We start from the raw sequence: 45,072 nt of genomic DNA on the forward strand, positions 1-45,072 counted from the left end.
GACGGCGATCCGGCTATCCCTGCCCTGCTCCGCAGGAGTCCGATTCCTCCCCGGCCTGAAGGCCGGGGCATCCTCGGAGGAACCCGGTGAACCGGGGCGCGTGCGGCTCACCGCGGCCGGCCGTGCGCTGCTGCCGGCCGCCCGGCAGGCCCTGGCCGGGCTCGCCGACGGGCTGGCCGCGGCGCGGGCCGTGGGCAGCGGCCGGTCCGGGCGGTTGCGGATCGGCTTCGCCGCCTCGCTGGCCCTGACCGTCCTGCCCGGCTTGCTACGCGACTTCCGGCAGCGGTTCCCCGACGCGCATCTCGACATCCGCGAGATGACCACCGCGCCGCAGCTCGACGCCCTGCGCGACAGGACCATCGACATCGGCCTGCTGCGGGAGCCCCCGGCCGACGTGTCCGAGCTGGGCTTCAGGACCGTACTCAGCGAGCCGTTCGTGGCCGTGCTGCCGGCCGCCCACCCCCTGGCCGCCCGACGGACGGTGCCGCTCGCGGAGCTGGCGGGCGAGCCGTTCGTCCTGCTGCCGCGCGCCGTCGGCCCGCAGCTGTACGACCGGATCACCGGCCTGTGCGAGGAGGCGGGCTTCACGCCCCGGATCTCGCAGCACGCGGTGGAGTGGCAGACGGTGTGCGCCCTGGTGGAGACGGGGCTGGGAGTGTCCGTGGCGCCCGCGAGCATCCGTCGGGTCCGGCTCAAGGGCGTGGCCTTCCGCCGGATCGTTCCCGGCACGGCTCGCACGCGGGTCGCCGTCGCCTGGCGCGGAAACGACCGCAATCCCCTGATCGCCCGGCTGCTGGAGACGATCGGTCACAGCCCGCGCCCCACGCCGTGAGCACGCACGCGTGCCGTCAGCGCTCCGGCCGCACCGGATGCCTGCTCATGATCGAGACCCGGTTGAAGGCGTTGATGGTCACGGCCACCCAGGTCACCGCCGCTATCTGGTCGTCGGTGAGCACGTCCCGCGCCGCCGCGTAGGCGGCGTCCTGCGCGGCGGCGTCCGCGGCAGCGGTGGTCGCCTCGGCCAGCGCCAGGGCGGCCCGCTCGGCCGGCGTGAACAGCTCGGTGTCACGCCAGGCGGCGAGCACGCCCAGGCGGTCCGGGGTGTCGCCGGCCCGCAGTGCGGCGCGGGTGTGCACGTGCAGGCAGTAGGCGCAGCCGTTGATCTGGGACACCCGGAGGTTGACCAGCTCCACCAGGGTGCGGTCCAGGCCCGCCTCGGCCGCGGTCGTCCGGACCGCCTCGGATGTCTGCACCAGCGCGTGATACGCCTTGGGGCTCTGCTTGTCGATGAAGATCCGCCGCGTGGCGCCGGCCGTGACGGGACTGCTCAACTGGACTCCTCCGACTGCGGTGGCCAACCATCCATAGATGTTGAATTATAAACTACCACGTGTGGGCGGCCGGCTTCCGCGGTACGTCACCGCCCGCTCGCCCTCTCCTTCACGCCACCGGCGGCCGCTGCGCCGCCACGGCCGTCCGCCCGACAAGGAACGACGCCCATGCCCGCCTCTCTCGCCTCCCACGTGGAGTCATGGCATCCGCAACCGGTGACCGACGAGGACGCGCTGCCGCCGGCCCCGGCGGCAGCCCTGTCGGCTCTGCTGGACCTCCCCGGTCCCGCCGCCGGGCCAGGGGACCCCCTGCCGCCCCTGTGGCAGTGGCTGTACTTCCTGCACTGGGCGCCCCAGCAGGCCCTCGGCCCCGACGGACATCCGCGCGACGCCCGTTTTCTGCCGCCCATCCCCGCCGTCGGCGCATGTTCGCCGGCGGACGCTGCGAGATCGCCGCGCCGCTGCGCCTGGGCGAGCCCGCCGAGCGCGTCAGCAGCCTGGCCGCGGTCACACCCAAGCAGGGCCGCAGCGGCGAGTTGCTGTTCGTGACAGAACGTCATGAGTTCGGGCAGGGCGGCCGGCTCTGTCTGGTCGAGGAACAGGACATCGTCTACCGTTCGGGCGACGGCTCCGCGCCCCGGCACCCGGCCACGCTCGACGACTCGGCCCTACCGGAGCCCGAGGGTCCGTGGCACCTGCGCCTGCAGCCGACCGAGACCCTGCTGTTCCGGTTCAGCGCGCTCACCGCCAACGCCCACCGCATCCACTACGACGCGCCGTACTGCGGTGACGTGGAGGGCTATCCCGGCCTCGTCGTCCACGGCCCGCTGCCGGCCCTGCTCATGCTGGAACCGGTACGCAGGAACGCCCCCGATCGGCAGGTGCGATCGCTGTCCTACCGCCTGCACCGGCCGGCCTTCGCAGGCGAGCACCTCCGGGCCGACGGCACGCCCTCCGGCGGCCGGGCGTCGCTGCGCATCGCCGGCCCCCGCGAGCCGCGGCACGCCACCGCCGAGGCGGCCTTCGCATGACCCACCCGGACGCCGACCCTGCCGCGCGGGCGCCCCGTGCGGCGTCCGCCCCGCCACGCCGTGCCGGAAATTGCCTCGCCGCCCGATGTCCGCTGTGCCAGGCTTGCCCGCGCAACCCTCTGTGACCTGTGACCAAGGAGCCGACCGATGCGCCGACAGTTCATGTCCCACACGAAAGGAACGGCCATCGACCTGAAGGACATGACGCTCTGTGCGCACCACGTCACACACGCTCAACCTGGGAATCCTGGCGCACGTCGACGCCGGTAAGACGAGCCTGACCGAGCGGCTGCTGTACGCGGCCGGGGTCATCGACGAGATCGGCAGCGTCGACGCGGGCAGTACCCGGACCGACAGCCTGGAGCTGGAACGCCGTCGCGGCATCACCATCAAGACTGCGGTCGCCAACTTCGTTCTCGGCAGCGGTGGTTCCGCCGTCTCCGTGAATCTTGTCGACACCCCTGGGCACCCGGACTTCATCGCCGAGGTCGAACGCGTCCTCGGCGTCCTGGACGGCGCGGTGCTCGTCGTCTCCGCCGTCGAGGGTGTGCAGCCGCAGACCCGGGTGCTGATGCGGACGCTGAAGCGGCTCGGCATCCCCACACTGCTGTTCATCAACAAGGCCGACCGGCGTGGTGCCGACGACGGCCGCGTCCTGCGCGAGATCGAGCGCAGGCTCGACGTGCCCGTGATCCCCATGGCGCGGATCGTCGGCGGTATCGGCACAGCCGAGGCGCGGGCCGTGGCCTTCGCTCCGGAGGACACCACCTTCACGCAGCGCCTCCTGGACACGCTCACCCTCCTCGACGACACCCTGCTCGGCGCATACGTCACCGACGCGCGCTCCGTCACCCACGAGCGGCTGCGTACCGCACTCGCCGCGCGGACCCGCGCCGGTCAGGTCCATCCCGTCTACGTCGGCTCGGCCATCACCGGCACCGGGATCGCCGAACTCATCGACGGCGTACGGGAGTTCTTGCCCGCCGGGTGCGGCGAGACCGAAGGGCCGCTGTCCGGGCGGGTGTTCAAGGTGGAGCGCGGCGAGAGCGGCGAGAAGATCGCGTACGCCCGGCTGTTCTCCGGCGAGCTCGGGGTCCGCGAGCGCGTCCCGGTCGCGGGGCGCGAGGGCAAGGTCACGGAGCTGGCCGTCTTCGACCGGGGTGCGGTGGAGCGGCGGATGTCGGTGCGGGCCGGTCAGATCGCGACGCTGCGCGGTCTCGCCGACGTCCGGATCGGGGACGCGATCGGCCGGGAGCCGGACGACCGCCCGTACCGGCATGTCTTCGCGCCGCCTTCGCTGGAGACCGTCGTGGTGCCCGCCGACCCGGCCGACAAGGGTGCCCTGCACCTGGCCCTGACCCAACTCGCCGAGCAGGACCCGCTGATCGGGCTGCGGCAAGATCCCGAGGGCCAGGAGCTTTCCGTCTCTCTGTACGGCGAGGTGCAAAAGGAGGTCCTCGCCACCACTCTGGCCGAGGAGTACGGGCTCGCGGTGGTGTTCCGGGAGACCACCCCGATCTGCGTGGAGCGCGTCACCGGGACCGGAGCGGCGTACGAGATCATCGACCACGGCGGGAATCCGTTCCTGGCCACCGTGGGGCTGCGGGTGGAGCCGGGCCCGGTCGGCGGAGGGGTCGTCTTCCGCCGGGAGGTCGAGCTCGGCTCGCTCCCGCTGGGCTACATGCGCGCCGTCGAGGAGACGGTGCACGCCACGCTGCGGCAGGGTCTGTACGGCTGGCAGGTGCCCGACTGCCTGGTGACGATGACCCATTCGGGCTTCTGCAGCATCCGCAGCACGGCCGGCGAGTTCCGCGGCCTGACCCCGCTGGTCCTGATGAGCGCGCTGCGCCGGGCCGGGACCCTCGTGCATGAGCCGGTGCACCGCTTCCGCCTGGAGTTCCCGCAGGACGCCTACGCGGCCGTGTCACCGGCCCTGGCGCGCCGCCGCGCCCTCACCGGCCCGCCCGTCGCGCTCGGGGACGTCTACGTGGTCGAGGGCCACGTGCCCGCGGACCAGGTGCACGGCCTGGAGGCCGAGCTGCCCGAACTCACCGGCGGCGAGGGCGTCCTGGAGACGGCCTTCGACCACCACCGCCCGGCGACGACCCCGCGGACCCGCAGCCGCACCGACCACAACCCCCTGCACCGCGAGGAATACCTCCTGCACGCGCACCGCAGGGTGTGAGTCGCCGGAGACCTGATCCGGTGCGGCCCGCCTCCGTTCGAGGGAATGCGAGGGTGCACCGGACAATCCCCCGACCGGTAAGGGGAGGAATACCTACATGACTGTTACCATCCAGGTCGACACGGCACGTCCCGTGGCGACGCTCATCAACGTCTTCACCGTCCCACTGGAGCGTCAGGACGAGCTCATCGCCCTGCTCGCGCGCGCCACCGAGGAGACGATGAGGCACCAACCCGGCTTCGTCTGCGCCAACTTCCACGCCTCCCTGGACGGCGAACGTGTGATCAACTACGCGCAGTGGGAGACCGAGGAGCACTACCGGGCGATGCTCGACAACCCCGAGGCCCGCGTCCACATGGACCAGGCGGCCGGGATCGCAACGGATGTTCAGCCGCGTCTGTTCCGGGTCCGGTCGACGCACTCCAGGGCGTGAGAGCCAGTGCCGCTGGGACGGGAAGGGGCGGGGCGGCCGGATTCGAACCGACGTCCTCCGAGATGCTGTCGCGGCGCACTACCTCTGTGCTACGACCCCGCCTTGCCGATGATCATACGCCAGGACCGGGCCGGGAGGGCCGCCGGGACGGCTCAGGCCGACGGGCTGATGAGCTCGTCGGCGACCCACCGGGCGACCCCGACCGGGTACGGCGACGGCAGTCCGAGCACGATGTGCCGGAAGCCGGCGTCGATCGCCTCGCCGATCCTGTCCCGGGTGCCGCCGGGCCCGTCGTAGGACACGGGCAGGTGGATCGAGCGGGTGACCGAGGCGGGGTCACGGCCGATCTCGGCGCAGTAGCGGTCCAGCAGGGCGCTGCGGCCGGCGATGTCTTTGATGTCACCGCCGCCGGGGATGTTCCACAGGTCGGCGTGCTCGGCGACCACGCGCAGTGTCGCGGACGAGCGGCCGCCGATGAGGATCGGCGGGTGGGGGCGCTGGACGGGTCTGGGGTTTCCGAACGCTCCGGTGAGGTGGTGATGGGTGCCGTGGAAGTCGAAGGGCTCGGCTTCCGTCCACAGCCGCCGGATCACCGTGCAGGCTTCGGCGAGGCTCGCCACGGCGTGCGCGGAGTCGTGGAAGGGCAGGCCGTGTGCCGCGTACTCGCGCCGGGCCAGGGGATGGCCGGGGCGTGAGCCGACGCCGATGCCGAGGTCGAGCCGCCCGCCGGAGACGATGTCGACGGTCGTGGCGATCTTGGCCAGCAGCGCGGGCGGCCTGAACCGGTTGCTGGTCACCAGCACGCCGATGCGCAGGCGGCGGGTGTGGGCGGCGAGGGCCGAGAGCAGCGTCCACCCCTCGAAAACCGGACCGTCCGGGTCGCCGAAGATCGGCATGAGGTGATCGAACAGCCAGGCGTGCTCGATCTGCGGGATCGCGTCCGCCTCACGCCAGACCCGCAGAAGGTCGTGGTAGTCGACCTGCGAGGGCGCGGTCATGATGCCGAAGCGCGGCCGGGATGGGTGCGGCATGAGTGGTTGGTCCTTCCACAAGGAAGCTGCCGGTACAGGACATGGCCGTGGTGGATGCGGCGCTCACCGGCGTCGCAGTGCGGGGTCGAGCAGCGCGGGCGGGGTGTCGTGCTTCTCCTCGGGAGCCAGGTCGACACCAGGTGCCACGATCGCGTCGATGGCGTCGAGCACGTCGGCGGACAGCACGGTGTCGGCGGCAGCGAGTTGGGCCTGCAGGTGGTCCGGCGTGCGGGGGCCGATGAGCGCGCTGGTCACCGCGGGGTGCGCGGTCACAAAACCGAGCGCGAGCTGGATCAGCGTGAGGCCGGCCTCGTCGGCGACCCGGGCCAGTTGCTCGACGGCTTCGAGCCTGGCCCGGTTCGCGGGAACGCTGATGTCGAAGCGTTGCGGCAGGAACGCCGAGCGGTTGGTCGTGATGTCCCGGCCGGCGCGGATCGCGCCCGACAGCCAGCCCGAGGCCAGCGGGCTCCACACCAGCACACCGAGCCCGTACTCCTCGGTCACGGGCAGCACATGGCTCTCGATACCGCGCTGCAGGACGGAGTAACTGGGCTGTTCGGTGACGTAACGGCTCAGGCGGTGCTCGCGGGCGGCCCACTGGGCCTGGACGATGCGGTACGCCGGGTAGGTAGAGGAGCCGAAGTAGCGTATCTTTCCCGCGCGTTGCAGGTCGGTCAGCGCCGACAGGGTCTCCTCGTCGCTGGTGTTCGGGTCCCACCGATGGATCTGATAGAGGTCGACGTGGTCGACGCCGAGGCGGCGCAGGCTGTCGTCCAGCGCGGTGACCAGCCAGCGGCGTGAACCGCCCCGGTGGTTGCGCTCGTCGCCCATGGGCATGGCGGCCTTCGTCGCCAGCACGATGTCGTCACGGCGGCCCGCGATGGCCTTGCCGACCATCCCCTCCGACTCGCCGTCGCCGTACATGTCGGCGGTGTCGACGAGGTTGATCCCGCCTTCGAGAGCGGCGTCGACGAGGGCGGTGGCCTCGTCCTGGGTGGTGCGTCCGATCCTGCCGAAGTTCATCGCGCCGAGCGCGAGAGAACTGACCTGCACGCCGGTGCGGCCCAAGGTGCGGTACTGCATGACCTGTCTCCTCACTGCGGGGGGAGCGTCGTGGAAAACCGATGACCAGAAGGGGGTGTGTCGCGGAAGCCGATTGCGGGAGGTGAAGCGTCGCGGCGATGGCACGGCCCGCCCTGGCCGACCCGGCTTGGCGGTCGGCCCGGCGCTCTGACACGATGAGCAAAGCGGAACACCGTTCCGGTAAAGACGATACGGAACACTGTTCCGTTTAGCAAGCACGCTGTGGAAGGAGCGGCGCTGTGAACGACAGCGGCGAAGGGCCGGGGCGCGCGGCGCGGCCCAGGCGGAGCGACGCCCGGCGCAACAAGGAGACACTGCTCGACGCGGCCGCGGCGGCCTTCGTCACGTCGGGCGTGGAGGCACCGGTACGCGACATCGCGGCGCGGGCAGGCGTCGGGGTGGGAACGATCTACCGCCACTTCCCGACGCGTGCGGATCTCATCATCGCCGTCTACCGGCACCAGGTGGACAGCCTGGCCGAGGCCGGTCCCGCACTGCTGGAGTCGAGTGCCACCGCCCATGGCGCACTCGGGCGGTGGATCGACCTCTTCGTCGACTTCCTGGTCACCAAGCACGGACTCGCCGCCGTGCTGAAGTCCGACAACGCCGGCTTCGACACACTGCACAGCTACTTCCTCGACCGGCTCGTCCCCGTCTGCACCGAGCTGCTCGACGCCGCGGCCGCCGCCGGCGAGATCCGCTCCGACCTGAACGCCTACGAACTCATGCGGGGTGTCGGCAACCTCTGCATCGGCGCGGAGAGCGACCCCCGGTACGACGCGCGCCGACTGGTGGCGTTCCTGATCCAAGGCCTGCGCGCCGAACACACCGACCACCGGCCCGGCAGGTGAGGGAGGCGGGCCCACGGCATGGCCCAGTGGCGTATTGTCGCCGCTCCCTCCAGCCCGCGTGTGCGGCATCCGTATGCTCCCGGCATGAAACTCTTCCGGTCACGTGGCCGAAACGATGCGGGAAAGACTCCGACATCCCCGTTGGCCCAGGCCATGAGCCTGTACAAGGTCGGGCGTTACGCCGAGGCGGAGGCCGAGGCCCGCGCCGTTGCCGAGGCCCGGTCGGTGCTGCGACTCGATTCCTACGGACCGCTGGCACTGAGCGTCGCCGCGCTCGCGATGAGCGCCCAGGGCCGCCATGCCGACGCCCTCGCCACCTACGACGAACTGCTGCCGGTGTTCGGCCGGGCCTTCGGCGCCGAGCACCCGCAGACGCTCAAACTCCGCTCGGACCGCGCGCAGACACTGCTCGCACTCGACCGGTATGCCGACTCCGAGGCGGAGTGCGCGGCCGTCGCCCGGATCGCCGGCCGTGGCGTGGGACCGGAGACGCCCCTCATAGCGGGGGCCGCCCGCAACGGGCTGGTCTTCGCCCTCAACAAGCAGGGCCGCCACGAGGAGGCCGAGGCGATAGCCCGCGAGACCCTCGCCGCCCACCGCGCACCGAGCCGGCTGTCACTGGTCCTCCACCTGGGCCTGACCCGCAGTCTCAACGGTCAGGGCCGCCACGAGGAGGCTCTTGCCGAGGCGGAGCGCGCCGGCGCGCTGTGCCGGAAACTGCCCGAGGACCTCTCGCGCACGGAGAACGGGGCCGTCGAACTGGCCGTCGCCACCGCGCTTTTGGGGCTGGGCCGCGCCGCCGAGGCCCGCACCCGGGCCATGGCCGCCCACGACACCTGCCGGGACGCGTTCGGCCCGGACCATCACCGCACCGTCGAGGCCCGGGCGCTGCTCGACCGCATCGACGGCATGTGACAGATCAGCCCCTACGGATACCCCGAGACGCAAGATCGGGGACTTCCCCCGATGTGCGGTAAGCCGACGTGCCGTCAGGCTTCATCCATGACGAATCATCTGCCGCCCGCACCTCGCAGGGGCACCCGGCGACGAGCGCTCGCCGCCTGCGCCGTCACCGCGCTCTTAACGCTGACCGCGGCTCTGCCCGCCGCCGCGGCCACCCGAAACTCCCCGGCCCCCGCGGCCCCGTGCCCGTCGTCCCCTCTCCCTCCCCGCCCCGGGCGGCAGGTTCCGGGTCGGGGAGGTGGACATGCACCTGGTCGACCGCTCACGGCCCGACCCCCGGCATTCCGGGCAGGGCCGGCGCGAGCTGATGGTCAGCGTGTACTACCCCGCGACGCACACGGCCGGTCGTCCGGCGGCCCCGTACATGCTGCCGGCGGCGGCCGCCCACTTCGACGCGGTCACGGCGAACGACTACCTCGGGCTGCACGTTCCGCCCGGCCGGGCGGACTGGGCCCGCACCGTCACCCACGTGACCCGGGGCGCTCCCGTGGCCGCCGGGCGGGGCGGGCGGCTTCCGGTGGTGCTCTATTCACCGGGACTGGGCGAACCGCGCACCTGGGGCACGACGTTGGCGGCCGATCTGGCCGGCCGGGGCTATGCGGTCGTCACCATCGACAACACCTACGAGTCGCCCGAGGTCCAGTTCCCGGACGGCTCGCTCGCCACGATGCCGCCGCCCCCGAGCCCCGACGCGGCCGACGCATATGTGCGCAAGGCACTGTCGGTCCGCGTCACCGACACCGGCTTCGTCCTGGACCAGCTCCAGGCGCTGCACAGCGGCCGGAACCCCGACGCGGACGGACAGCCGCTGCCGAAGGGCCTGGCCGGGGCGCTGAATCCGGCCGAGGTGGGCATGTTCGGCCATTCCATGGGCGGTACGGCCGCCGCGCTGGCGATGGACGCCGACCACCGGATCACCGCGGGCATCGACATGGACGGCAACCTGACCAACATCGACGGTTCGCTCATGCCCGTCGCCCGACACGGACTCGACCGGCCGTTCCTGCTGCTGGGCAAGGACGGCGACACGGACACCGGCCCGGGCTGGCAGGCGTTCCGTGCCCACACCCCGGGGTGGAACCGTCAGCTCACGCTGCGCGGCTCCGAGCACGGCTCGTTCACCGACGCGGAGGCGCTCGTGCCCCGGCTGCGTCTACGGCCCTGCGAGCGGACCGACGACATCGGCACCATCGACCCTGCCACCGCGATACGCACCAACGAGGCGTACGTCTCCGCCTACTTCGATCACTGGCTGCGCGGCGGCAGCGGCCGGCTGCTCGCGGGGCCGTCCCCGAAGTACCCGGACATGGTGTTCGTGAAGTGACCGGGCCGCCTGCGAGAAGGCAGCGGGAGCGTCACAGGGGCTAACAGGAGGGAGGGGTGTAACGCGCCAGCTGATCCTTGATCCACGGGTCGAACACCGCCAGGCGGTGCCGGGCGGCGGGATCGAACATCGCCAGCTGACCGGCGACCCACGGGTCCATGCACGCAAGCCCGCGGTGGCGGTACTCGGCGTGGCCGGCGGGCCCCGGCGTGGCGCCGGCGGTGGTGTGTCCGGTGTCCTGTGGAGCAGCCGCCGCGGGGCTGCCTCCGACGAGGAGCGCGCCGGCGACCATCGCGGTGGCAGCGCCGGCGGCTCCCACGTTCCGTATCAGCTTCCTCATGGCCTTCTCCTTCCGGTGGAGCCGATGACTCCTCTGGCCGGTACGGGCGTCTACCCCGCAGGTCGCACCTCATTCGTCTCATGCCTCTCCCGGGTCCATGCCCGGGACGCGACGGGCCTCTCGCCGGTGCGCCGCCGGAAGCACCCGGTGGACACGCTCGCGCCGGCTGCAGGCTCGCGCTCTCGGCGTGAGGACTGTCCCGAGGGAAGGTTTCCGGCTGACTGCGGCCGGTCTTGCGAACGCCGACGAGATGTGTCCTGGGAGAGTTGTCGGGTCGCCGTGCGACCAGTGCGGCTGAGGGCGCTGTCCTGTCCGGGGGCGCGGGCTTATGGTGGGCCGTCACTTGCGTCCGCTCTGAGGGGAACTGATGGGGCCCGGGACCAGGATCGCGCGACACGCCGCCGTCTGTGCGGCAGCCCTTCTGCTCTGTGCCGGCCCCACCACGACGGTGTCCGCCGAGACGGCCACGGCGCCCGCCGACACCGCCACGGCCTCCGACGGCAGCGTCACGGCCGACCCCAACCCGCTGGCTGATCAGCTCGACGCCTACTGGACGCCGGCCCGCATGGAGGCCGCGCTGCCCGCCAACGCCCTCGAAGGCAGCGGCACCGGCACCGGCACCGATACGACGGCGACCGGTGCGTTCCCTGCCGTGGACGGCCCCCGGCCGGGCGAGTACATCCCGCCCAGCAGGAGCTTCGACGGCATCCCCCAGGCCGGCACCTTCTTCTGGGCGGACGGCACCGGTGCCGGCCGGACGTGCAGCGGCTCCGTCGTACGCAGCCCCGGTCGCGACCTGGTGCTGAGCGCCGGCCACTGCCTGAAGGGCTACGCGGGCACCTCGCCCAGGCGGCATCTGGCCTTCGTCCCGCAGTACCACGACAGCCTCAAGCCGTTCGGGATCTTCCCCGTGCGCACCAACGGCGTCTACGTTTCCCAGCAGTACTACGACCTGGGTGAACACGCGGGTGCCGCCTATGACTTCACCTTCGCGGTCACCGAGCCCAACCAGGAAGGAACACTCCTGGAGAACGCGGTCGGTGGAGTACGGCTGCTCACCGGGACCGGCTACTACCACGCCCCGGTACGGATGATCGGCTACCCGGCGGGGGCGGAGAAGCCGCTGGAGTGCTGGAGCCGGACCACCCGGTGGGACAGCGACGACCCGGCCGACCCGGGCACGTTCCCGCGCATCGCCTGCGACGCCTTCGTGGGCGGGACCAGCGGCGGCCCCATGCTCGTGCCCTGGCCCGGCGGATGGGCGGTCGTGGGAGTGATCGGCGGCTATCACACCGGCGGCAACACCCCTCAGGTCTCCTACAGCGCCTACTTCGGCACCGCCACCCGCTCCCTCTACCTAGCTGCGGTCACTGGGGCCCCACCGGCCGGTCCGCGGCCTGCGTCCGGCTCATAGGCGGGCGCAACCCCGTCAGAAACCGGTGCGCGCACGGCGAGCGCCATGGCCTCGTCATCATGGCAGCATAGTGACGAACATCACGCTAGTGATGTTCGTCACCCTATCGAGGGGGCGTGCACCATGGCTGTGTCAGAGACGGCGACCGGCCCCAAGACCCGGAAACCCGGGCTCCGGCGTGAGATCGGCTTCGTCGGCCTCATCTGGGCCTCGGAGGGGTCGATCATCGGGTCCGGGTGGCTGTTCGGTGCGCAGGGTGCCCTGGCGGCCGCCGGGCCGGCGGCGATCATCTCCTGGGCCATCGGCGGCCTCGCGATCCTGATCCTGGCGCTGGTGCACGCGGAGCTCGGCGGCATGTACCCGGTCTCGGGTGGCACCGCGCGCTTCCCGCACTACGCCTTCGGCGGCGCCGCCGGCGCGTCGTTCGGCTGGTTCTCCTGGCTGCAGGCGGCCACGGTGGCGCCCATCGAGGTGCTGGCGATGATCACATATGGCCAGCACTACTCCTGGGCGAGCGGCTGGGAGAAGGTCAAGGGCGGCGAGCATGTCCTGACCCCGGCCGGAATCGCCGTCGCGGTCGGACTGATGGCGGTCATCACGGCCATCAACTTCCTCAGCATCCGGCTGCTGGCGCGCACCAACAGCGCGGCGACGTGGTGGAAGGTCGGCGTCCCCCTGCTGACGATCTTCGTGTTCGCCATCGCCCAGTTCCACACGAGCAACTTCACCGCGGCCGACGGTTTCAGCCCCTACGGGGCCAAGGGCATCCTGTCCGCCGTCTCCACCAGCGGCATCATCTTCGCGTTGCTGGGCTTCGAGCAGGCCGACCAGCTCGCCGGCGAGAGCGCCAACCCCAAGCGGGACATCCCGCGGGCGGTGATCGGGTCGATCCTGCTCGGCATCCTCATCTACATCCTGCTCCAGGTCACCTTCCTCGCCGCGCTGCCCGCCTCCCAGATCGGCCACCACTGGGCCGACTCCGCGTTCACCGCGCTGAGCGGGCCGTTCGCCCAGGTCGCCACGCTCATCAGCCTGGGCTGGCTGGCCACGGTCCTCTATCTCGACGCCGTGGTCTCCCCGGCCGGCACCGGTCTCATCTACATCACCGGCTCCTCCCGGGTGTCGTACGGCCTGAGCCGCAACGGTTACGTGCCGTCCGCGTTCGAGAACACCAACCGGCGCGGTGTCCCCTGGGTCGGTCTGATCACCGCCTTCGTGGTCGGCTGCATCTGCTTCCTGCCCTTCCCCAGCTGGCGTTCCCTGGTCGGCCTGATCACCAGCGCGAGCGTGCTGATGTACGCCGGTGCTCCGCTCTCCTTCGGGGTGTTCCGCAACCGGCTGCCCGACGCCCACCGCCCCTACCGGCTGCCGGGCGGCGGCGTGCTGTCTCCGCTCGCCTTCATCGTCGCCAACCTGCTGATCCTGTGGTCGGGTTGGACCACCGACTGGAAGCTCGGCGTCGCCATCCTGCTCGGCTACGTCATCCTGATCGCGAATCGGGTGTTCAAGATGAACCCCATCACTCCCCAGCTCGACCTGCGCGCCGCGCAATGGCTGCCGGTCTACCTGGTGGGCATGGGGCTCATCGTCTACCTCAGCGACTTCGGGCCGCTCCAGCACCCCTGGTTCCCGCTGTGGTGGGACATGGGCGTCACGGCCGCGTTCAGCCTCGTCATCTACTACTGGGCCATGGCGGTCGCCCTGCCCAGCGAACAGATCCAGGGACTGATCGACCAGGTCGTCGTGCCGGAGGAGGAGAACATCCACTGACACCCGACACGGCTTGACGCCGTAGCGGTCCAGGGGTGATCCGCTGTCAGCTCAGCCGGAACCTCTGGGCCGCCGAGCCGTTGCAGTCCCAGATCTGCAGCCGCGTCCCGTTGCCCGTCGCACCACCGGGAGAATCGAGGCACCGACCCGACTGCGGATTCAGCAGCGAACCATCACCCTGCTGCACCCACTTCTGCCCACCCACACCATCGCAGTCCCACAGCTCCACCTTCGTACCGTTCGCCGTCCCGTTGCCGACGATGTCCAGACACCGGCCCAGCGTGCCGAGGGAGCCGTCGGTGCGGTGGTACCAGTGCTGGTCGACCGCCCAGGACTGGCAGTCCCACAGCTGTACGGCCGCCCCGTCAGTGCCGGTGTCGTCGGCCGCCACGTCGACGCACGCGCCGCCAGGGCCCGCGATCAGAGCGCCCCCGTCGACCGAGAACTTCTGGGCCGCCGAGCCGTTGCAGTCCCAGATCTGCAGCCGCGTCCCGTTGCCCGTCGCACCACCGGGAGAGTCCAGGCACCGACCCGACTGCGGATTCAGCAGCGAACCATCACCCTGCTGCACCCACTTCTGCCCACCCACACCATCGCAGTCCCACAGCTCCACCTTCGTACCGTTCGCCGTCCCGTTGCCGACGATGTCCAGACACCGGCCCAGCGTGCGCAGGGTTCCGTCGGCGTAGTGGGTCCAGTGCTGGTCCTCCGCGTACGACTGGCAGTCCCACAGCTGTACGGCCGCCCCGTCAGTGCCGGTGTCGTCGGCCGCCACGTCGACGCACGCGCCGCCGGGGCCGGTGATGGTGCCCTGAGGGCCGTTGGGGACGTTCGTCTCACCGGAGTAGCCGACGGAGACGATGTTCGCCTGGACGGCGTTCTCGGCGGCGTCGGTCGGGTAGCCGGAGACCATCACGCCCTCGAAGAACGTGCCCATGTTCCAGTTGCTGTTGTCGCCGCCCGTGCCGAGGATGATGCCGCCCTCCTGGTGCATGGGCTGATAGCCGCCGCGCGTGGGCAGGGCGCCATCCCACCAGGTGGTGAGCCCGCCCGACTGCGCGTCGCCGCCCTTGAGCGCGTACCGCGTCTGCCCGTTGTTCTTCAGCACGGCGGTGACGAAGGTGCTGCCGTTGCCCAGGTTGGCGGTGTTGGAGCCGTTGTCGCCCTGGAACATGCCGTTCTCCAGGTCGGCCTCGACCCAGGGTCCGGAGCCGGTGCAGGGTGCGAAGTAGCAGGTGGTCGCGAGGCTCACGGCGTCCATGTGGCCGTTGCCGGTGTCGGCCGGTGTGCTCTCGGCGTTGCCGTAGTCGAAGCAGCAGGCGGAGCCGACGTGGGTGCCGCTGGCCACCATGTAGGCACCCTCCGGTTGTCCGTTCACGGCGACACCGGAGGCGGCGCCTGTGTACCGGTAGCCGACTCCGGGCGAGATCCACACGCCGTACACCTTGTGGCCGCCGGCGGTGACGGCGATCTCTGAGGCGTCCGCGCCCCGGTCCGCGCCCATGCCGGAGGTGCCCGCCGGGCCCGGGGTGAGGTCGTTGTGCCGGGAGGTCTGGTCGTAGATCTTCGTGATGGCGCACGTGGTGTCCGCGCAGAACCTGTCCTGCCCTCCGGCGTCGGCGTAACCGCCCGGGGACAGCGGCCCGATGTCGGTGCCGGCCCCGTCAAAGGCGCGGGTGACCCGGTACAGCGGGCCGTCGTAGGAGGCGAAGAGCGCGCGCACCGTGCTGTGCGCGGCGACGCAGGGAGTGCCGGCGGCGCCGTAGACGTCACAGGGCAGCGAACCCGCGGCCTGTGACAGTCCGGGCAGGCCGAGCAACGCGCCGAGGACGAGGCCGACGACGGCCAGGAGCGACGCGAGTGATCTGGGGCTTCCGCGCATGCTGGGCTCCTCGATGGGGGGTGATGGGGGGCTGGGAGCAGTCGAGTTGGAGCGCCGGAGCGGCCGTTGCGGAACGTACGCACGGTGGTGGTTGCCGTCAAGATTTGTTGCTTTGGCCTTATGAAAAGTTTTGGACTTGGGCCAAGGTGGCGGACATTCGACCAATGTGACGCTCTGTCAGGCGAACGGCTGGTTCTGTACCGCGCGTCCTTGACAGCCGGGACTGAAGGGGCAACCTTCGGGACAACGTTGTCGAAGGGACATGGTCACGATGGTGCCGTTCCGCCTTCTGTCCGTGCTGGCCACCGGCGCCCTGGTTCTGGGTGCCGTCTCCGCCCCCGTCCACGCCGCTCCCGTCACCCTCGCGCCGGTCGCCGATCCGGCCTCGCTCGTGAACCCGTTCATCGGGACCTCGCACGCCGCCGACGACTTCCCGGGGGCCGACACCCCGTTCGGGATGGTCCAGTGGAGCCCCGACACCAGCCCGCACCGGCCGGACGGTGGCGGCTACGAGTACGCCGACTCGGCCATCACCGGATTCGGCCTCACCCACATCGCGGGACCGGGCTGCCGGGCCGCCGGCGACATCCCGGTGCTGCCGACCGTCGGCGCCGTCGACACGCGCGCCACGGACGGCTTCTCGCACGCCCACGAGTCCGCGACGCCCGGCTCGTACACGGTGTCGCTGGACAACGGCGTCAAGACGGAACTGACCGCCACGACCCGCAGCGGCATGGCCCGCTTCACCTTCCCGTCCACCCGTCAGGCGAACCTGCTGTTCAAGCTGACGAGCAGCGAGAACGGCGACAGCGCCGCCGAGTTCGACCTGGTGAACGACACAGAGGTCAGAGGCAAGGTCACCAGCGGCAACTTCTGCGGCGAGGGCAACTCCTACACCGTCTACTACGACATGGTCTTCGACCAGCCGTTCCGTCGCAGCGGCACCGCCCTGGCCGCCGCCACACCCACCACTCCCAGGACCCACGCCTCCCCCAGCGCTCCCGAGGAGCCGAACGAGCCCACGCTGCACGGCAGCGTGTCCCGTACGCCCCACGCCTTCGCTCCCCGGGCGAGCGGCTCCGACGGCTACGTCACGTTCGACACCACCACCGACCGGACCGTTCAGGCCAAGGTGGGCATCTCCTATGTGTCGGCCGCTGGCGCCGTGGGCAACCGGCAGGTTGAGAACGGCGGTTGGGACCTGGCCAAGGTGCGCGGCGCGGCACACGACGCCTGGAAGTCCCTGCTGGGACGGGTGCGGATCGCCGGCGGGACGCCCGCCCGGCAGACAATCTTCTACACCGCGCTGTATCACGCGCTGCTGCATCCGAACGTGATCAGTGACACCAACCGCCGCTATCCCGGCTTCGATGGCAAGGTCCACACCGTCGACCCCGGCCACGGCGGCGCCTACGCCAACTACTCGGGCTGGGACGTCTACCGCTCGCAGGCCCAGCTGGAGGCCCTGGTCGCGCCGCAGACCGCCTCGGACACCGCTCAGTCGATGGTCGACGACTACCGCCAGACCGGCCTGTTCCCCAAGTGGTCGGAGAACAACGGCGAGACCCATGTCATGGTCGGCGATCCGGCGGACGAGATGATCGCCGACTACTACGCCTTCGGCGCCAGGAACTTCGACACCGCCACCGCGCTCAAGGGCATGATCGCGGAGGCCACCGTCCCCAACGACAACCGGCCCGGGCTCGCCTACCTGGAGCAACTCGGCCGGCTGCCCAGCAACGGCAGGTACGGCTGCTGCAACTTCTACGGCGCCGGGTCCACCACGCTGGAGTACGACTCGGCCGACTTCGCCGTCTCGGCCTTCGCCGGTGCCCTCGGACACACCGCCGATCAGCACAGGTTCGCGGACCGGGCGCAGGACTGGCGGAACCTGTTCGATTTCGGCAGCGGTTTCATCCAACCCCGCGACGCCTCGGGCACCTGGACGGCCGGTTTCTCGCCGACGTCGGGGAAGAACTTCGTCGAGGGCGACTCCTGGCAGTACACGCCGATGGTGCCGTTCAACGTGCACGGGCTGGCGACCGCCATGGGCGGTGACGCGGCCATGGCCAAGTACCTGGACACGGACCTGTCCTCGCTGACCGGCGCCGGCGGATACACCGACCTGGGCAACGAACCCAGCCTCGACATCCCCTGGGAGTACGACTACATCGGCCGCCCGTACCGGACGCAGCAGGTCGTCCGGCAGGTCCAGGACCAGATCTGGACCGACAGCCCGTCCGGTCTTGCGGGCAACGACGACCTGGGCGAGATGAGCTCGTGGTACGTGTGGTCCGCCCTCGGCATGTACCCGGAGACCCCCGGCACCGCCGACCTGGCGCTGGGCAGCCCGCTCTTCAGCCAGGCGCTGATCACCCTGCCGTCCGGCCGCACCCTCACGATCAACGGCACGGGGGCGGCGGACGACGCGCCGTACGTCCAGTCCGCCGCCTGGAACGGCACGGCATGGAACGCCGCCCACGCGCCCGACGGCGCCCTCACCGGCGGCGGCACCCTCACCTACGTACTCGGCACCTCCCCCAACACGTCCTGGGCGTCGGACGCCTCCGCCGCCCCGCGCTCCTATCCGGGCGCGCCCGGCTACACGGGCGTCGGGACGTCCGGCGACACCGCCGCGGCCTCGGCCGACTTCGACGGCGCGGGCTACAGCTACTCCGCGCACGCCCTGGCCACCGCGGGAGTCACCCCCGGTGCGAAGCTCACGGTCAACGGGGTCACGTTCACCTGGCCCGACGTGGCGTCCGGCGCACGGGACAACTACGAGGCCAACGGGCAGACGGTACGGACGTCCGGCTCCGGCAGCATCTCCTTCCTGGGGGCCGCCAACAACGGCCCGGCGTCCGGCACCGCGACCGTCACCTACACCGACGGCACGACCCAGTCGGTCGCCCTCGGCCTCTCCGACTGGACGCTGAGCGCGGGCGCCGCCTCACCGCTCGCCGACAACACCGTCGCGGTGACCCTGCCCTACCGCAACCATGCGGGCACCGCGTCGGACAGCACGCAGACGTATGTGTTCGCCACGACGCCGGTGGCCCTGAGCGCGGGCAAGACGGTCAGCAGCGTGCGCCTGCCGTCCGATGTCGCCGCCGGGGGACTGCACGTCTTCGCCATCGGCTTCGGCGCCTAGAGCGCCGGGCGGTCTCCGGTGCGGGCGGAGCGGGCGAGCTCCCGCGCCCGCTCCACCCGGCTCAGCACGCGCGAGCGTCTGCCGGGCCACCAGGCGATGTCGGCGAGCAGGAGCGCGACCACCAGCCATGACACGACGAGCACGCCGGTCGGCGCCGTCAAGCTGTCGTACACGGCGAGCACGATCGCAAGGGCGGTCACGAGGAGGACCAGCGGGCGGCGCAGCCGGTCCTCCTCGGCGACTCGGCACAGGCCGTCGGCGTACTCGACGACCGCGGGCGCCAGCGCGGGGTCGTCGATGGCCTCGCCGCGCCGGGTGGCACGCACCACCGCCGCGCGGTCGGAGGCGTTCATGTCCTGGGCCCCTGGCCATGCTCTGCCCATGCGCCGTGCCGACCGGATGCCGTGGAACGGACTCAGGATCAGAAAGACGACGGCCGCGCCGACCCACGAGCCCGACTCCACGAGGACGAAGGCGGCGAAGAAAGCGCCTGCGGGGAGCCCGGTGCCCAGTGCCCTGCGCACCGGGCTCCCCTGCCACAGCCGGCCTGGAACCAGGATCACCCGCCCAGGGTGACGATCACCGATCGTGGACGCAATCACCGACCGCGCATGGCACCCGGAACATGCCGTTGAGTGGAGCAATCACAGGGGTGCGGGGGCGCGGCAGACCAGGCTGGACGGGTGAAGATCGGACGGACCGGCCGGGAGCCGGAGCAGGACGGCACGACACCACGGCCCCGGCTGCCGGCGCCTCCGGCGTGGCTGCGCTGGCTGCCCGTGCTCTACGTCGCGGCCGTGCTGCTGCTGGAGCCGCTCACGCCCGTCGACTGGCCGGTGAGCTTCGCACTGATCGCCGTGCCGGTACTGGCCGCGTTCGCGCACGGGCCCCTGGTTGTCGGCGCCGCCACGGTGTTCGCCGTGGGCCTCGAAGCGGTGCTGGCCGGTACCCCCTGCTGTGCGGGCCGGCCCGCCGCCTATCTGTTGGACCGTCACTACGTCGCCTCCTACATCTGTACGGCCCTCGTGGGCGGTCTCGGCGCGATCCTGGCCGCCCACCGGATCCGGCGTGAACGCACGCTCGCCGACGTGCGGTTCGTGGCCGAGACCGCGCAGCGCGTTCTGCTCCGCCCCCTACCGCACAGGATCGGCAACCTCCGGCTGCAGAGCCTGTATCTCTCCGCCTCCGCGGAGGCACGCATCGGCGGCGACCTCTACGAAGCGGTCCCCACCCGGTTCGGCGTCCGTCTGCTCATCGGTGACGTCCGAGGCAAGGGACTGGTGGCGGTGGAGACCGCGGCCGCCATGCTCGGGGCGTTCCGCGAGGTGGCGTACGACGAACCCGATCTGCTCGCTCTGGCCGGCCGGGTGGACACGAGCATGAGCCGCAGGGCGACGCAGCTCGGCGGGACCGAGACGAGCGAACGGTTCGTCACCGCGGTCTTCGCCGAGGTCCCCGCCCAGGGCCACATCGTCCGCATCGTCAACTGCGGCCATCCGCCGCCCGTCTGGCTGCGGGACGGCGAGGTGCGCGAACTGGACAGCGGGCGGCCGGCACCGCCCCTGAACCTCGGCATGCTGGTCGAGGACCCGTATCACCTCGACACCTACCCGTTCCGGCCCGGCGATCAGGTGCTGCTGTACACGGACGGCGTCACGGAGACGCGGGACGCGACCGGCGCCTTCTACCCGCTGCTCGACCGCCTCCGCTCCTGGGGTCCCCTCCCGCCGAAGGAGCTGCTCGCACGGCTCCACGACGACCTGCTTGCCTACAGCCACGACGGGCTCAAGGACGACACCGCGGCGCTCGCGGTCTGTCTGCTGCCCGAGGCACCGTCGGCGCAGCCGCCCGCCGAGTGAGCGCGGCCCGGGTCAGAAGGCGGTGTGGGTGAACCAGTTGTCGAGGACCGCGGCCTGTCCCGAGACCTCGAAGCCGAAGTCCTGGTACGACCGCCGCCCGTAGAGGAGGAGCAGCAGGTCCGCCGCCTGCCCGCGCACCGCCGCCGTGACCGGCCCGGAGTCCTCGGCCTCGCCGCCCACCGGGCGGAAGCCGTCCGGGTCCAGCCGCATCCGCCACTCCTCGCCGGGGCCGCCGTCGACGCCCGTGCTGCGGAACGCGAGGGTCTCGCCGTCACCGCGCAGCTTGGTCACACCGGGGGCGAAGAGGCCCGCGTGGGGCAGGTTGACGAGGAACTCGTCCACGCCGTCCGCCGCGAGCACGGGGTCGATGTCCGAGGTCAGGCCGACGGCCCGCTCCGCGTCCACCCGGTGAACCAGCGTCTCGAACAGCATCCGGCGGACCCAGAACCGCGCGTGCCGGTCCTCGCCCCACACCCACATCGGCGCCCCGGGATCGGTGTCCCGCAGGACGGCCGCCACAGCGGGCACCCCCGCCGCCACCCAGCCGGGATAGTCGCGCGCGTGCTCCGGCAGCCCGAGCTCGACGTCGCGGCTGCGGGGAGGCTCCTGCACCAGCCGGGTCAGCAGGGTGCAGAACCAGCGCTGCAGTGCTCCTACGTGCCGGGTGAGGTCGGCCAGGGTCCAGTCGGGGCAGGAGGGCACGGGGGCCGCCGGGTCGACGCCCTCGGTCACCTCGCACAAGAGCAGGGTCTCGCGGGCGACGGCCTCGCGGTAGGTGTCGTAAGGCAGTGGGTGCCCCGCCCTGTCTGTCGCTGCCATCTGCCGCCGTCCTGTTCTGTCCTCGGCCCGGATCGTCGTCACGGTCAGTCTGGATGCTGGAGTGCGCTCGAAGGCAAATCCGGGTTCAGGGGATCTCCTGATCGGCCCAGATGATCTTCCCTTCGCCGGTGTACCGGGCGCCCCAGCGCTGGGTGAGCTGGGCGACCAGGAAGAGTCCGCGGCCGCCTTCGTCCGTGCTCCTGGCATGCCTGAGCCGGGGAGCCGTACTGCTGGCGTCGCAGACCTCGCAGGTGAGGCGGGCGTCGCGGAGGAGCCGTAGCCGCAGGGGCGTGGCGGCGTAGCGGATGGCGTTGGTGACGAGTTCGCTCACGACCAGTTCGGTCGTCATGGCCAGTTCTGCGAGGCCCCACTCCTCGACCTGGCGGGTGGCGAGGGCGCGGAGGGTGCCGACGGCGGCCGGGTCGGGGGGTATGTCCCAGGAGGCGACCTGGTCGGCTCCCAGGGTGTGGGTGCGGGTCAGCAGCAGGGCGATGTCGTCGGGCTGGGGCACGGGAACCAGCTGCCGTACGACGAACGTGCACAGCGTGTCCAGGTCGTCCCCGGTGTGGTCGAGGATCTCTTTGAGCCGGGACATGCCCCGCTCCACGTCGTGGTCGCGGCCCACGATGAGACCGTTGGTGTACAGGCCGAAGAGGCTGCCCTCGGCCAGTTCGATCTCGGTCGCCTCGAAGGCCATGCCACCCAGCCCGAGCGGGGGTCCGGCGGGGATGTCCGGGAAGTAGGCGTGTCCGTCCGGTGCCACGACGACGGGCGGCGGGTGACCGGCCCGGGCCAGCGCACACCGTCTGCTGACCGGGTCGTAGACGGCGTAGAGGCAGGTCGCGCCGATGAAGGTGCTGCGGCCTGCCGTGCCGGCGGCCGCCTCCTCGTCGCTCAGCCGGAGCACGAGGTCGTCGAGATGGGCGAGCAGGTCGTCGGGAGACATCTCCAAGGCGGCGAGGGTCTGCACCGCGGTGCGCAGCCGGCCCATGCTCGCCGCCGCGGAGATGCCGTGGCCGACCACATCGCCGATGACGAGGCCCACCCGTGCGCCGGACAGCGGGATCACGTCGAACCAGTCCCCGCCGACGCCACCGGAGGGGTCCGCCGGCAGATAGGAGGAGGCCACCTCCAGCGCGGTGCCGCCGTTCAGGGCGGGTGGCAGCAGGCTGCGCTGCAGCGTGATCGCCGCCGCGTGCTCCCGGGTGTAGCGGCGGGCGTTGTCCACGCACACCGCCGCGCGTGCCACCAGTTCCCGGGCCAGCAGGACGTCGTCGGGCCCGAAGGAGACGGGGTTGAGCGACCGGACGAACGTGGCGAGGCCGAGGGCGGTGTTGCGGGCCCGCATCGGCACGGCGATGAGCGAGTGCATGCCGTACGCACACATGCGTTCGGTCCGCTCCGGGTCCCGTGCGACCCACAGCTCGTCGCAGGGGTCGAGGACCGGGATGAGCAGGGGCTCGCCGTCGAAGAGCAGGTGGCCTTCGTGGGGCGGCAGGATGAACTCGACCCGTTCGCCGATCCGGACGATGGCCTCGGGTGTGCCCTCGCGCACCGAGCGCAGCGCCGCCCGGCGCATCACGGGACTGGCGTGCGCGGGGCCCGCGTCGGTCAGCCAGACCCCGTGGTCCTCGGTGCTGAGCACGGGTTCCAGCAGGTCGACGACGACGAAGTCCGCGAAACGGGGGACGGCGAAGTCGGCGAGTTCCTGGGCGGTCTGCATCACGTCGAGTGTGGTGCCGATGCTGGTGCCGGCTTCGTTGACCATGGTCAGCAGCTGGCGGGCGTTCCACCGCTCGGTGACGTCCTGGACCATGTAGCACACGCCGGTGATGGCGTCGTCGGCGTCGACCAGGGGGAAGAACGAGGTCGAGTAGGCGTGCTGGCGGTGCGGGTCGGCCCAGCTCCAGCCCACGTACTCGTAGTCGGTCACCGGCATGCCCGTCGCGATCACCTTGCGCATCAGGCTCTCCAGGGCCTCGGCCTGCAGCCCGGGCAGCAGCTCGCTCAGCCGGCGGCCGAGCCGCGCGTCCCGGGGGACCCCGCCGAACCGCTCCAGGGTGTCGTTCAGCCAGACGTAACGCAGGTCGGTGTCCATGACGGCCATGCCGACCGGGGCGCGGGTGAGGAACCCGTCCAGGACCGACTCGCCCATGGGCCACCGCTGCCGCTGGGCACGGGCGGACAGCAGGAAGCACTCGGTGTCGCCGACGCGGAACGAGGCCGAGACCCGCAGCTGGATGTCGAGGCTGCGGCCGTCGCGGTGCCGTACGGCGATCTGCCCGCTCCAGCCGTTTCCGGCGCGGCACCGCTGCACGACGCCAGCGATCCGTACGGGGTCCTCGGGCACGGCGAGCAGGCGCGCTGCGGAGCCGCCCACGACGTCCCGTGCCGCGTGGCCGAGAAACGTTTCGGCGCTGTGGGTCCAACCGACCACGACGCCGTGTTCCGATATCACCGCGGCCGCGTCGGTGGACGCGTCGAAGAGATCACCCGGTCCCTGCGGCGTGGCTGCGGCGAAGCCCTCTGGCGCGGATTCCATCAGTTCCACCCATACCCACTATGGGCCCGTTTGTCCGATGGTGGGCGGGGATACAGCGGGAGGTGTGGCGTACCCCCGGAAGGGGCGCCCTGTGGTTGGGTCGGGGCCGATACCGGAGGGACCATGGAAGCACCGGCCGCCGGCGTCCGCGCGCGGCCGCCCGGCCGGTGGAGGTGAACCGGCATGACACTGGACTCCTTGGAAGCCGGCCACGAAGACCACGGCGGCGAGACGCCCCAGCCGACCGGGCTGCTGGACGTGCTGAGCGTGGCCGCGGTGGCCCTGGACACCCGCGGCCGTATCGTCTTCTGGACCCCGCAGGCCGAGGAACTCTTCGGCTACTCCTCGGAGGAGGCCCTCGGCAAGCCCGCGGCGCACCTGCTGGTGGACCCGGAGCATCTGCAGGCCGTGGTGAGTCTGTTCGCCGAGGTGCTGGAGACCGGCCGGGGCTGGGCCGGCGCGTTTCCCATCCGGCACAAGGACGGCAGCAGCCGGCTGACCGAGTTCCGCACCATGCGGCTGCTGGACGACCTCGGGGACATCTACGCCCTGGGCATCGCGGCCGACCACACCCTCCTCCAGCGCGTCGAGACCGACCTGGCCCTGTGCGAGCGGCTGATCAACCAGTCCCCCATCGGCCTGGCCCTGCTGGACCCGGATCTGCGGTATCTCCTGGTCAATCCGGCGCTGGAGCGGATCGACGGCACTCCCGCCGAGGACCACATCGGCCGTCACCTGAGGGAGACCCTGCCCTTCCCGGACGCCGACACCGTCGAGTCCGCCCTGCGTCAGGTGCTCACCACCGGTACGTCCCTGCTGGACCAGTACCACGTCGGCCGCCCGGCGGCCGACGGCGGAGCCGATCACGCCTGGTCGCTGTCCTTCTACCGGCTGGAGGATCCCGGCGGCCGGGTGCTGGGCGCGGCCGTCTCGGTGGTGGACGTCACCGAGCGGCACCGCTCGGCGGCCGAGGCCGACCGGGCGCGGCGGCGCCTGGCGCTCATCGCGGACGCCTCCGCGCGGGTGGGCACCGCGCTGGACGTGGAGCAGACCGCCCACGAACTGGCGGAGATCGCGGCCCCGGCACTGGCCGACGTGGTCGCCGTGGACGTCCTCGACTCCGCCCTGGCCTGCCGTCGTATGCGCCGGCCGGACAACGGCCCGGAGGTCTTCCGCGCCCTCGCCCTGAAGGCGGCCCATCCCACGGTCGCGCTGCGCGCCGCCGACCCTCCCGGCAACGTGGCGTGCTACGAGGGGGACAGCCTGGTCACCCTGTGCGTCCACACCGGGCGGCCGGTTCTGATACGTCATGTCGGGCCGCAGGACCTGCCCCGCATCGCCCGGGACTCCGAGGCCGGCGCCCTGCTCGCCGAGGCCGGCGTCCACTCGTATCTCGCCGTGCCGCTGATCGCGCACGGTGAGGTGCTCGGCGCCCTCGATCTCAAACGGACCCGCAATCCGCAGCCGTTCGACGACGACGATGTCGTCCTGGCCGCCGAACTCGCCGGCCGGGCCGCCGTGGCCATCGACAACGCCCGCTGGTTCCAGAGCGTCCGCAACACCGCCCTCACCCTGCAGCGCAGTCTGCTGCCCGAGCACGCGGCGCACCACACGGGCCTGGAGCTCGCCTCCCGCTACCAGCCCGCGCAGGCCACCAGCGAGGTCGGCGGCGACTGGTACGACGTCATCCCGCTGAGCGACGAGAAGACCGCCCTGGTGGTGGGTGACGTCATGGGCAACGGCATCGACGCGGCCGCCACCATGGGCCGGTTGCGCACCGCCACCTGCGCCTACGCCGATCTCGACCTCGCCCCCGGCGCGGTGCTGCAGCATCTGGACAAGATCACCTGCGATCTGGAGCACTACATCGTCACCTGCCTGTACGCGGTGTACGACCCCGGTACCGGGCAGTGCTGCGTCGCCAACGCCGGACACATGCCGCCCGCGCTCGCGCGGCCCGGCGAGGCGCCCAGGCTCCTGGAGCTGCCGGCCGCGGCACCGCTCGGCGTCGGCGGCGTCCGGTTCGAGACCACGACGGTCTCCCTGCGCCCCGGTGATGTGCTGGTCCTCTACACCGACGGCCTCGTGGAGACCCGTCAGCACCCCATCGACGACCGGCTGAACGCCCTGCTGGACCTCCTCGACGAGCCGCGCCGGCCGCTGGAGGAGACCTGCGACGTCCTGCTGTACGGCCTGCGCCACCCCGACGACCACGACGACGTGGCTCTGCTCATCGCCCGGGCCCTGTAGACAACGCCGTGGGCGGCCAAGGGAGTCGAAGCCAGCGGGTCGGCGGAGGGAGCGGGCCGCACGACGTCGTTCGACGGCGCCGGGGCCCTACTGCGCCTGCGACTCTTGCGAAGCGGCCGCGGAGGACCGGTCGGCCGACCCGGGAATGAGCAGCAGGAGGGCGTCGGCCAGGTCGTCCGCGGGGTTGCCCGTGGCCAGGCGCCGCAGTTGCAGGCCCATCACCAGGGCGACCGTCGTGGCGGCCAGGCGGTCCGCGTCGGGGACGCCCAGCGCGGTGAGGATCCGGGCGGCGAGCAGGTCGTAGGCCCGGAAGGCCTCGGCCGCCGCCTCGCGCAGGCACTCGTCCCGCCCGGCCTGGAGGTACAGCTCGAAGGGCGCCGGATGGGCGCTGTCCAGCGCCGAGCCGCAGGCCACCTGGCCGGCCAGCGACGCCGCGTCCTTCACGTCCAGGCCCTCCGTCCGGCACTGGTCGGCCAGTTCGGTGAAGTGCCGTGCCTCCTCGCGCACGAAGTGCAGCAGGCTCTCCCGCAGCAGGTCGTGCTGGGTCTCGAAGTGGTAGGTGACCGAACCGAGGGAGACGCCCGCCTCCTTGGCGATCCGCCGGTTCGTGACCGCCGCGACTCCGTCCTCGCCGATGATCCGCAGGACGGCGGTGATGATGCGCTGGCGCATCGGGGCGGCAGGGGCGGCGTCGGGCATGGCGTGCATTCTTCCATCATCGGGTGCCCTCGCCTGTGGACAGGGCTGCCCGGGCTCCCTATTGTTCGTTCGAACGAACAAGACTGGAGGGTGTAGTCGTGCACATTGCCGGGTCAACCGTTCTGCTCACCGGTGTCACCGGCGGCATCGGCGGCGCGCTCGCCGCCGAACTGTCCGCCCGCGGCGCCCGTCTCGTGCTCACAGGCCGCCGGCTCGACGCGCTCGAACCCCTGGCCGACCGTTACGGCGCCCGCACGATCGCCGCCGATCTGGCCGACCCCGACGATGTGCGGCGGCTGGCCGAGGAGGCCGCTGGCACGGACATCCTGATCGCCAACGCCGCCCTGCCCTCCAGCGGCGAACTGCTCGACTACACGCCGGAGCAGATCGACCGCGCCCTGGCCGTGAACCTGCGGGCCCCGGCGGTGCTCGCGCGGCTGCTCGCTCCCGGCATGGTGGCCGCCGGCCGCGGCCACATCTGCTTCGTCGGGTCGCTGTCCGGGATGGCCGCCACCAAGTCGTCAGCCCTGTACACCGCGACGAAGTTCGGGCTGCGCGGCTTCTCGCTGGCCCTCCGCCAGGATCTGCACGGCACGGGCGTGGGCGTATCGATCGTCCAGCCGGGTTTCGTACGCGATCTGGGCATGTTCGCGAAGACGGGCTCGGCGACGCCCGGCGGTGTCCGCACCGTCTCGCCGGCACAGGTCTGCAAGGGCGTGACACGGGCGATCGAACGCGATCTCGCCGAGGTCAACGTGGCGCCGGCCGAACTGCGTTTCCTCACCAAGATCGCGTCGCAGTTCCCGGGGTTCGCCGAGCGGGTGCAGCGGCTGGCCGGGGCGGAGCCGACGGTGAACGCGATCGTGGCCGCGCAGCGCTCGAGCCGCTGAGCCCCCACGCCACAGGTCGCGCGCGGGGCATGTCAGGCCGTGTCAGCGGCATCCGGCAGCCCTGTTCTTCGCATCCTGCCGTCATTGCCTGCACCGAGAAGTCAGCGCTGGCTCGCGGGACTGCTCGGGAGTGACGACCGGCTGCCCTTGCAGGTGTAGACGATCTCCACGGATCCGCCCGGCAGGGCGCGCTCGCTGTGGAAGGTGAGCCCGAGGGACGGGTCGAGCGCGGGCGTCAGTTGTGTGCCGCCGCCGAACAGCAGCGGCACGACGACCAGCTCCAGCGTGTCGAGCGCGCCGAGGGCGTGGAAGGTCTGGATGGTGCGCGGTCCTCCGACGAGATGGACGTCGCCACCCCGGTTGGCCGTGCGGATCCTCTCCAGCAGCCGCTCGGGATCGCTGTCGGTGACGACGTGTTCGGGGGTGCCGGCCGGGCGGTGGGAGCCGAGCACGAACACATCCAGGTCCGGCCAGGGCCAGCGGTCGTTGGTCAGCGCGGGCTCGAAGGTGGTGCGGCCCATCAGCGCGGCCTCGCACCCCTCCAGGAACTCCCGGATGCCGTGGCTCTCGCCGGACACGAAAGCGGGGTCGGCCGTGTGCGCGGGCCATCCGGTCGGAGTGGTGACATAACCGTCGACGCTCATGCCCATGCGGGCTCGGATCCTCATGTCGTCTCCTGTTCGGGCTGTCCTTCCGAGGCGGGTCGCGCCTCCATACCAAGCGTCGAACGGGACGCTCGCACCTCGACACACCGCCGGAGGAATCTTCCGCTTGTCATGTCCTGACACACTGTGGCAAGATCCGGCGAGTTCGAGAGCGCGTCCGACCACTCGTCACGAAGGACTGAGGTCCATGGTTCCGGCGTCCCGCAGCGGCCGCCGTCGGTACTGAGCCGCCTGCCCTTACGGCAGCGCCTGGCAGTACCTTTCGCGTCTCCTCACGGCGGCCCCACGACGCGGTGTCCGGCACACCGCCCGCCTCCTCGCAGAGGTCGTTCCCTTGTGACAGCCCTAATCGTGAGGTCTTCATCGTGCGCACCGATGTCCAGAGCTTTGCCGTCGCCCACCTCCGGCGCCGCCCGGCGGCGCGGGAAGTCGGCGGCTTCGTCGTGGGGTTCGATCCCTCGACGACCAGCCCGTACGTCAACTACGCCACCCCTTTCCCCGGCGCCGAGCCCACCGACCGGGACGTCGCCGACCTGATCGCCGCGTTCCGCGAGCGCGGGCTCAGGCCCCGGCTGGAGTTCGCCCCGGACGCCGCCCCCGCCGTGGAACCCGCGCTGCGGCGGGCCGGTTTCGGCACGGAGGCGGTGCACGCATACCTGGTCTGCACCCCCGCCACGCTGGCCGTCCCCGGTCCCGGCCCCGGCTCGGCGGGCCCGGTCGAGGTGGAGGCCCCGGCCAAGCAGGCGGACTACACGGCGCTCGACCTCGCGCTGTCGGAGGCCTTCGGCGGCGAGTGGGCCCCGTCCCCGGAAGGCGCGGCACGGTTGCGGCGTACCGAGGAGGGCGGCGGAGCCGTCCGGTTCGTCCGCGCTCCCGGTGGAGGCTGCGCCGGCGGCGCGACCTGCTCTGCGCCCGCCGAGGGCACGGCGGAGCTGGCGGGCGTGGGCACGCTCCCGGCGTACCGGGGGCGCGGCATCGCCGCCGCGGTCACCGCGACCCTCGCCGGCACCATGTTCACCCGGGGAGCGCGGTCCGTGTGGCTGGAGTACTCGGGTGAGGGCTCCCGCCGCGTGTACGACAGGGTCGGCTTCCGGCCCGGCGGCACACGGCTGTACGTCTCACTGGACGCGTGATCCGCGGAGCCGGTTTTCGCCGGGCAGGGGGTGGTCCTTGACGAAACGGCGGATCTCCTCGGTGAGCGCCGCCGGGTTGTCCAGCTGGACCAGGGTGCGGGCGTCGGGGATCTCCACATAGCGGGCGTCCGGCAGCAGTTCGGCCAGGCGGCGGCCCGTCGCGGGCGGCATCATGCGGTCCTCGGCGCCCCAGGCGACCAGTGCCGGGCGGGTGAACTCCGGGAGCCTCCGGGCCGCTTCGAGGTAGCAGTCCTTCCGCGTGGCACGGAGGAACTTGGCGAAGTCGCGACGGATGTGACGGCTCGTCAACAAGGGGCCGTACCAGCGTGCGACGATTTCCTTGGGGAGCCGCTTCTTCGTCATACCGCCGAGCGAGGTCTGCATGCGGGCGAGGAAGGGGAAGCGGAAGGACTGCAGGAGGAGGAAGACACCGCCGGGGATCCTCCGGGCCGCGTCCAGGATGCGGCCCTGGATACCGGGCGGGTAGTTGTCCAGGGCCTCGCACGAGGTCAGGACGAGCCGGGCGATGCGTTCGTCCCGTACGCCGACGAGGAGTTGGGCCGTGCCGGTGTCATTCTGGACGAGGGTGACGTCGCGGAGGTCCAGGCGGTCCATGAACTCGGCCAGCAGGCGGGCGATGCCGTGCGCGGAGAGGTCCGCGTCCGGGCGCATGGGGCGCCGGTGGCTGCCGAGGGGCAGCACGGGGACCAGGACGCGGAAGTCGGGGCGCAGGGCGGAGACGACGTCGGCCCAGACCGAGTCGTCGAAGCCGAGACCGTGGACGAGGACCACCACGGGCCCGTCGCCTCCGGTGTCCTGGTAGTCGATGGGCCCCGCGCTCAGGTCGATCTCCGGCATGCCCGTGCCTCCGCCCCGGTCGGCCGACTCGACTGTCTCTTGATAGATCGTTCTAGTGACAGAATAGGCGTCGACCGCCCTTTGGCAACAGCGGCTCCCCCGGAGGTGTCACCGTGAGCGACGGCAAGGCCATCAGCACGCATGAGACCCGGCAGCGCATCGTGCACGCGGGGACCGAGCTGTTCCGGCGCTCGGGCTACACCGGCACCGGGATGAAGCAGATCGCCGAGGCCGCCTCGGCGCCCTTCGGCTCGATCTACCACTTCTTCCCCGGCGGCAAGGCCCAGCTGGGCGAGGAGGTGATCCGCACCTCGGGGGCCGTCTATCTGGGACTGATCACCACGCTCATGGAGCCGCACGAGGACCGGGTGGCGGCCACCGCCGACGCCTTCGCCGCCGCGGCCGGCACCCTCGCGGATCTGGACTTCGCCGACCCGTGTCCGATCGCGACGGTCGCGATGGAGGTCGCGAGCACCAACGACACGCTGCGGCGGGCCACTTCGGAGGTCTTCGACAGCTGGATTGGCCACCTCGCCGCCTACTACGCCCAGGGCGGCATGGCCGAGTCCGCCGCCCGGGAGACGGCGAGTTCGGTCATCGCTCTGCTGGAGGGCGCCTTCATGCTGGGCCGGGCCGCGCGAACCACCGAACCGGTACGGGCCGCGGGCACGGCGGCCGCGGCGATCGTCCGAGCGGCACTGGCCGGGAGTTGATCCGGCACGGCCGTCCGGCCTGCCGGCTCCGCCCGCTCGCCCGGTAGAGGTCGCGGAGCAGGGCGATCTCGGCTCCGTGGTGCAGCACCTCCTGGTTGACCCACTACACGATGTCGAGGAAGGGCTCCTCCGCGTCGCTGCGTTACGGACGAGTACTCGTCGTCGGTCATGGGCTCGACCCCGAAGTCCCCGCCGTCGCCGCTGCCCATGACGGGCCCGGCCAGCCGGTGCAGCAGCCGCTTCCACGCGAAGTCGAACTGGTCCAGCAGCGGGACGGGGCGGGGGCGGTGTGGTCGCCCTCGGGCACTCCTCGGTCGACGGACCGGCCCCTGCCGGGACAGGCGGGACGGGCTCTGGCTCCTGCCGAGCGGCCGGTCTGACACAGCCGCTTCGCACCCGCCCCCTTCTTCGGCGGCTAGCCGCGGGTCGCGTACCGGTCGGTCGCCGCCACCAGCGCCTCCGCCATACCGGAAACGGCGGTGGAGTGTCCGCTGTCGTCCACGAGCACCAACTCGCTGCCGCACCAGGCCTGTTGGAGCCGCCAGACGATGCCGAGGAGGTTGCCGAAGTCGAGGCTTCCCTGGACCAGGGTGCCGGGGATGCCCTTGAGCAGGTGGGCATCGCGCAGGACCACGCCGTCGTCGTTGCCTTCGCCGAGGAAGTGGTCGTTGCCCCAGTAGTGCGTGACGGTGCGGGCGAAGCCCATGCGGAAGACGGGGTCTTCGTAGCGGGCGACGGAGCGCGGCGGCGCGGGGATCGTGGCGGTCTCCCAGTCGGTCCAGGCCCGGGCGGCCCGTTCCCGCACCTCGGGGTCGGGTGATTCGAGCAGCCGGCTGTAGGCGGCGGCGAGGTTGCCGTCGCGCTCGTCCGCGGGCACCTGGGACCGGAACCGCTCGAAGGCGTCCGGGAAGACCTTGCCGAGCCCTCGGGTCAGCAGCGCGACCTCCGCGTTCGACCCGGTGGCGACGCCCGTGAGCACCAGTTCCGAGACCACACCCGGGCGGGTCTGCGCGTACCGCAGCGCGAGCACCGACCCCCAGGAAACGCCCCACACCAGCCACCGTGCGATGCCCAGGTGCCGGCGCAGCAGTTCCAGGTCGGCCATGACGTGGGCCGTGGTGTTGACGCTCATGTCGGTGTCGTGGCGGCTCGCGTGCGGTGTGGACCGGCCGCAGCCGCGCTGGTCGAGCAGGACGATCCGATAGGCGGCCGGGTCGAACCGGCCCCGGGCGTACGGGGTGCACCCGGATCCCGGTCCGCCGTGCAGGACGACGGCGGGCCTGCCGTCGGGATTGCCGCAGGTCTCCCAGTACACGCGGTTGCCGTCACCCACGTCGAGCATGCCGTCCGCGTACGGTTCGATCTCCGGATAGAGGGCCATCCGGGCACCGTAGCGCCTTACCGGACGCCTGCGACGGCTGATCCTCGACATCTCAGCACGAGCATCAGCGGGCCGACGTTCAGCAGGAACACCGCCGGCATACCCGTCCCTCGGGCCTGAGACGTAGTGCCACCTCTGTCGTACGACACGGGGTACCTCGTTCTCCGCGGTGTCCTCCGCCCCTCCCGCGCCGTTGATCCCGGTGGCATCTGTCGCGGAAGCGCCGCGGAATTGTCCGTGATCGGTAACAGCCGGATCCCGCGATCAACCCCGGCCGTCCTGACAGGTGCACGGAACGCGGGTGCACGACAGCACAGGGACACGGCACGGAACGGGGCGGGGCATGGCGCGGCACAGTGGGCGGGGTTGGTACGGCCGGATGCTGGCGGCGGCGGTCGGGGTGACCGCGGTGGCGGCGGCCACGTCGGTGTGGACCGCCGAGGCCGGTCAGCCGGGCGGGGATCCGGCCGGGGCGGGTGCCCCGACCCGGCACGCCGCGCCGAGGACGGCGGCCGTGTCCGCCGACATCGCCCATGCCTCGGAGGGGGGCGAGCACGCCGTCAACATCACCATCGACGACGGCCCGGACCCGTCCTGGACCCCGCAGGTGCTCCAAGTGCTGCGCGAGAACGGCGTGAAGGCGACGTTCTGCATGGTCGGCCCGCAGGCCCAGGCGCACCCGGAGCTGGTCCGGCAGGTCGTCGCGGCCGGGCACCGGCTGTGCGACCACACGGTGTCGCACGACACCACGATGGACAAGAAGTCCGAGGCCTACCAGTCGCAGCAGATCCTGGAGGCCGAGCGGCAGATCACCCAGGCGTCGGGCGGGGTACGGCCGATGTACTACCGGGCTCCGGGCGGCGCGTTCACCCCGTACAGCCGGCACCTCGCGGCCTCGCACGGGATGCGTCCGCTCGGCTGGAACGTGGACTCCAAGGACTTCGAGCGGCCGGGCACGAACACCATCGTCGCCACGGTTCAGCGGGAGTTGAGCAACGGGCCGACGATCCTCTTCCACGACGCGGGCGGCGACCGCTCGCAGACGGTGGCCGCGCTGCGCACCCTGCTGCCGTGGCTGAAGCAGCAGGGCTACTCCTTCGGCTTCCCGGTGCGCTGAACCAGACACAGCCCGAAGGCGACTTGAGCCGACCCGGTGGCCGGGCCCGTGCGCAGCGGGTCATCGTGCGCGGCGGCTCGCGCGCCCGGTGCGGGTGCCGCCCTCGGCCACCAGGCCACGGACCGCGCCGACGATCACGGGCCATGCCGCGGACGCGGTGTCGATCACCTCGAAGTGGCCGCATCCGGGAAGCTCGTGGAGGGTCGCGCCGGTCGTCGCGGCGTAGCGGCGGGACATGGCGACGGGCAGCGCCTCGTCCCGGACGCCGTGCACCACGACGGTGCGGCCGGCGGGCGCGCCCAGCAGCGCCGGGTCGGCGGCGGCGTACCGGTCCGGCACCCGGGCGCGTCCGCCGCCGAGCAGGCTGGCCACCGCGCCCCGCCCGCTGCCCAGTTCGTCGGCCCACGCCAGGTCGGCCGTGGGTGCGAGCGCCAGCACCCCGAGCACCGCGGGCGGGGTGGCCGCCCGGCCGGGGGCGCCTTCGGGCAGCCGGTGCCGGAGGGCGGCCCACAGGGCGAGATGGCCGCCGGCCGAGTGTCCGGCGTACACCACGCGCGCCGGGTCGATCCGGCCGTCGTCGGCCCGCGCGGCGAGCCCGGGCAGCAGGTCGACGGCGCGCGCGGTGTCGGTGAACGTGACCGGCCAGCCGCCCGCGCCGCCGACCCGGCGGTACTCGACGTTGGCGACCGCGCAGCCGGTCTCCGCCGCGAGGGCCCGGACGAATCCGGTGACGTGTCCCCGGTCGTGCTCGGCACGCCAGAAACCGCCGTGGAAGAACAGCAGGAGCGGCAGGCCCGGTTCGGTCCCGGCGGGCAGGTACAGGTCGGCGACCTGGTCGGGATGGTCGCCGTAGACGAGTGGGAGGGAGGCGGCGGGGGCACCGGACACGGCTATACCTCGTTTCGAGCTACCTCTTTTCGAGGCGAGTGTACGGCAGTGTCAGGCCACGCGCCGGTGAACCCCGGGGGAAATCTTGGCCACCGAAGTCCTGGGACGACTGTTCGGATCCGGAGCGGTGCCTACCATGAGCCCGCTGCGTACTACGTCGTCCCGGAAAGGCTCGCCATGCCGTTGCCTCGCCTCGGCACGCGGTCCGCTCGTCTCCGCACGGCGCCCGCGGTGTTCGTCGCCCTCGCCGCGGCCCTCGCGGGCACGCTGCTGGCGTACTCGCCCGGCGGCCGGCACCACGGCGGGACCGCCGGCGCCCCGTCGGGGCACGTCGTCATCGACGTGTCGGAGAGCCACTGCGGCCGCGGCTGGACCCGGCCCGAGCCCGGCGTGCGGACCTTCGATCTGCACAACTCCTCCGACGGCGCCGCCGAGGTCTACCTGGAGGACCCGGGCAGCCAGGTGGTGTACGGCGAGGTGGAGGGCATCGGTCCTGGTACGACACGGCAGTTGACGGTCCGGCTGGGCAAGGGCGCGTACGCCTTCAAGTGCGTGCCCGACGACGCCGACGCCGTCACCGGCCCCACCGTGCACATCACCGGCGGACAGCGCGGCCCGGGCGCCGCACCGGTGTCGGAACACGACCTGATCCCACCCGCCCTCTCCTACCAGAAGTGGGTCGGCACCGGGCTCGACGAGGTCGTCCGGCTGACGACGAAGCTCAACGACGCGATCGACCGGGGCGACCTGGCCGCCGCCCGGTCGGCCTGGCTGCCGGCGCATCTGCAGTACGAGCGGCTGGGCGCGGCGTACGACGCCTTCGGGGACGCGGACGCGGCGATCAACGGCACCGACGCCGGCCTGTCCGGCGGAGTGCACGACAAGGACTTCGCCGGATTCCACCGCGTCGAGTACGGGCTGTGGCACCGGGAGTCGGCCGCCGGGCTGCGCGCCCCGGCGGCGGCGCTGGTGAAGGCGGTGACCGGGCTGCGGGACAACTGGTCGCAGACCCGTATGGACCCCGCCCAACTGGGGCTGCGCGCGCACGAGATCCTGGAGAACACCGTGCAGTTCGAGCTGACCGGCCGCACCGACTACGGCAGCGGCAGCAACCTCGCCACCGCCCGGGCCAACCTGGACGGCACCCGCCGGGTGCTGTCCGGGCTCAAGCCCCTGCTGACGCCCCGGTACGCCGGCCTCCCCGATCTCGACAGCGAGTTGGACCGCGCCCAGCACACCCTCGACGGGCTGCACCACGGCGATTCCTGGACCCCGCTGGACCGTCTCACCCGCACCCAGCGGGAGGACGTGAACGCGGTGCTCGGCGACCTGGTCGAGCGCCTGGCGTCGGTGGCCACCCTGTGCGACCCGCGGAGGACCGTGTGAGCGACCGTGTGAACAGCGCCGAACGAGCGGACGGCCTGGGCCGGCGCGGCTTCCTGCGCGGCGCCGCCCTGGCGGGGGCCGGCCTCGCCACGAGCGCCGCCGCGCCCGTCGCACCGGCCGCACCGGCGGCGTCCGTCGCCCCGTTCCACGGCATCCACCAGGCCTCGGCCATCGCGGCCCCGCGCCGCTGCTGCGTGTTCGCCTCCCTCGACGTGACCGCCGAGAACCGCGCCGAACTCACCGACCTGCTGCGCACCCTCACCGACCGGGCCCGTCTCCTCACCTCGGGCGGTACTCCGTCCCCGGTGGGCATCACCGCCCCGCCGGCCGACTCCGGCGTCCTCGGCGACCGGTTGCCCTCCGGTCAACTGGCCGTCACCGTCGGCGTCGGCGCCTCCCTCTTCGACGACCGCTACGGACTGGCCGCGCTGCGGCCACGGCGGCTGACCGCCATGCCCGCCTTCCCTGACGACGACCTCCAGGCCGACTGGTGCCACGGCGACCTCAGCCTCCAACTGCACGCCGACGAACCGGACACCACGCTGCACGCGCTGCGGGACATCGCCCGGCACACCCGGGGCGCCGCGCAGGTCCGCTGGCGCCTGGACGGCTTCTCCAGCCCGCCCCGGCCCTCCGGCACTCCGCGCAACCTGATGGGCTTCAAGGACGGCACCGCGAACCCGGACGCCACCAGTACCCGCGAGATGGACCGCCTGGTGTGGGTGGGCAGGGGCATGGGCGAGCCGGACTGGGCGGTCGGCGGCAGCTACCAGGTCGTGCGGCTGATCCGGATGCTGGTGGAGTTCTGGGACCGGGTCTCGCTCAGCGAGCAGGAGCGGATGTTCGGCCGCTCCCGCTCCTCCGGCGCGCCCCTGGACGGCGACCACGAGCACGACACGCCGAAGTACGCCGACGACCCCAAGGGTGACGTCATCCCGCTGGACGCGCACATACGGCTCGCCAACCCGCGCACCCCGGCCACCGCCGGCCAGCGCCTGCTGCGCCGCGCGTACAACTACGACCGGGGCATGGACGCCAACGGCAACCTCGACATGGGCCTGCTGTTCTCCTGTTACCAGCAGGACCTGAAGCGGCAGTTCGAGACGGTGCAGCACCGGCTGGCCGGCGAGCCGCTGACGGACTACATCAGCCCGTTCGGCGGCGGCTACTTCTTCGCGCTGCCCGGCGTACGGGACGCCCAGGACTGGTACGGGCGTGCCCTGTTCGGCTGAACCTGTCCGGACAACTCGACCGCCGGATGGGTCAATACACAGTCAAGTTTTGCCCTAGCATCCCTGACTCGGTGTTCACCCCCACGCCATCATTGCTCCGCCGACACGCCCGGCAACGGGCGGAGCATCCCTGCTCGTACGACGCACAGACGTTCTGTCCGGAGGGGTAGACCATCATGGCCAGCAGAGGAAGACGAGCCGCGATGCGGAGCCTGGGCGCGCTCGCGGGAGCCGCGGCGCTCACCGTGCTCGGCAGCAACGCGCCGGGCTGGGCGGCGGCGCCCCCCGCGACGCAGGGCGGGCACTCCTCGACCGCGACGCCGATCAAGCACGTCGTCGTTCTCTTCGACGAGAACATCTCCTTCGACCACTACTTCGCCACGTACCCGAAGGCCGCCAACACCGACGGCACGAAGTTCACCGCGTCGAAGAACACCCCGAAGGACATCGACACCCTCGCGCACGCCGGGCTGCTGAAGAACAACCCGAACCAGTACGCGCCGAAGCGGCTGTCCCCGTCCCAGGCGATGACCTGCGACCAGAACCACAACTACGGCGCCGAGCAGTACGCGGCGAACGGCGGCAAGGCCGACCAGTACGTGCAGAACACCGAGGTCGACAAGTGCAGCGGCGGCCTGTTCGGCGAGCCTGGCCTGGTCATGGACTACTACGACGGCAACACCGTCACCGCGCTGTGGAACTACGCCCAGCACTACTCCCTGTCCGACCGCAGCTTCAGCTCCGTCTACGGCCCGTCCACGCCCGGCGCGCTGAACCTGATCTCCGGTCAGACGCACGGCGTGATCTCGGTGGACCCGTCCACCGGCACGGAGAACCCGAAGCAGACCTCGACGCCGGACGCCTACACGGTGAAGTCCCCCGACGCCAAGGGTGTGGGCACGGTCATCAACGACCCCGACCCGGCCTACGACGACTGCTCCGGCAAGGACCACACCAGCACCAACGCGCTGGCGGCGATGCAGGGCAAGAACATCGGTGACCTGCTCAACGCCAAGAAGGTGAGCTGGGGCTGGTTCCAGGGCGGCTTCCGCCCGTCGACCGCGTGGAACGGCACGTCCGGCAACTACGCCAAGTGCGACACCACGCACACCAACGTGGGCGGCGCCGCCGTGGCGGACTACAGCCCGCACCACAACCCGTTCGCGTACTACAAGTCGACGGCGAACCCGCACCACCTGGCGCCCAAGAGCGTCTCGGAGATCGGCCACAACGGTCAGGCCAACCACAACTACGACCTGACCGACTTCTCCGCCGCGCTGAAGGCGGGCAAGCTGCCGGCCGTCAGCTTCGTCAAGGCCGGTGAGTACCAGGACGGCCACGCCGCGTACTCCGACCCGGTCGACGAGCAGCACTTCCTGGTGCAGCAGATCAACGCGATCCAGAGCTCGCCGCAGTGGAAGTCCACCGCGATCGTCGTCGCCTACGACGACTCCGACGGCTGGTACGACCACGCCTACGTGATGCCGAAGAACGGCTCGACGGACACCTCCCTCGGTTCCAACGGCAAGGCCACCGACAGCCCGGCCTGCCAGAACGGCCCGAAGGCGTCCGGCGGTTACGCCGACCGCTGCGGCCCCGGCACCCGCCAGCCGCTGCTCGTCATCTCGCCGTACAGCAAGGTCAACAAGGTCGACCACACGCTGACGAACCAGGCGTCGATCACCCGGTTCATCGAGGACAACTGGCGCACCGGCCAGATCGGTGACCACTCCTTCGACGCCACGGCGGGCTCGCTGGCGGGCATGTTCGACTTCCGGCGCCCGAACAACAAGCAGGTGCTGCTGAACTCCGACGGCTCGGTCAAGCACGTCGGTCCGATCCAGCACGTCGCCCCGGTGTCCACGAACATCACCCCGGGCCCGGCCATGCAGAACGCGGCCGCGACGACCGACGCCTCCGGCTTCCCGACCCTCCCGGTCGGCCTCGGCGTGGGTGCCCTGCTGGCCGCGGGTGCGACCGGCACGTACCTGACGCTGCGCCGCAAGCAGCAGGCCTGATCCCGCAAGTCCCGCACACAGTGACGCGCCCCCGGTCGGTGACCGGGGGCGCGTTCGCCTCCTGTACGGCCCTGGGGTGCGTCACCGGACGAAACGGGTGGCCGGCACCCCGGCGGTGATGTTGAGATGGCGCGGTGCAAGGTGAATTCTCGATCGTCGTCGACCGCAGCAGATACCAGTACGCGCCGACTCCGTGGGAACAGGAGGCGTGGCGGGCCTCGGCCCTGGACTGGGTGGCGGAGCAGCTCGCCGCTCATGGCCTGCGGGCAAGCGGTGAGTTGCGGGTGCGGCTGCGGCCGTGGTCGGTGCTGGTGCGGGTGCCCGTCGAGGGACGGGAGGCCGTCTGGTTCAAGGCGAATCCGCCGGCCAGCGCCTTCGAGGGCCCGTTGACCGCCGCACTGGCCCGCTGGGTGCCGGAACACGTGCTCCGGCCGCTGGCCGTCGAGGCCGCGCGTGCCTGGGTCCTGCTGCCCGACGGGGGAGAGCTGTTCCGCGACGTGCTCGCCCGGGAACCGGTCGAGCCTCGCACCTGGGAGGAACTGCTGGGCCGGTACGGGAGCCTGCAGCGGGCCCTCACTCCGCACGTGCGCGAGATCGAGCGGCTCGGGGTGCCCGCCACCCGGACCCCCGACCTGCCCGAGGTGTTCGACGCGCTGCTCACAAGAAGCACCGCGCTGCGTCCGGAGGCACGCGAGCGGCTGGAGCGGCTGCGGCCCCGGCTCACCGAGTGGTGCGCCGAACTCGCCTCCCTCGGCGTCGAGGACACCCTCGACCACGCGGACCTGCACGACGGCCAGCTGTTCCATCCGGCACCGGGCCGGTTCACCTTCTTCGACTGGGGCGACGCGGTCGTCTCGCACCCGTTCTGCAGCCTGCGGATCCCCGCCGAGAAGGCCCGCGCACGGTACGGGCCGCGGGTCCTGGCCCGGCTGCTCGACGCCTATCTGGAGCCCTGGACGGGCGCCGGCCGCACACCCGCGGACCTGCGCAGCGCCGCACGCCACGCCTGGCGCCTGAGCGTCCTGGGCCGCGCCGCGTCCTGGGGCCGCACGTTTCCCGACCCGTCGGGCACCGGACCGAACACCGAGCAGCACAGCTCCGAGTCCCTGCTGGAGATCTTCAACGACCCGCCGTTCTAGGCGAGTCGGCCCGCTGGTCCCGGATCGGGCACCGGGGTGCCGTGGCAGGGCGGCCGGCCGGCCGCCGGCGCGCCGGCGACCGGCCGCATCCAGCGCCCCTCCCCTTCGGCGCCCGTCCCCGCGCGCGCTCGCCGCCCCCGTACCGCGCGGCGGACACTGGGCCGTATGACCCGCACCCGTGCGCCCGCAGTTCTTCTGCCCGGCCGCCGTAGCGTGCTGGCGGCCCTCGCCGGTGCCGCGCTCGGCGCGGCGAGCTGTTCCGGCCGTACTCCACCGGCCGCGCACCCGTCGCACACGCCCTCAGCCACACACCGGCCCCAGCGGTCCTCGACCGGCATCGGGTCGCCGCCCCCCTCCCCCGCTCTGCCGCACACCACTCCCTGGCGGCCCACGTCCGCCGAAGTCCAGCCGGCCGCGAAGCTGCGCGCCGTGCAGCTGGTGGAGGCGATCGGGGCGTGGGATGACGGGCACGCCGGCGCGGCGGCGGCCCGGGCGAGGGTCGCGGCGCTCGGGCTGCCGACGGCCCTCGTCGGCCAGGCCGCGCCGCTGCTGCCGTCGGCCGACCAGGCGGCGCTGCAGGTCGTGGACGCGCAGTACGGCGGGATCCTGTCCCGGTCGGCCAGCGTGCTGGTGGTGTGCCGGCAGTGGACCCGGCGCGCCGGCGCGGTGAAGGCCGGCGGGACGACGGTCGACGTGCGCCTGTCCCGGTCGGGTTCCGGCTGGACGGTCGATGCCCTGCATCCGGCGCACCCGGGACCGGCCGCCCGGACATCGGCGCCGCACATCCGCGGCGTGCTGTCCGACGACCGGATCGTGCTGCCGCCCGCCGCCGTGGCGGACCTGCGCAGTGGCCGGGTGCACACCAGCGTGGCGAAGGCGATGCTCGCGCTGGCGCGGACCTACCGGCTGGAGGTCAGCGTCGTCCGCTCCGGGCATCCGCTGGACGTGTTCGGCACCAGCCGGCCCAGCGACCATCCGCAGGGCCGGGCCTTCGACGTGTGGCGGATCGACGGCCACGCGGTCGTCGATCCGGCGACTCCCCGGAGCCTGATCGAGCGGTTCATGCGGGACGCGGCGGCCGCCGGGTCGTACAACGTGGGCGGTCCCGTGCTGCTGTCGGGCGGCAGCGCCGGTCAGTTCTTCAGCGACGCCACTCATCACGACCATGTGCACATCGGCTTCCGCACGTGACCGCACCGCACGGCGTCACCCGTTCGGCCGCACCGCCGGAGGCCCGGCCGGACAGGGCCGCACGGCAGGCCGAGCGGTCTTCACCCGGCTCCGCGGGTTGCGCCGGCCGCGCCGGCGTCGTGACGCTGGAGCCGACACACCCCGGGAGGTGAAGTGGCTCCGGCACACGACACCACGCCGTCGGACGGCCTCGACCGCCGGCGCTTTCTCATCCTGAGCGCAGGCCTGAGCCTGGGCACGGCCGCCGCGTGCACCGCTGCACCGCCGCATCCGCGCTCCACCACGGCCCCCGACGGGCGGCTGCGGCCCGAGGCGGAGCAGGACGCCCCGGGCACCGCCGACTGGCGGCTGACCTCCACCGGCCCGCCGGACGCGGTGGCCGGCTACACGGACCGGGTGAGCGTGACCCCGGGCGAGCCGTTCGGGCTGCATGTGTCCACCACCGCCACGGCGTTCCGGGTCTCGGCGTTCCGGGTCGGCTGGTACGACGGCAAGCAGGCCCGCCGGATCTGGGCGTCCGGGCGCGTACCCGGCCGCGCCCGGCCGGCCCCGCGCCTGCTGGGCGCCACCCGCACGGTGCGCGCCGACTGGCCGGTGACGCTGCCGGTGGACACCGCGGGCTGGCCGGAGGGCGCCTATCTGCTGCGGCTGGAGGCGGACACCGGCCACCAGCGTTACGTTCCGCTGATCGTCCGCTCCACCGACGGCACGGGCCGTACGGTCCTGCTGCACGCCCCGGCCACCTGGCAGGCGTACAACCGCTGGGGCGGCAGCAGCCTCTACAACGGCGTGTCCGGGGCGTACGCCACCCGCTCGCTCGCCGTGAGCTTCGACCGACCCTACGACGGCGAAGGCGCCCAGAAGTTCCAGGTGTACGAATGGGCGCTGGTGGTGCTGGCCGAGCACCTCGGCATCCCGCTCGCCTACACCACCGGCGTGGACGTCCACCGTGACCCCGCGGTGCTGCGTGGTGCGCACGCGGTCGTCTGCCTGGGCCACGACGAGTACTGGACGCCGGAGCAGCGGGCCCATGTGACCGCCGCCCGGGACGCCGGCACGAACATCGCCTTCCTCGGCGCGAACACCTGCTTCCGCCGGGTCCGGCTGGAGGCCGGGGAAGGCGCGGACGACCGTACGGTGGTCTGCTACAAGACCGCCTACCGCGCCGACCCCTGCTACGACTCCCGGCCGGCCCTGGTGACCACCGACTACCGTCTCCCACCGGCCGCGGACCCCGAGTCCTCCCTGACCGGCGTGCTCTACGAGGGCTATCCGGTAGACGCCCCCTACACCGTCCGGGCCGCCGACCACTGGCTGTACCAAGGCACCGGTGTGCGCTCCGGAGACGCCTTCGCGCATCTCGTGGGCGTCGAGTACGACCGGATCACCCCCGGCGCGCCGACCCCCGGCGCGCTGGAGATCATCGCGCACTCCCCGCTGGTTTGCGACGGGCGCCCCAGCCACAGCGACTCGGCGTACTACACGGCCTCCAGTGGCGCCGGCGTGTTCGCGACCGGCACCATGCGCTGGGTGGAGGGCCTGGTGGCCGGGACCGGCATGCGCGGGCGCGACCACGGCATGGACGCCCGTACCCGTGCCTTCGTCACCCGCACCACCGAGAACCTCCTGCGCACGTTCGCGAAGGGCCCCGCGACCCGGCACGCCCCGCCGCCGCGCGCCAACGTCCGCACGGTGTACAGGGCCTGAGGTCAGGGCAGCGGGGTGCCGCCGGTCGCGTTGAGGATCTCGGCGGTGATGTAACTCGCCTGCGGCGAGGCCAAGTACACGTAGGCCGGGGCGAGTTCGGCGGGCTGGACCGGCCGGCCGAGCGGTGCCTTCTTCCCGAACTCCTTCGTGTCCGGCAGGGTCGCGGGGATCAGCGGCGTCCACACCGGCCCCGGCGCCACCGCGTGGACCCGGATGCCACGCCCGGCGACCATCTGCGCGAGCCCCTGCGTAAAGGTGACGATCGCACCCTTGGTCATCGCGTAGTCCAGCAGATGCGGGCTGGGTTTGTACGCCTGCACGGACGTGGAGTTGATGACGCAGCCGCCGGCCGGGATGTGCGGCAGGGCGAACTTGGTGAGCCAGAACATGCCGTACAGGTTCGTCCGCACGACCCGGTCGAACTGCTCGGTGCTGATCGCCTCGATGCCCTCCGGCTGGGACATCTGGTAGGCGGCGTTGTTGACGAGGCCGTCGATGCGGCCGAACTCGGCGACCGCCCGCTCGATCAGCGCCCGGCAGTCGGCCTCCTCGCGGATGTCGCAGGAGATGGCGACCGCCTTGCGTCCGGCGTCCTCCACCAGCCGGGACGTCTCGCGGGCCTCGCTGTCCTCCTCGGCGAGATACTTGAAGGCTCCCCTCCCTTGAAGGGAGGGGATGCGTCGCCCTCCAGGGCTGAGCGGGGATTTACGGCTCAGGCCGCCGCCGGAGCCGGCGGCCCCGGTGGTCTTACGCCCTCGGCACCGTCCGGGTTCCAACCTGCCCGGACCAGCATCACGCGGGCGGAGTTCTTGTCCCTGGGGGACACGGCTCCACACCCGGTGCAGGTATACGTTCTCATCGACAGAGGCAGTGCGTGCTTGGTTCTCGCTCCGCACTTGGCACAGTCCATCGTGGTGTGCGCCGGGTGCACGAGACGGACGTCCCGCCCGTGCTTGCGGCCCATCTCGACCAGGGCACGCTTCGTCGCGGCGATGGCGGCATCGGCCGCCTTGCGGGCCATGGTGGTCTTCGCCAGGAACCTCGGTCTGAAGTCCTCCACCGCAACCCCGTCGTGGCCGCGCATCACGGACTTGGCCCACTTGCGGCCGGTGTCCTCCCGCTGCCGCGCGATCTTCTTGTGCAGCTTCGCCGCCTGTGCCTGGGCCTGCCGGTAGCCGGCGGATGCGGGCTGTCCCTTGGGAGGCCGCCGCCGGGCCATCATCCGCTGGTACCTCGCCAGCCGCTGCGCGGCCCGCCTGCCGTGCTCGGCATGCGGGAGGTCGTAGGCGTCGTCGGTGGTGGTGGCGGTCTCCGTCGCACCCCAGTCCACCCCGAGGACGCGGCCGGTCTCACAGAGCGGCTCAACCTGAGCCGGGACGACGAAGGACGCATACCAGTGGCCGAGGCCGTCCCGGTACACCCGCACACTCGACGGGTCGGCCGGAAGGGGCCGCGACCACACCACCGTCACCACGATCTGGCCCGCAAGGTGCAGCCGTCCGTCATCGAGGCGGAAGCCGCGCCGGGTGTAGTTGAGGCTGGGCCGCGCCTCCCGCTTCTTCTTCCACATGGGCATCTGGGCCCGGCGCTGCTGCGGCAACCGATCCTTGATGTCCTTCAGCGCCTTCGCCCTCGACCTGGCGAAGTCCCGAATCACCTGCTGCTGCGGCACGCTCGCGCCCTCAGCCAGCCATGGCGACACCCTGCGTGCCTCGGTCAGCATCTTGTCGAGCTGAGCCGGACCACACGTCAGCTTCTCGCCACCCGCTTTGCCCTGCACGTGGACCTGCTGGGAC

37 protein-coding genes, 1 tRNA gene and 1 pseudogene are annotated in these 45,072 nt (G+C 71.9%); 22 read left to right on the forward strand and 17 right to left on the reverse strand.

Annotated elements, in window-relative coordinates:
- On the forward strand, positions 1–832 hold an 832-nt coding region (locus tag ACIBJF_RS38645), incomplete at its 5' end, for a LysR family substrate-binding domain-containing protein (RefSeq protein WP_399181073.1).
- A gap of 16 nt (positions 833–848) precedes the next feature.
- Here ACIBJF_RS38645 and ACIBJF_RS38650 read toward each other — a convergent pair.
- Positions 849–1,331, reverse strand: coding sequence for a carboxymuconolactone decarboxylase family protein (locus ACIBJF_RS38650; protein WP_399181074.1), 483 nt, complete (start codon positions 1,329–1,331; stop codon positions 849–851).
- A 425-nt stretch (positions 1,332–1,756) separates the two neighbouring features.
- Between ACIBJF_RS38650 and ACIBJF_RS38655 the strand changes: the two genes are divergently transcribed.
- The 3 genes from ACIBJF_RS38655 to ACIBJF_RS38665 all read left to right on the forward strand — a co-directional run bounded on the left by ACIBJF_RS38655 (position 1,757) and on the right by ACIBJF_RS38665 (position 4,980).
- Complete coding sequence (locus tag ACIBJF_RS38655; protein ID WP_399181076.1) at positions 1,757–2,362, forward strand: hypothetical protein; 606 nt, start codon at positions 1,757–1,759, stop codon at positions 2,360–2,362.
- A 211-nt stretch (positions 2,363–2,573) separates the two neighbouring features.
- Positions 2,574–4,547, forward strand: a complete 1,974-nt coding sequence (locus ACIBJF_RS38660) for a GTP-binding protein (RefSeq protein WP_399181078.1) — start codon at positions 2,574–2,576, stop codon at positions 4,545–4,547.
- 97 nt (positions 4,548–4,644) lie between these two features.
- Entirely contained in the window at positions 4,645–4,980 is a 336-nt protein-coding gene (locus ACIBJF_RS38665) for an antibiotic biosynthesis monooxygenase family protein (RefSeq protein WP_399181080.1), read from the forward strand.
- Positions 4,981–5,006: 26 nt separating this feature from the next.
- Here ACIBJF_RS38665 and ACIBJF_RS38670 read toward each other — a convergent pair.
- The 3 genes from ACIBJF_RS38670 to ACIBJF_RS38680 form a co-directional block, all read right to left on the reverse strand.
- Positions 5,007–5,081: transfer RNA gene (locus tag ACIBJF_RS38670), tRNA-Leu, on the reverse strand.
- Positions 5,082–5,132: 51 nt separating this feature from the next.
- Complete coding sequence (locus ACIBJF_RS38675) at positions 5,133–6,011, reverse strand: LLM class flavin-dependent oxidoreductase (protein WP_399181082.1); 879 nt, start codon at positions 6,009–6,011, stop codon at positions 5,133–5,135.
- 63 nt (positions 6,012–6,074) lie between these two features.
- On the reverse strand, positions 6,075–7,094 hold the full coding sequence (locus ACIBJF_RS38680) for an aldo/keto reductase (protein WP_399181083.1): 1,020 nt from the start codon (positions 7,092–7,094) through the stop codon (positions 6,075–6,077).
- Between the two features lie 239 nt (positions 7,095–7,333).
- On the opposite strand from ACIBJF_RS38680, the gene ACIBJF_RS38685 reads away from it, so the two are divergent.
- The 3 genes from ACIBJF_RS38685 to ACIBJF_RS38695 all read left to right on the forward strand — a co-directional run bounded on the left by ACIBJF_RS38685 (position 7,334) and on the right by ACIBJF_RS38695 (position 10,232).
- Positions 7,334–7,945, forward strand: a complete 612-nt coding sequence (locus ACIBJF_RS38685) for a TetR/AcrR family transcriptional regulator (protein WP_399181085.1) — start codon at positions 7,334–7,336, stop codon at positions 7,943–7,945.
- Positions 7,946–8,098: 153 nt separating this feature from the next.
- A complete protein-coding gene (locus ACIBJF_RS38690; protein WP_399181087.1) occupies positions 8,099–8,860 on the forward strand; it encodes a tetratricopeptide repeat protein in 762 nt (253 codons plus the stop codon).
- 292 nt (positions 8,861–9,152) lie between these two features.
- Positions 9,153–10,232 (forward strand): alpha/beta hydrolase family protein, encoded by a 1,080-nt coding sequence (locus ACIBJF_RS38695; RefSeq protein ID WP_399181088.1) that lies wholly within the window; start codon positions 9,153–9,155, stop codon positions 10,230–10,232.
- A gap of 40 nt (positions 10,233–10,272) precedes the next feature.
- Here ACIBJF_RS38695 and ACIBJF_RS38700 read toward each other — a convergent pair whose 3' ends face one another.
- Positions 10,273–10,572, reverse strand: a complete 300-nt coding sequence (locus ACIBJF_RS38700) for a hypothetical protein (protein ID WP_399181090.1) — start codon at positions 10,570–10,572, stop codon at positions 10,273–10,275.
- A 367-nt stretch (positions 10,573–10,939) separates the two neighbouring features.
- Between ACIBJF_RS38700 and ACIBJF_RS38705 the strand changes: the two genes are divergently transcribed.
- Complete coding sequence (locus tag ACIBJF_RS38705; protein ID WP_399181092.1) at positions 10,940–11,986, forward strand: trypsin-like serine peptidase; 1,047 nt, start codon at positions 10,940–10,942, stop codon at positions 11,984–11,986.
- 123 nt (positions 11,987–12,109) lie between these two features.
- Entirely contained in the window at positions 12,110–13,756 is a 1,647-nt protein-coding gene (locus ACIBJF_RS38710) for an APC family permease (RefSeq protein ID WP_399181094.1), read from the forward strand.
- 46 nt (positions 13,757–13,802) lie between these two features.
- Here the strand turns inward: ACIBJF_RS38710 and ACIBJF_RS38715 are convergent, their stop codons facing one another.
- The gene (locus ACIBJF_RS38715; RefSeq protein WP_399181095.1) at positions 13,803–15,638 is read right to left on the reverse strand and encodes an arabinofuranosidase catalytic domain-containing protein; all 1,836 of its coding nucleotides are present in this window, start codon (positions 15,636–15,638) and stop codon (positions 13,803–13,805) included.
- Between the two features lie 262 nt (positions 15,639–15,900).
- On the opposite strand from ACIBJF_RS38715, the gene ACIBJF_RS38720 reads away from it, so the two are divergent.
- Positions 15,901–18,789, forward strand: a complete 2,889-nt coding sequence (locus tag ACIBJF_RS38720) for a lectin (protein WP_399181097.1) — start codon at positions 15,901–15,903, stop codon at positions 18,787–18,789.
- On the opposite strand, the gene ACIBJF_RS38725 is transcribed toward ACIBJF_RS38720, so the two are convergent.
- Positions 18,786–19,352 carry a hypothetical protein gene (locus tag ACIBJF_RS38725; protein ID WP_399181099.1) on the reverse strand — a complete coding sequence of 189 codons (567 nt, stop codon included), beginning with the start codon at positions 19,350–19,352 and terminating at the stop codon, positions 18,786–18,788. The two genes, ACIBJF_RS38720 and ACIBJF_RS38725, sit on opposite strands and share 4 nt — an antisense overlap.
- A gap of 120 nt (positions 19,353–19,472) precedes the next feature.
- Between ACIBJF_RS38725 and ACIBJF_RS38730 the strand changes: the two genes are divergently transcribed.
- Positions 19,473–20,648 (forward strand): PP2C family protein-serine/threonine phosphatase, encoded by a 1,176-nt coding sequence (locus ACIBJF_RS38730; protein ID WP_399181100.1) that lies wholly within the window; start codon positions 19,473–19,475, stop codon positions 20,646–20,648.
- A gap of 12 nt (positions 20,649–20,660) precedes the next feature.
- Here ACIBJF_RS38730 and ACIBJF_RS38735 read toward each other — a convergent pair whose 3' ends face one another.
- Complete coding sequence (locus ACIBJF_RS38735; protein ID WP_399181102.1) at positions 20,661–21,467, reverse strand: maleylpyruvate isomerase family mycothiol-dependent enzyme; 807 nt, start codon at positions 21,465–21,467, stop codon at positions 20,661–20,663.
- An 85-nt stretch (positions 21,468–21,552) separates the two neighbouring features.
- Complete coding sequence (locus ACIBJF_RS38740) at positions 21,553–24,009, reverse strand: SpoIIE family protein phosphatase (protein WP_399181103.1); 2,457 nt, start codon at positions 24,007–24,009, stop codon at positions 21,553–21,555.
- Positions 24,010–24,192: 183 nt separating this feature from the next.
- On the opposite strand from ACIBJF_RS38740, the gene ACIBJF_RS38745 reads away from it, so the two are divergent.
- Positions 24,193–26,259 (forward strand): SpoIIE family protein phosphatase, encoded by a 2,067-nt coding sequence (locus ACIBJF_RS38745; protein ID WP_399181104.1) that lies wholly within the window; start codon positions 24,193–24,195, stop codon positions 26,257–26,259.
- Between the two features lie 87 nt (positions 26,260–26,346).
- Here ACIBJF_RS38745 and ACIBJF_RS38750 read toward each other — a convergent pair whose 3' ends face one another.
- The gene (locus ACIBJF_RS38750; RefSeq protein ID WP_399181106.1) at positions 26,347–26,958 is read right to left on the reverse strand and encodes a TetR/AcrR family transcriptional regulator; all 612 of its coding nucleotides are present in this window, start codon (positions 26,956–26,958) and stop codon (positions 26,347–26,349) included.
- 98 nt (positions 26,959–27,056) lie between these two features.
- Between ACIBJF_RS38750 and ACIBJF_RS38755 the strand changes: the two genes are divergently transcribed.
- Entirely contained in the window at positions 27,057–27,848 is a 792-nt protein-coding gene (locus tag ACIBJF_RS38755; protein ID WP_399181108.1) for an SDR family NAD(P)-dependent oxidoreductase, read from the forward strand.
- A 101-nt stretch (positions 27,849–27,949) separates the two neighbouring features.
- On the opposite strand, the gene ACIBJF_RS38760 is transcribed toward ACIBJF_RS38755, so the two are convergent.
- Entirely contained in the window at positions 27,950–28,516 is a 567-nt protein-coding gene (locus tag ACIBJF_RS38760; protein WP_399181110.1) for a dihydrofolate reductase family protein, read from the reverse strand.
- A 362-nt stretch (positions 28,517–28,878) separates the two neighbouring features.
- Between ACIBJF_RS38760 and ACIBJF_RS38765 the strand changes: the two genes are divergently transcribed.
- Positions 28,879–29,646: a GNAT family N-acetyltransferase gene (locus ACIBJF_RS38765; RefSeq protein WP_399181112.1), complete on the forward strand. Its 768-nt coding sequence runs from the start codon at positions 28,879–28,881 to the stop codon at positions 29,644–29,646.
- Here the strand turns inward: ACIBJF_RS38765 and ACIBJF_RS38770 are convergent.
- Positions 29,632–30,504 carry an alpha/beta fold hydrolase gene (locus ACIBJF_RS38770; RefSeq protein ID WP_399181114.1) on the reverse strand — a complete coding sequence of 291 codons (873 nt, stop codon included), beginning with the start codon at positions 30,502–30,504 and terminating at the stop codon, positions 29,632–29,634. The two genes, ACIBJF_RS38765 and ACIBJF_RS38770, sit on opposite strands and share 15 nt — an antisense overlap.
- A 113-nt stretch (positions 30,505–30,617) precedes the next feature.
- Between ACIBJF_RS38770 and ACIBJF_RS38775 the strand changes: the two genes are divergently transcribed.
- Complete coding sequence (locus ACIBJF_RS38775) at positions 30,618–31,217, forward strand: TetR/AcrR family transcriptional regulator (protein ID WP_399181116.1); 600 nt, start codon at positions 30,618–30,620, stop codon at positions 31,215–31,217.
- 37 nt (positions 31,218–31,254) lie between these two features.
- Here ACIBJF_RS38775 and ACIBJF_RS38780 read toward each other — a convergent pair.
- Both ACIBJF_RS38780 and pip read right to left on the reverse strand, forming a co-directional pair.
- Positions 31,255–31,356: pseudogene (locus tag ACIBJF_RS38780) on the reverse strand (DinB family protein); the annotation flags it as partial.
- A 276-nt stretch (positions 31,357–31,632) separates the two neighbouring features.
- Positions 31,633–32,598 carry a prolyl aminopeptidase gene (gene pip, locus ACIBJF_RS38785; RefSeq protein ID WP_399181118.1) on the reverse strand — a complete coding sequence of 322 codons (966 nt, stop codon included), beginning with the start codon at positions 32,596–32,598 and terminating at the stop codon, positions 31,633–31,635.
- Positions 32,599–32,941: 343 nt separating this feature from the next.
- Here pip and ACIBJF_RS38790 point away from each other — a divergent pair, with 343 nt between their 5' ends.
- On the forward strand, positions 32,942–33,715 hold the full coding sequence (locus ACIBJF_RS38790) for a polysaccharide deacetylase family protein (RefSeq protein WP_399181119.1): 774 nt from the start codon (positions 32,942–32,944) through the stop codon (positions 33,713–33,715).
- A gap of 60 nt (positions 33,716–33,775) precedes the next feature.
- Here the strand turns inward: ACIBJF_RS38790 and ACIBJF_RS38795 are convergent, their stop codons facing one another.
- The gene (locus tag ACIBJF_RS38795; RefSeq protein WP_399181121.1) at positions 33,776–34,603 is read right to left on the reverse strand and encodes an alpha/beta hydrolase; all 828 of its coding nucleotides are present in this window, start codon (positions 34,601–34,603) and stop codon (positions 33,776–33,778) included.
- Between the two features lie 177 nt (positions 34,604–34,780).
- On the opposite strand from ACIBJF_RS38795, the gene ACIBJF_RS38800 reads away from it, so the two are divergent.
- From ACIBJF_RS38800 to ACIBJF_RS38825, 6 genes are all read left to right on the forward strand, one after another.
- A complete protein-coding gene (locus ACIBJF_RS38800) occupies positions 34,781–35,989 on the forward strand; it encodes an EfeM/EfeO family lipoprotein (protein ID WP_399181123.1) in 1,209 nt (402 codons plus the stop codon).
- On the forward strand, positions 35,986–37,221 hold the full coding sequence (gene efeB, locus ACIBJF_RS38805) for an iron uptake transporter deferrochelatase/peroxidase subunit (protein ID WP_399181125.1): 1,236 nt from the start codon (positions 35,986–35,988) through the stop codon (positions 37,219–37,221). The genes ACIBJF_RS38800 and efeB overlap by 4 nt, the downstream gene beginning before the upstream one ends.
- A gap of 203 nt (positions 37,222–37,424) precedes the next feature.
- The gene (locus ACIBJF_RS38810; protein ID WP_399181127.1) at positions 37,425–39,239 is read left to right on the forward strand and encodes a phospholipase C; all 1,815 of its coding nucleotides are present in this window, start codon (positions 37,425–37,427) and stop codon (positions 39,237–39,239) included.
- A 134-nt stretch (positions 39,240–39,373) separates the two neighbouring features.
- Positions 39,374–40,378 (forward strand): phosphotransferase, encoded by a 1,005-nt coding sequence (locus ACIBJF_RS38815; RefSeq protein ID WP_399181129.1) that lies wholly within the window; start codon positions 39,374–39,376, stop codon positions 40,376–40,378.
- Between the two features lie 165 nt (positions 40,379–40,543).
- A complete protein-coding gene (locus ACIBJF_RS38820; protein ID WP_399181131.1) occupies positions 40,544–41,569 on the forward strand; it encodes a hypothetical protein in 1,026 nt (341 codons plus the stop codon).
- A gap of 153 nt (positions 41,570–41,722) precedes the next feature.
- Positions 41,723–43,276: a N,N-dimethylformamidase beta subunit family domain-containing protein gene (locus ACIBJF_RS38825; RefSeq protein WP_399181133.1), complete on the forward strand. Its 1,554-nt coding sequence runs from the start codon at positions 41,723–41,725 to the stop codon at positions 43,274–43,276.
- A 2-nt stretch (positions 43,277–43,278) separates the two neighbouring features.
- Here ACIBJF_RS38825 and ACIBJF_RS38830 read toward each other — a convergent pair whose 3' ends face one another.
- Positions 43,279–44,052: an SDR family oxidoreductase gene (locus ACIBJF_RS38830; protein WP_399181135.1), complete on the reverse strand. Its 774-nt coding sequence runs from the start codon at positions 44,050–44,052 to the stop codon at positions 43,279–43,281.
- Positions 43,989–45,056 carry an RNA-guided endonuclease InsQ/TnpB family protein gene (locus ACIBJF_RS38835; protein ID WP_399181137.1) on the reverse strand — a complete coding sequence of 356 codons (1,068 nt, stop codon included), beginning with the start codon at positions 45,054–45,056 and terminating at the stop codon, positions 43,989–43,991. Before ACIBJF_RS38835 ends, ACIBJF_RS38830 begins: the two co-directional genes overlap by 64 nt.
- Positions 45,057–45,072 lie beyond the last annotated feature (16 nt).

The sequence above is a fragment of the Streptomyces sp. NPDC050743 genome, from assembly GCF_044456925.1.
Lineage (GTDB): Bacteria > Actinomycetota > Actinomycetes > Streptomycetales > Streptomycetaceae > Streptomyces.

Coding starts and splice junctions, on each gene's coding strand:
- ACIBJF_RS38760 (WP_399181110.1), bottom strand. CDS start 28,516: ATGAGGATCCGAGCCCGCATGGGCATGAGCGTCGACGGTTATGTCACC.
- ACIBJF_RS38810 (WP_399181127.1), top strand. CDS start 37,425: ATGCGGAGCCTGGGCGCGCTCGCGGGAGCCGCGGCGCTCACCGTGCTC.
- ACIBJF_RS38665 (WP_399181080.1), top strand. CDS start 4,645: ATGACTGTTACCATCCAGGTCGACACGGCACGTCCCGTGGCGACGCTC.
- ACIBJF_RS38710 (WP_399181094.1), top strand. CDS start 12,110: ATGGCTGTGTCAGAGACGGCGACCGGCCCCAAGACCCGGAAACCCGGG.
- ACIBJF_RS38715 (WP_399181095.1), bottom strand. CDS start 15,638: ATGCGCGGAAGCCCCAGATCACTCGCGTCGCTCCTGGCCGTCGTCGGC.
- ACIBJF_RS38705 (WP_399181092.1), top strand. CDS start 10,940: ATGGGGCCCGGGACCAGGATCGCGCGACACGCCGCCGTCTGTGCGGCA.
- ACIBJF_RS38680 (WP_399181083.1), bottom strand. CDS start 7,094: ATGCAGTACCGCACCTTGGGCCGCACCGGCGTGCAGGTCAGTTCTCTC.
- ACIBJF_RS38790 (WP_399181119.1), top strand. CDS start 32,942: ATGGCGCGGCACAGTGGGCGGGGTTGGTACGGCCGGATGCTGGCGGCG.
- ACIBJF_RS38820 (WP_399181131.1), top strand. CDS start 40,544: ATGACCCGCACCCGTGCGCCCGCAGTTCTTCTGCCCGGCCGCCGTAGC.
- ACIBJF_RS38800 (WP_399181123.1), top strand. CDS start 34,781: ATGCCGTTGCCTCGCCTCGGCACGCGGTCCGCTCGTCTCCGCACGGCG.
- ACIBJF_RS38745 (WP_399181104.1), top strand. CDS start 24,193: ATGACACTGGACTCCTTGGAAGCCGGCCACGAAGACCACGGCGGCGAG.
- ACIBJF_RS38675 (WP_399181082.1), bottom strand. CDS start 6,011: ATGCCGCACCCATCCCGGCCGCGCTTCGGCATCATGACCGCGCCCTCG.
- ACIBJF_RS38655 (WP_399181076.1), top strand. CDS start 1,757: ATGTTCGCCGGCGGACGCTGCGAGATCGCCGCGCCGCTGCGCCTGGGC.
- ACIBJF_RS38720 (WP_399181097.1), top strand. CDS start 15,901: ATGGTCACGATGGTGCCGTTCCGCCTTCTGTCCGTGCTGGCCACCGGC.
- ACIBJF_RS38735 (WP_399181102.1), bottom strand. CDS start 21,467: ATGGCAGCGACAGACAGGGCGGGGCACCCACTGCCTTACGACACCTAC.
- pip (WP_399181118.1), bottom strand. CDS start 32,598: ATGGCCCTCTATCCGGAGATCGAACCGTACGCGGACGGCATGCTCGAC.
- ACIBJF_RS38690 (WP_399181087.1), top strand. CDS start 8,099: ATGAGCCTGTACAAGGTCGGGCGTTACGCCGAGGCGGAGGCCGAGGCC.
- ACIBJF_RS38740 (WP_399181103.1), bottom strand. CDS start 24,009: ATGGAATCCGCGCCAGAGGGCTTCGCCGCAGCCACGCCGCAGGGACCG.
- ACIBJF_RS38695 (WP_399181088.1), top strand. CDS start 9,153: ATGCACCTGGTCGACCGCTCACGGCCCGACCCCCGGCATTCCGGGCAG.
- ACIBJF_RS38770 (WP_399181114.1), bottom strand. CDS start 30,504: ATGCCGGAGATCGACCTGAGCGCGGGGCCCATCGACTACCAGGACACC.
- ACIBJF_RS38750 (WP_399181106.1), bottom strand. CDS start 26,958: ATGCCCGACGCCGCCCCTGCCGCCCCGATGCGCCAGCGCATCATCACC.
- ACIBJF_RS38700 (WP_399181090.1), bottom strand. CDS start 10,572: ATGAGGAAGCTGATACGGAACGTGGGAGCCGCCGGCGCTGCCACCGCG.